Annotated in this window: 50 protein-coding genes, 3 tRNA genes and 1 riboswitch (1 of these 54 running past the window's edge); of the genes, 32 read left to right on the top strand and 21 right to left on the bottom strand. The window is 62.6% G+C overall.

Features of this window, described 5'->3' with window-relative positions:
• Positions 1 to 193: 193 nt before the first annotated feature.
• Both QYS36_RS00005 and QYS36_RS00010 read right to left on the bottom strand, forming a co-directional pair.
• Positions 194 to 1606 (bottom strand): amino acid permease, encoded by a 1413-nt coding sequence (locus QYS36_RS00005; RefSeq protein ID WP_308837549.1) that lies wholly within the window; start codon positions 1604 to 1606, stop codon positions 194 to 196.
• A 942-nt stretch (positions 1607 to 2548) separates the two neighbouring features.
• Entirely contained in the window at positions 2549 to 4495 is a 1947-nt protein-coding gene (locus QYS36_RS00010; protein WP_308837647.1) for a DNA topoisomerase III, read from the bottom strand.
• Positions 4496 to 4633: 138 nt separating this feature from the next.
• Between QYS36_RS00010 and QYS36_RS00015 the strand changes: the two genes are divergently transcribed.
• The 4 genes from QYS36_RS00015 to QYS36_RS00030 all read left to right on the top strand — a co-directional run bounded on the left by QYS36_RS00015 (position 4634) and on the right by QYS36_RS00030 (position 9984).
• Positions 4634 to 4876 carry an exodeoxyribonuclease VII small subunit gene (locus QYS36_RS00015; RefSeq protein ID WP_027903060.1) on the top strand — a complete coding sequence of 81 codons (243 nt, stop codon included), beginning with the start codon at positions 4634 to 4636 and terminating at the stop codon, positions 4874 to 4876.
• On the top strand, positions 4873 to 5760 hold the full coding sequence (gene ispA / locus QYS36_RS00020; RefSeq protein WP_308837550.1) for a (2E,6E)-farnesyl diphosphate synthase: 888 nt from the start codon (positions 4873 to 4875) through the stop codon (positions 5758 to 5760). Before QYS36_RS00015 ends, ispA begins: the two co-directional genes overlap by 4 nt.
• A 117-nt stretch (positions 5761 to 5877) precedes the next feature.
• Positions 5878 to 7779 (top strand): 1-deoxy-D-xylulose-5-phosphate synthase, encoded by a 1902-nt coding sequence (gene dxs / locus QYS36_RS00025; RefSeq protein WP_308837551.1) that lies wholly within the window; start codon positions 5878 to 5880, stop codon positions 7777 to 7779.
• Positions 7780 to 7821: 42 nt separating this feature from the next.
• A riboswitch (cobalamin riboswitch) is annotated at positions 7822 to 8040 on the top strand.
• A gap of 90 nt (positions 8041 to 8130) precedes the next feature.
• Positions 8131 to 9984, top strand: a complete 1854-nt coding sequence (locus QYS36_RS00030) for a TonB-dependent receptor domain-containing protein (RefSeq protein WP_308837552.1) — start codon at positions 8131 to 8133, stop codon at positions 9982 to 9984.
• Positions 9985 to 10602: 618 nt separating this feature from the next.
• Here QYS36_RS00030 and QYS36_RS00035 read toward each other — a convergent pair.
• From QYS36_RS00035 to QYS36_RS00055, 5 genes are all read right to left on the bottom strand, one after another.
• Positions 10603 to 11613, bottom strand: a complete 1011-nt coding sequence (locus QYS36_RS00035; protein ID WP_308837553.1) for a hypothetical protein — start codon at positions 11611 to 11613, stop codon at positions 10603 to 10605.
• Positions 11614 to 11708: 95 nt separating this feature from the next.
• Positions 11709 to 12506 (bottom strand): helical backbone metal receptor, encoded by a 798-nt coding sequence (locus QYS36_RS00040; RefSeq protein ID WP_308837554.1) that lies wholly within the window; start codon positions 12504 to 12506, stop codon positions 11709 to 11711.
• Positions 12506 to 12919 carry an MFS transporter gene (locus QYS36_RS00045; protein WP_308837555.1) on the bottom strand — a complete coding sequence of 138 codons (414 nt, stop codon included), beginning with the start codon at positions 12917 to 12919 and terminating at the stop codon, positions 12506 to 12508. Before QYS36_RS00045 ends, QYS36_RS00040 begins: the two co-directional genes overlap by 1 nt.
• Complete coding sequence (gene ribA / locus QYS36_RS00050) at positions 12916 to 13533, bottom strand: GTP cyclohydrolase II (protein WP_074881483.1); 618 nt, start codon at positions 13531 to 13533, stop codon at positions 12916 to 12918. The genes QYS36_RS00045 and ribA overlap by 4 nt, the downstream gene beginning before the upstream one ends.
• Positions 13534 to 13790: 257 nt before the next feature.
• Entirely contained in the window at positions 13791 to 14222 is a 432-nt protein-coding gene (locus tag QYS36_RS00055; RefSeq protein ID WP_308837556.1) for a DUF192 domain-containing protein, read from the bottom strand.
• Positions 14223 to 14387: 165 nt separating this feature from the next.
• Here QYS36_RS00055 and QYS36_RS00060 point away from each other — a divergent pair, with 165 nt between their 5' ends.
• Positions 14388 to 15971 carry a peptide chain release factor 3 gene (locus QYS36_RS00060; RefSeq protein ID WP_230124457.1) on the top strand — a complete coding sequence of 528 codons (1584 nt, stop codon included), beginning with the start codon at positions 14388 to 14390 and terminating at the stop codon, positions 15969 to 15971.
• A 91-nt stretch (positions 15972 to 16062) separates the two neighbouring features.
• On the opposite strand, the gene QYS36_RS00065 is transcribed toward QYS36_RS00060, so the two are convergent.
• From QYS36_RS00065 to QYS36_RS00075, 3 genes are all read right to left on the bottom strand, one after another.
• Positions 16063 to 18468, bottom strand: coding sequence for a membrane-bound PQQ-dependent dehydrogenase, glucose/quinate/shikimate family (locus QYS36_RS00065; RefSeq protein WP_308837557.1), 2406 nt, complete (start codon positions 18466 to 18468; stop codon positions 16063 to 16065).
• 418 nt (positions 18469 to 18886) lie between these two features.
• Positions 18887 to 20596 (bottom strand): Wzy polymerase domain-containing protein, encoded by a 1710-nt coding sequence (locus QYS36_RS00070; RefSeq protein ID WP_308837558.1) that lies wholly within the window; start codon positions 20594 to 20596, stop codon positions 18887 to 18889.
• A gap of 80 nt (positions 20597 to 20676) precedes the next feature.
• Complete coding sequence (locus QYS36_RS00075; protein ID WP_308837559.1) at positions 20677 to 21144, bottom strand: prepilin-type N-terminal cleavage/methylation domain-containing protein; 468 nt, start codon at positions 21142 to 21144, stop codon at positions 20677 to 20679.
• 265 nt (positions 21145 to 21409) lie between these two features.
• Here QYS36_RS00075 and pilB point away from each other — a divergent pair, with 265 nt between their 5' ends.
• From pilB to QYS36_RS00110, 7 genes are all read left to right on the top strand, one after another.
• Positions 21410 to 23116: a type IV-A pilus assembly ATPase PilB gene (pilB, locus tag QYS36_RS00080; protein ID WP_308837560.1), complete on the top strand. Its 1707-nt coding sequence runs from the start codon at positions 21410 to 21412 to the stop codon at positions 23114 to 23116.
• A gap of 2 nt (positions 23117 to 23118) precedes the next feature.
• A complete protein-coding gene (locus QYS36_RS00085; RefSeq protein WP_308837561.1) occupies positions 23119 to 24342 on the top strand; it encodes a type II secretion system F family protein in 1224 nt (407 codons plus the stop codon).
• Positions 24342 to 25214: an A24 family peptidase gene (locus QYS36_RS00090; RefSeq protein ID WP_308837562.1), complete on the top strand. Its 873-nt coding sequence runs from the start codon at positions 24342 to 24344 to the stop codon at positions 25212 to 25214. The genes QYS36_RS00085 and QYS36_RS00090 overlap by 1 nt, the downstream gene beginning before the upstream one ends.
• 94 nt (positions 25215 to 25308) lie before the next feature.
• A complete protein-coding gene (gene coaE, locus QYS36_RS00095; RefSeq protein WP_308837563.1) occupies positions 25309 to 25917 on the top strand; it encodes a dephospho-CoA kinase in 609 nt (202 codons plus the stop codon).
• Positions 25914 to 26114: a DNA gyrase inhibitor YacG gene (gene yacG, locus QYS36_RS00100; RefSeq protein ID WP_308837564.1), complete on the top strand. Its 201-nt coding sequence runs from the start codon at positions 25914 to 25916 to the stop codon at positions 26112 to 26114. Before coaE ends, yacG begins: the two co-directional genes overlap by 4 nt.
• 275 nt (positions 26115 to 26389) lie before the next feature.
• Complete coding sequence (locus QYS36_RS00105; protein WP_308837565.1) at positions 26390 to 26896, top strand: MOSC domain-containing protein; 507 nt, start codon at positions 26390 to 26392, stop codon at positions 26894 to 26896.
• Positions 26897 to 27141: 245 nt separating this feature from the next.
• Positions 27142 to 28440, top strand: coding sequence for an NAD(P)/FAD-dependent oxidoreductase (locus QYS36_RS00110; protein WP_308837566.1), 1299 nt, complete (start codon positions 27142 to 27144; stop codon positions 28438 to 28440).
• 267 nt (positions 28441 to 28707) lie between these two features.
• Here the strand turns inward: QYS36_RS00110 and QYS36_RS00115 are convergent.
• From QYS36_RS00115 to QYS36_RS00125, 3 genes are all read right to left on the bottom strand, one after another.
• Positions 28708 to 28783: transfer RNA gene (locus QYS36_RS00115), tRNA-Lys, on the bottom strand.
• A 5-nt stretch (positions 28784 to 28788) separates the two neighbouring features.
• Positions 28789 to 28865 (bottom strand) — tRNA-Pro (locus QYS36_RS00120).
• A gap of 9 nt (positions 28866 to 28874) precedes the next feature.
• Positions 28875 to 28950, bottom strand: a tRNA-Asn gene (locus QYS36_RS00125).
• Between the two features lie 190 nt (positions 28951 to 29140).
• Between QYS36_RS00125 and QYS36_RS00130 the strand changes: the two genes are divergently transcribed.
• The 6 genes from QYS36_RS00130 (at position 29141) to QYS36_RS00155 (ending at position 36911) form a co-directional block, all read left to right on the top strand.
• On the top strand, positions 29141 to 31405 hold the full coding sequence (locus tag QYS36_RS00130; protein WP_308837567.1) for a DUF1631 domain-containing protein: 2265 nt from the start codon (positions 29141 to 29143) through the stop codon (positions 31403 to 31405).
• Positions 31406 to 31414: 9 nt separating this feature from the next.
• On the top strand, positions 31415 to 31747 hold the full coding sequence (locus QYS36_RS00135) for a PilZ domain-containing protein (RefSeq protein WP_308837568.1): 333 nt from the start codon (positions 31415 to 31417) through the stop codon (positions 31745 to 31747).
• 148 nt (positions 31748 to 31895) lie between these two features.
• A complete protein-coding gene (fdhD, locus tag QYS36_RS00140) occupies positions 31896 to 32747 on the top strand; it encodes a formate dehydrogenase accessory sulfurtransferase FdhD (RefSeq protein WP_374990401.1) in 852 nt (283 codons plus the stop codon).
• On the top strand, positions 32744 to 35065 hold the full coding sequence (locus QYS36_RS00145) for an FdhF/YdeP family oxidoreductase (protein WP_308837569.1): 2322 nt from the start codon (positions 32744 to 32746) through the stop codon (positions 35063 to 35065). The genes fdhD and QYS36_RS00145 overlap by 4 nt, the downstream gene beginning before the upstream one ends.
• Positions 35066 to 35552: 487 nt before the next feature.
• The gene (locus QYS36_RS00150) at positions 35553 to 36272 is read left to right on the top strand and encodes a TorF family putative porin (RefSeq protein ID WP_230124733.1); all 720 of its coding nucleotides are present in this window, start codon (positions 35553 to 35555) and stop codon (positions 36270 to 36272) included.
• Positions 36273 to 36476: 204 nt separating this feature from the next.
• Positions 36477 to 36911 carry a glycine zipper domain-containing protein gene (locus tag QYS36_RS00155; RefSeq protein ID WP_308837570.1) on the top strand — a complete coding sequence of 145 codons (435 nt, stop codon included), beginning with the start codon at positions 36477 to 36479 and terminating at the stop codon, positions 36909 to 36911.
• Between the two features lie 44 nt (positions 36912 to 36955).
• Here QYS36_RS00155 and QYS36_RS00160 read toward each other — a convergent pair whose 3' ends face one another.
• Together QYS36_RS00160 and QYS36_RS00165 are read right to left on the bottom strand one after the other, a co-directional pair.
• Positions 36956 to 37387 (bottom strand): thioesterase family protein, encoded by a 432-nt coding sequence (locus QYS36_RS00160; RefSeq protein WP_308837571.1) that lies wholly within the window; start codon positions 37385 to 37387, stop codon positions 36956 to 36958.
• Positions 37388 to 37459: 72 nt separating this feature from the next.
• Positions 37460 to 38623, bottom strand: coding sequence for an iron-containing alcohol dehydrogenase (locus QYS36_RS00165; RefSeq protein ID WP_308837572.1), 1164 nt, complete (start codon positions 38621 to 38623; stop codon positions 37460 to 37462).
• A 408-nt stretch (positions 38624 to 39031) separates the two neighbouring features.
• Between QYS36_RS00165 and QYS36_RS00170 the strand changes: the two genes are divergently transcribed.
• Positions 39032 to 39547 (top strand): hypothetical protein, encoded by a 516-nt coding sequence (locus QYS36_RS00170; protein WP_308837573.1) that lies wholly within the window; start codon positions 39032 to 39034, stop codon positions 39545 to 39547.
• A 111-nt stretch (positions 39548 to 39658) separates the two neighbouring features.
• Here the strand turns inward: QYS36_RS00170 and QYS36_RS00175 are convergent, their stop codons facing one another.
• Both QYS36_RS00175 and QYS36_RS00180 read right to left on the bottom strand, forming a co-directional pair.
• On the bottom strand, positions 39659 to 40081 hold the full coding sequence (locus tag QYS36_RS00175; RefSeq protein ID WP_192422822.1) for an HPF/RaiA family ribosome-associated protein: 423 nt from the start codon (positions 40079 to 40081) through the stop codon (positions 39659 to 39661).
• Positions 40082 to 40196: 115 nt separating this feature from the next.
• Positions 40197 to 40799, bottom strand: coding sequence for a nitroreductase family protein (locus QYS36_RS00180; protein WP_308837574.1), 603 nt, complete (start codon positions 40797 to 40799; stop codon positions 40197 to 40199).
• Positions 40800 to 41038: 239 nt separating this feature from the next.
• Here QYS36_RS00180 and QYS36_RS00185 point away from each other — a divergent pair, with 239 nt between their 5' ends.
• From QYS36_RS00185 to QYS36_RS00200, 4 genes are read left to right on the top strand one after another with little or no spacing between them, the layout of a single operon-like run.
• Positions 41039 to 42169: an ABC transporter permease gene (locus QYS36_RS00185; protein ID WP_308837575.1), complete on the top strand. Its 1131-nt coding sequence runs from the start codon at positions 41039 to 41041 to the stop codon at positions 42167 to 42169.
• Positions 42166 to 42945, top strand: coding sequence for an ATP-binding cassette domain-containing protein (locus QYS36_RS00190; RefSeq protein WP_308837576.1), 780 nt, complete (start codon positions 42166 to 42168; stop codon positions 42943 to 42945). The genes QYS36_RS00185 and QYS36_RS00190 overlap by 4 nt, the downstream gene beginning before the upstream one ends.
• Positions 42946 to 43863 carry an MlaD family protein gene (locus tag QYS36_RS00195; protein ID WP_308837577.1) on the top strand — a complete coding sequence of 306 codons (918 nt, stop codon included), beginning with the start codon at positions 42946 to 42948 and terminating at the stop codon, positions 43861 to 43863.
• Positions 43860 to 44489, top strand: a complete 630-nt coding sequence (locus QYS36_RS00200; RefSeq protein ID WP_308837578.1) for an ABC-type transport auxiliary lipoprotein family protein — start codon at positions 43860 to 43862, stop codon at positions 44487 to 44489. The genes QYS36_RS00195 and QYS36_RS00200 overlap by 4 nt, the downstream gene beginning before the upstream one ends.
• Before the next feature lie 304 nt (positions 44490 to 44793).
• Here the strand turns inward: QYS36_RS00200 and clpB are convergent, their stop codons facing one another.
• From clpB to rluD, 3 genes are all read right to left on the bottom strand, one after another.
• Positions 44794 to 47358, bottom strand: coding sequence for an ATP-dependent chaperone ClpB (gene clpB, locus QYS36_RS00205; RefSeq protein ID WP_308837579.1), 2565 nt, complete (start codon positions 47356 to 47358; stop codon positions 44794 to 44796).
• 220 nt (positions 47359 to 47578) lie between these two features.
• Positions 47579 to 48319: a peptidoglycan editing factor PgeF gene (gene pgeF / locus QYS36_RS00210; RefSeq protein ID WP_308837580.1), complete on the bottom strand. Its 741-nt coding sequence runs from the start codon at positions 48317 to 48319 to the stop codon at positions 47579 to 47581.
• The gene (gene rluD / locus QYS36_RS00215) at positions 48316 to 49290 is read right to left on the bottom strand and encodes a 23S rRNA pseudouridine(1911/1915/1917) synthase RluD (RefSeq protein WP_111461031.1); all 975 of its coding nucleotides are present in this window, start codon (positions 49288 to 49290) and stop codon (positions 48316 to 48318) included. Before rluD ends, pgeF begins: the two co-directional genes overlap by 4 nt.
• Positions 49291 to 49437: 147 nt before the next feature.
• On the opposite strand from rluD, the gene QYS36_RS00220 reads away from it, so the two are divergent.
• From QYS36_RS00220 to QYS36_RS00235, 4 genes are all read left to right on the top strand, one after another.
• Positions 49438 to 50430, top strand: coding sequence for an outer membrane protein assembly factor BamD (locus tag QYS36_RS00220; protein ID WP_308837581.1), 993 nt, complete (start codon positions 49438 to 49440; stop codon positions 50428 to 50430).
• Between the two features lie 146 nt (positions 50431 to 50576).
• Positions 50577 to 50822: a PP0621 family protein gene (locus tag QYS36_RS00225; protein ID WP_230124724.1), complete on the top strand. Its 246-nt coding sequence runs from the start codon at positions 50577 to 50579 to the stop codon at positions 50820 to 50822.
• Complete coding sequence (locus tag QYS36_RS00230; protein ID WP_308837582.1) at positions 50812 to 52404, top strand: HAMP domain-containing sensor histidine kinase; 1593 nt, start codon at positions 50812 to 50814, stop codon at positions 52402 to 52404. The genes QYS36_RS00225 and QYS36_RS00230 overlap by 11 nt, the downstream gene beginning before the upstream one ends.
• A gap of 8 nt (positions 52405 to 52412) precedes the next feature.
• Positions 52413 to 53750 carry a sigma-54 dependent transcriptional regulator gene (locus tag QYS36_RS00235; RefSeq protein WP_308837583.1) on the top strand — a complete coding sequence of 446 codons (1338 nt, stop codon included), beginning with the start codon at positions 52413 to 52415 and terminating at the stop codon, positions 53748 to 53750.
• 75 nt (positions 53751 to 53825) lie between these two features.
• On the opposite strand, the gene thiO is transcribed toward QYS36_RS00235, so the two are convergent.
• Positions 53826 to 54923, bottom strand: coding sequence for a glycine oxidase ThiO (gene thiO, locus QYS36_RS00240; protein WP_308837584.1), 1098 nt, complete (start codon positions 54921 to 54923; stop codon positions 53826 to 53828).
• A 107-nt stretch (positions 54924 to 55030) separates the two neighbouring features.
• Here thiO and QYS36_RS00245 point away from each other — a divergent pair, with 107 nt between their 5' ends.
• The 5 genes from QYS36_RS00245 to QYS36_RS00265 form a co-directional block, all read left to right on the top strand.
• Complete coding sequence (locus QYS36_RS00245) at positions 55031 to 55549, top strand: GspH/FimT family pseudopilin (protein ID WP_308837585.1); 519 nt, start codon at positions 55031 to 55033, stop codon at positions 55547 to 55549.
• 100 nt (positions 55550 to 55649) lie between these two features.
• A complete protein-coding gene (locus QYS36_RS00250) occupies positions 55650 to 56123 on the top strand; it encodes a GspH/FimT family pseudopilin (RefSeq protein ID WP_308837586.1) in 474 nt (157 codons plus the stop codon).
• On the top strand, positions 56123 to 56590 hold the full coding sequence (pilV, locus tag QYS36_RS00255; RefSeq protein ID WP_308837587.1) for a type IV pilus modification protein PilV: 468 nt from the start codon (positions 56123 to 56125) through the stop codon (positions 56588 to 56590). Before QYS36_RS00250 ends, pilV begins: the two co-directional genes overlap by 1 nt.
• Complete coding sequence (locus QYS36_RS00260) at positions 56587 to 57465, top strand: PilW family protein (protein WP_308837588.1); 879 nt, start codon at positions 56587 to 56589, stop codon at positions 57463 to 57465. Before pilV ends, QYS36_RS00260 begins: the two co-directional genes overlap by 4 nt.
• Positions 57462 to 57671, top strand: the 5' end (the start) of a protein-coding gene (locus tag QYS36_RS00265; protein ID WP_308837589.1) for a PilX N-terminal domain-containing pilus assembly protein. It continues 258 nt past the right edge of the window; 210 of the gene's 468 nt are visible here — the first part of the coding sequence; it begins with the start codon at positions 57462 to 57464; its stop codon lies off the right edge, out of view. The genes QYS36_RS00260 and QYS36_RS00265 overlap by 4 nt, the downstream gene beginning before the upstream one ends.

A 57671-nucleotide genomic window follows, 5' to 3' on the forward strand; every position in this document is an offset into this window, starting at 1 on the left:
AAAGTGAGGCGCCCGTAAGGGGCGAAACCCGTTAGGCCTGGCAGCGACCAAATGGAGAGTGCCAAGGCATCGGCAGCGGACACTTATTTGCCAGTCCAGTGTCAAGCGTATCCTCCCCGGGAAAATGCGATGAACCATTAAAAAGGGGCGCACCGGTGAAGGTGCGCCCCTTTTTCTGATCATGGCCGTCCGATCAGCGAGCGAGCTTCTTCGCCGCGCGCTTGTGCACCAGCACACCGAGTGCCACCACCACGGCAGCCGCTGCGCCGGTGGAGATGACCAGCACCTGGTATTCCTCGACGAACGCCATGGTCACCAGGGAGCCGACGATGAACAGGATCACCAGGTAGGTCAGCCAGGGGAACAGCCACATTTTCAGGCGGATGTCCTTGCCCTCGGCTTCCAGCTTGCGGCGCATCTTCAGCTGCGAGAAGGCGATCACCAGGTACACCAGCAGGGCGATCATGCCGGTAGTGTTCATCAGGGTGTCGAGCACGTCTTTCGGGCGCAGGGTTTCGTTGAAGTTGATCAACGCCACGAACACCGCCACCGAGCACGAGGCGATGATCGCGAACACCGGCACGCCAGTGCCCGAACGGGTGATTTTCAGGAAGCGCGGCGCATCACCACGGGTGGACAGCGAAAACAGCATGCGCGAGGCGGTGTAGTGGGCCGAGATCATGCAGCTGCTCACCGAGGTCAGCACCACGAAGTTCATCACCAGCTCGGCATAGGGAATGCCCAGCAGCTCCAGGGTGCGGCGGTAGGAGCCGTAGCCGGACTGGGCCATCAGCGGGTCGTTCCAGGGCACCAGGCAGACGATCAGGAAGATCGAGCCGATGTAGAACAGGCACACGCGCCAGACCACCGAGTTGGTCGCCTTGACGATCTGGTTGGCCGGATCCTTGGCTTCCGAGGCAGCGATGGTGACGATCTCGGCGCCGAGGAAGGCGAACATCACGCCGAGAATGGCCACCACCACGGACTCGATGCCGTTGGGCATGAAGCCCTGGGCGGTCAGGTTGCTGAAGCCGCGTACCTCGCCGGTCGGCCACAGGCTGAGCACGGCCAGGCTGCACACCGCCAGGAAACAGATGATCGCCACCACCTTGATCAGCGCGAACCAGAACTCGAACTCGCCGTAATGTTTGACGTTGAAGAAGTTGATGCTGATCAGCACCAGGGTGGCCGCCAGAACGAAGACGTTGACGCTGATCTCCGGGAACCAGCCATTGAGAATGGTGCCCGCCACGTAGGCTTCCCAGGCCATCAGAATGACCCAGAACCACCAGTACAACCAACCGATGGTGAAGCCGGCCCAGCGGCCGATGGCGCGCTCGGCGTAGGTGGAAAAAGAGCCGGTGTCCGGCGAGGACGTGGCCATCTCACCGAGCATGCGCATGATCAGCACCACCAGGATGCCGCCTGCCAGATAGGCCAGTACCGCTGCCGGCCCGGCGCTGTGGATCACGCTGCCGGAGCCGACGAACAAGGCCCCGCCGATCACCCCGGCGATGGACATCATGGTGAGGTGCCGGGGCTTCAATGACGCACTGAGCTTGCTCTCAGGCTCCTGCTTTGCCTGTTCGGCTGATACCGCATCCATAGAAGGACTACCTCTTATTGATTTTGCTGGAAACAGCCAAGCGGACCGCCCTGCCCGGCAACGATGCGACGGCAGGTTGGCCACAGGCTTCGCTGTGGTGATCGCTTTCCATGTGAGCGTTTGCGGATCCGGCGAGCCGGTCTCGGGCAACTGTTCCTTGCCGAAATCCATCCGGTTGAATCAGAGAACGGCCCGCCTCACGCCGTGGCGTCGCGAGCCCTTACCGCAGAGGTGCCCGGCAAAAAACCGCGGCACACCGATTTGAATGTTCGTTTTACTCCACAACCCGCTTGAATCCAGGCCCATTGCATGGCGGTTTTCACCAGCGAAACTGGTGCCACCAGAACACGGCAAGCCTTAAAGACAGTGATAAACGGCGATAAATCCGCACCCGAAAGGCAAATGAAACCCGTTCGTTAAATTCAACGGGGCCGGATGGTAACGGAAAATTTACATTTTGGAATACTCTGCTCGTGCGACGAACAGATGGGTGGCATCTGGAATAGGCGCCTGCATGCCACCACGGCCGAGCTGTACGGGTGGATAACGTTTCATCCGCTTCACCCATCCACAGCTCCCATTACCGCAATGGTGGACAAAAAGAGCGTTGTCCACCCTACGAGCTGATAGTCAGAGCAGTAGGATGAGTGAAACCCATCGAATTTGATGGGTTCCACCTACGCGGCCCGCCCCATCCTACGAGGCCCGCCTTATTCGAGGTGTTGAGCCAACAAGGCAGGAATGGCCTGCCGGCTGATTACCTTTGTGGGAGCGGGCCATGCCCGCGATTCGCGCGCATGGCGCGCTCCCACAATCGGGTGGGCGGAGCTTCACACGTCCACCGTTTGGCGACGGCACCGATGGATGAGAAGGCCGTCAGCTACGCGTCCAGATTCCTCTGCCCGGCTACGAGGAAGCGCCGCCGGCGAAACGTGAGTGGCCTTACTTCGACTTCGCCCTTGCGGCGCCAGCGCCTGCGCGTTTGGCCGGCGCGCCTTTGCGCGGGGCGCCCTTGCGCTTGCCCTTCCACGCCGGCTTGCCAGCTGGCGGCGGACCACTGATGGTCAGTTGCAGCCCCCGGCAGCGTTCGATCTGCTTGCCCATCCAGGCCGACTGCTTGGCGACGAACTCGTCCAGGGGCATCTCGCCACTCTGCACCATGTCCAGCGCCTGCTCCCAGATTGCCGTGGTGCCGGGGTCGGCAATCGCCCGCGGCACCGCATCGATCAGGCCGAACGCCGCCGAGGTGGCCGCCAACGCCTTGCCCTGCTTGCTCAGGTAACCGCGGTCGATCAGCCCCTGGATGATGCCGGCACGAGTGGCTTCGGTGCCGATGCCGGTGGTGTCCTTGAGCTTCTGCTTGAGCAGCGGATCCTCGACCAGCCGCGCGACGTTCTTCATCGCCTGGATCAGGTCGCCCTCGGTAAACGGCTTGGGCGGTTGGGTGAATTGATCCTTGAGGGTCACCTCGCGGATCGCGCACCGCTGGCCTTCGCGCAATACCGGCAGCGCCTGGGGCACCGGCGCCTCGCGCCCCTTGGCAGGCGCCAGGGCTTCGGGCAGTGCGCGCTTCCAGCCGGGCTCGACGATCTGCTTGCCGACGGCGCGCAGGCTGTGGCCGGCGCAAGCGAAATCCGCCTGGGTGCGATCGTATTCATGGTTGGGCAGGAACTGCGCCAGGTAGCGGGCGCGGATCAGCTCGTATACGGCACGCGGGCGCCCACTCAGGCGCGTCAGGCCAGCGGCTGCCAGGGTCGGGATGATGCCGTGGTGCGCGCTGACCTTGGCATCGTTCCAGGCCCGCGAACGGCGCCCGGCCTGGGTATGCGCCAGCACCTCGCGCAAACCTGGATCGGCCAGCCCCAGCGCAGCCAGAATGGCCGGTGCTTCGGCATGCTGACTCAGCGGCAGGTAGCCGCAATCGCTGCGCGGGTAGGTGATCAGCTTGTCGGTCTCGTAAAGCTTCTGGGCGATATCCAGGGTTTCCTGGGCGCCCAGGCCAAGCTTCTTCGAGCACACCTGCTGCAGGGTGCCGAGATCGAACAACAGCGGCGGCGCCTCCCTCATGCGTTCGGTCTTCAATTTTTCCAGCACGGCATGCTCGGCGCCCTGCATGGCCTCGGCGGCGCGCTGCGCCACCGCTTGCTTCAGGCAACGGCCCTGCTCATCACAGTCGTCCTGAGGCGCACGCCACTGGGCGGTGAACGGCGTGCCGTTGCCATCGAGCGTCACGTCGATGGCCCAGAACGGCACTGGCACGAAATCGGCGATGCTGCGGTCACGGTCCACCACCAGGCGCAGGGTCGGCGTCTGCACGCGGCCGACCGGCAGCACGCCCTGGTAGCCGGACTTGCGCCCGAGCAAGGTGAACAGGCGGCTCATGTTCATGCCGATCAACCAGTCGGCCCGCGAACGGCCGAGTGCCGACTGATAGAGGTTGTAGGTGCTGGCGCCGGGCTTGAGCGCGGCCAGGGCCTTGCGGATCGAGGCGTCGTCCAGCGCCGACAGCCACAGGCGCTGGATCGGCCCGCGGTAACGGCAATGCTCGAGCAGTTCGCGGGCGATCATCTCGCCCTCACGGTCGGCATCGGTGGCGATCACCAGTTCGCCGGCTTCGCCAAGCAGCCGCTTGACCGCCTTGAACTGGGCGGCGGTCTTGGGCTTGATGCGCATCTTCCATTGCTGCGGCACGATGGGCAGATCGTCCAGCACCCAGCGCTTGTAGCGCGCGTCGTAGGCATCCGGCGGCGCCGTCTCGAGCAGATGGCCGATGCACCAGGTCACCGTCACGCCGTTGCCCAGCCAGCAACCGTCGCCGCGCCGCGTGGCCCCGAGCACGCTGGCAATGTCTTTGGCTTGCGAGGGCTTTTCGCAGAGAAACAGGCGCATCAGGTCTGGCCACCAGGAAATGAATACCGACAAGAATACTGTATATCCATACAAATCGCCTGCCCGAGGTGATTTGCTCGCGGCAAAGCCCTCTGCTAGTGTCGCGGCGACCGCGAACCCGCCTGAGACCTGCTGACCATGGCCCGCAAGAAAGCCGCGCTCGATTTCGAGCAATCCCTGACCGAGCTGCAAACCCTCGTCGAGCGCCTGGAGAATGGCGAGCTGTCGCTGGAGGAGTCGCTGAGCGCCTTCGAGCAAGGCATCGGCCTGACCCGCGAATGCCAGGCCGCGCTGACCCAGGCCGAGCAGAAAGTACAGATCCTCCTGGAGCGCGATGGCGCCCTGGAAGCCGCGCCGTTCGAAACGGACGAACCGCTATGATCGCCGCCTACCAGGCGCGCTGCCAGAAACAGGTCGACGCCGCCCTCGAGCCGCTGTTCACGGCCCCGCGCGCCGAGCTCGAACGCCTGTATGCAGCCATGCGCTACAGCGTGTTCAACGGTGGCAAGCGCGTGCGCCCGCTGCTCGCCTATGCGGCCTGCGAGGCCCTCGGCGGCAGCGCGCAGCAAGCCGATGGCGCGGCCTGCGCAGTGGAACTGATCCACGCCTATTCGCTGGTGCACGACGACCTGCCGGCGATGGACGATGACGACCTGCGCCGCGGCCAGCCGACCACTCACATCGCCTTCGACGACGCCACCGCCATCCTCGCCGGCGATGGCTTGCAGAGCCTGGCCTTCGCGGTGCTGGCCAGCACGGAGCACAACCCGCAGAGCGCCGAGATTCGCCTGAGCATGTTCCAGGCCCTGGCCCATGCCGCTGGCCCGGCCGGCATGGTCGGCGGCCAGGCCATCGACCTCGGTTCGGTGGGCCAGCAGCTGCAGCAACCGGCGCTGGAAACCATGCACCGGCACAAGACCGGCGCGCTGATCGAAGCCAGCGTGCGCCTCGGCGCCCTGGCCAGCGGCCGCGCCGACGAGCAAACCCTGGCGGCACTGAGCACCTACGCCCGCGCCGTCGGCCTGGCCTTCCAGGTGCAGGACGACATTCTCGACGTGGAAAGCGATACCGCGACCCTGGGCAAGACCCAGGGCAAGGATCAGGCGAACGACAAACCCACCTACCCTGCCCTGCTCGGCCTGGCCAGCGCCAAGGCCTACGCCCTGGAACTGCGCGACCAGGCGCTGCACGCGCTGCAGCCATTCGGCGAGGCCGCCGAGCCGCTGCGCGAGTTGGCGCGTTATATCGTCGAACGGCGTAACTGAACCGCTGTCTATCTGACATCGCTGCTGCGGCAACCACGCCCAAGTCCTCCCTTGGGCTAGGCTCATCGCATCAGGTAGACTGCCCCACTATTTTGAATTCTTATAACGACTCGCCTGATGCCGACGACTTTCCACGAGATTCCCCGCGAACGCCCGCTGACGCCGCTGCTCGACCGTGCCAACACGCCGGATGAGCTGCGCCGCCTTGGCGAGGCCGAGCTGGAGACCCTGGCGGATGAACTGCGCCAGTACCTGCTGTACACGGTCGGGCAGACCGGCGGGCATTTCGGTGCCGGCCTCGGGGTGATCGAACTGACCGTTGCCCTGCACTACGTCTTCGACACGCCGGACGACCGCCTGGTGTGGGACGTCGGCCACCAGGCCTACCCACACAAGATTCTTACCGGCCGCCGCGAGCGCATGGGCAGCCTGCGCCAGAAGGATGGCATCGCCGCCTTCCCGCGCCGTTCGGAAAGCGAGTACGACACCTTTGGTGTGGGCCACTCCAGCACCTCGATCAGCGCCGCACTGGGCATGGCCATCGCCGCCCAGCGCCAGGGCAGCAAGCGCAAATCGGTGGCGGTGATCGGCGACGGCGCGCTGACCGCCGGCATGGCCTTCGAGGCGCTCAACCACGCGGCTGACGTGAAAGCCAACATGCTCGTGGTGCTCAACGACAACGACATGTCGATCTCCAAGAACGTCGGCGGGCTGTCCAACTACCTGGCCAAGATTCTCTCCAGCCGCACCTACGCCAACGTGCGCGAGGGCAGCAAGAAGGTGCTGTCCAAGCTGCCCGGCGCCTGGGAAATCGCCCGCAAGACCGAAGAGCACGCCAAGGGCATGCTGGTCTCCGGCACCATGTTCGAAGAGCTGGGCTGGAACTACATCGGCCCCATCGACGGCCACGACCTGCCGACCCTGCTGGCCACCCTGCGCAACATGCGCGACCTGGAGGGTTTGCAGTTCCTCCACGTGGTCACCAAGAAGGGCAAGGGCTTCGCGCCGGCCGAGGTCGACCCGATCGTCTACCACGCCATCACCAAGCTGGAGCCGATCAACGCGCCCGCCAAGGTGAAGAAGCCGTCGGGGCCGAAATACTCCAGCGTATTCGGCCAATGGCTGTGCGAGATGGCCGCCCACGACGAGCGGCTGATGGCGATCACCCCGGCGATGAAGGAAGGCTCCGACCTGGTGGCGTTCAGCGAGCAGTACGCGGACCGCTACTTCGACGTGGCCATCGCCGAACAGCACGCGGTGACGCTGGCCGCCGGCATGGCCTGCGAAGGCGCCAAGCCGGTGGTGGCGATCTACTCGACCTTCCTGCAGCGCGCCTACGACCAGTTGATCCACGACGTCGCGGTGCAAAACCTCGACGTGCTGTTCGCCATCGACCGCGCCGGCCTGGTCGGCGAAGACGGCCCGACCCACGCGGGCAGCTTCGACCTTTCCTACCTGCGCTGCATCCCCGGCATGCTGATCATGACGCCGAGCGATGAAAACGAGCTGCACCACATGCTCACCACCGGTTACCAGTTCACGGGCCCGGCGGCAGTGCGCTACCCGCGCGGCAGTGGCCCGAACTCACCCATCGACCGCGAACTGACGCCACTGCCGATCGGCAAGGGCATAGTACGCCGGCAAGGCAAGGGCGTTGCCCTGCTGGTATTTGGCGTGCAACTGGCCGAAGCCCTGCGCGTTGGCGAAACGCTGGACGCCACGGTGGTCGACATGCGCTTCGTCAAACCCCTCGATGAAGCGCTGGTCAGCGAACTGGCCGCGAGCCACGACCTGCTGGTGACCATCGAGGAGAACAGCGTGATGGGCGGCGCCGGCAGCGCCGTCAGCGAGTTCCTCGCAGGCGCAGGCACCCTCAAACCGATGCTGCACCTGGGCCTGCCCGACAGCTACGTGGAGCATGCCCGCCCCGACCAGATGCTCGCCGAGTGCGGTTTGGACGAAGCGGGCATCGAAGCGGCCGTGCGCCAACGTCTTGAAAAAGGCTCAAGCAAAGCCTGACCGACCTGCTTGTGTTTCATGCAGTCACTCTCTAAGGTACGCCTCGTTCACCTCCTGCCAGGTGCACGCGGCGCTGCCATGCCGCGCGTTAAACGGGAAGTCGGTGCGCTCGCTCCGCGCGCCAGGCCGACGCTGCCCCCGCAACGGTAATCGACCGCAATCAGCCAATTGCACAACCGCTCAACCGCCACTGGGTCTACCGGGAAGGCGAGCGGTTGCAGGTCGAAAGCCCGGATACCGGCCTTGCAGGACGAGACGCGTGTTGCGGAGGGCACCACCGTCAGGCGTCAGCATGCGCTGCGCTTGTGCTCGCCCTCCTCGAAAGTCTGCCGACCTGCGAGGACACCCACCATGAAACACCTTCACCTGATGCTCGCCAGCGCCCTGTCGCCAGGCCTGGCGCTCGCGACCACCACGAGCTACGACGAGGCGCTCAAGCTGTCGGAGACCGTGGTGACCAGCAACCGAGACGTGCAGCCGCGCGAACAGAGCAGCACGCCCACCACGGTATTCACCCGCGCCGACATCGAGCGCCTGCAGCCCGGCAGCGTGCTCGACCTGCTAAGCCGAGTGCCAGGGGTGCAGGTCACCCGCGCCGGTGGCCGCGGCAGCACCAGTGGCCTGTACATTCGCGGCACCAAAACCGCCCAGAGCCTGGTGCTGGTCGACGGTCAGCGCATCGGCTCGGCATCTGCTGGCGGTGCGCCGCTGGAATACCTGAATGTCGAGCAGATCGAACGTGTCGAGGTGCTGCGCGGCTCACGCTCGGCCATCCATGGTGCCGATGCGATTGGCGGCGTGGTGCAGATTTTCACCCGCCGGGCTACGGGCGAAGGGCTCAACCCGCGCCTGCGCGTCGGCTATGGTTCGAACCACAGCTGGGAACGCAGCCTGGGCCTGTCCGGGGGCGATGCCGACACGCGTTTCAACCTCGGCCTGAGCGCCGACGACAGCCGCGGCATCAATCGCAGCCATACCCGCGCGGCACCGGACAGCGACCGCGACGCCTACCGCAACAACGCCTTCAGCGCCAACCTCAGCCACCGCTTCAGCGAAGCGCTGGAAGCCGGCTTCAGCGTGCTCGACCAGCGCGGCGAGAGCGAATACGACGGTGGCTGGGAAGGCGCCTACCCATACACCGACTATCAACTGACCAGTTACTCCGGGTTCCTCGACGCCCAGTTGCTGCCTGCCTGGAAAAGCCGCCTGGAAGTCGGCCACAGCGAGAACCGCTCCGTCGAGCGCTTCGATGAGGTGCCCGCCAGCAGCCCCTTCAACACCTACCGCAACAGCCTGGCCTGGCTCAACACCCTCGACCTAGGCGACGGCCACAGCCTGCTGCTCGGCGCCGATGGCTACCAGGAACAGCTCAACAGCACTACCGCCTACGCCGAGGACAGCCGCTGGAACCATGCCCTGCTCGCGCAGCACCGTTACCGCGGCGAGCGCTTCAGTACCGAACTGGGCATGCGCCACGAGAAGAACCAGCAGTTCGGCAGCGCCAACACGTTCAGCGCTGCCCTGGGTTACCAGCTCGATGCGCGCAACGAGCTGATCCTCTCCTACGCCGAGGGCTTCCGTGCGCCAACCTTCAATGACCTCTACTGGCCAGGTGGCGGCAACCCGGACCTGCAGCCGGAGACCTCCAAATCCTACGAGTTGCAGTGGCGCAGCCAAGTAGCCGAGCGCACGGCGCTGCAGGCGTCGGTGTACCGCACCGATCTGCGAGATGCGATCAGCGGCTGGCCCACCGAGAACATCGACAAGGCGCGTATCAACGGCTTAGAAGGCAGCCTGCAGCATGAACTGCTGGGCTGGCAGGTAGCGCTTGGCCTGAGCCTGATCGACCCTCGCGACCGCAGCACCGGCAAGCAATTGAATCGCCGCGCCAAGCGCACCCTGAGCCTGGATGTCGACCGCCAGCTCGGCGACTGGTCGCTAGGCGCCACATGGCAAGCGGTCAGCCGCAGCTACGATGACGTCGACAATCAGCGCGAGATCGCCGGCCATGGGTTACTTGGCCTGCGCGGCAACTGGCAGGCGACACCTGAGCTGGCGCTGGGCCTGAAGGTGGATAACCCGCTGGACAAGGGTTATAGCCGCGCCCAGTACAGCGATGGAAGCTGGCCCGTGACGCATTACAGCGAATACCGCGAGGAAGGGCGCACTGCCCTGCTGTCACTGACCTGGACGCCGGCATTCTGATAGCCCGTTCTCGATCTTGGTCACTTGGCAAACCCGAATCAGCATGCCTATAGACTGGCGGCAAAGTGGCGGGAGCAGCCTGTCGGCGCTTTGGCTTTTTGGTGCTCCTCACCAGAGAATTATCAGGCGACACCAATCGCCCCTTCAGAAGGCCGAGCGGAATTATTGTGGAGAGGGTTGAGCGACATGGATGTCGCGAGAGCCGCGATGGGCCAGGGATGGCCCTTCGCGGCGGGCCCTCGGAACAATGATGGAGCGAGGGAACCCCGGCGAAGCCGGGGCCGTATGTCGGGGCTAGACCTTTTGGTTTCTTTTGGGGCGATGCCAAAAGAAACCCGCTCGTCAGAGCGGAACCGAACGTATGAGCAACGCAGTAATGCTGGCAAGCTCAGCTCTGGCATCTCGCATAGACCGTAAAGAGCTCGCGGCTAAAGCCCCTCCCACAAAAGCAGCCGCTTCCGATTTCTGCTCTTGCCTTTCTGCTGCCTCTGCTCATGGCGCCTCATCGAAAGATCGTGAACAGACCCTGAGTCAGGCAATCGCCCGCAAGCGGCACCTATCCGGTCGATGGATCAGCGTAATCGGTTTAGAAGCTGCGGAGCGATCCAACCGCCATGATCACACCCAGCCCTGGGCCTTGAGCTCGCTCTTGACGTAGGCATAGTAGACCGGTGCCGCCACCAGCCCGGCGATGCCGAAGGCGGCTTCGAACACCAGCATCACCAACAGCAGCTCCCAGGCCCGCGCCTTGATCTGCCCGCCGACGATGCGGGCGTTGAGGAAGTACTCGACCTTGTGGATGACGATCAGGTAGGCCAGCGCGCCCAGCGCCACCCAGATCGACAGCGACAGGCCGACCACGAAGATCGCGGTGTTGGAGATCAGGTTGCCGACCACCGGCAGCAGGCCGGCCACGAAGGTGATCGCGATCAGCGTCTTGGTCAGCGGCAGGTGCACGTCGAACAGCGGCAGCACGCCCATCAGGAAGATGCCGGTAAAGCTGGTGTTGAGCAGCGAAATCTTGATCTGCGCAAAGACGATATTGCGAAACGCCTCGACGAAGCGCTGTACGCGCGTCAGCAAGGCGCCGGCCAGCGGCTTGAGCTGATCCGGGTCGGGTACGCTCTGCAGCGCGATCACCGCGCCAAGGATCATGCCGATCAGCACCGTGACGAACATGTGCACGGCGCCCTTGCCGAGCAGCTGCAGTTCGCTGATATGCCCGCGCAGCCAGTCGTGCAGCGCGACGCGGATGTCGTCGACATTGGCCGGCAGGTAGGCCACCAGCGCTTCGGGCAACTGCTCGCGGGCCCGGTCGACCACGCCGAGCAGCTTGCCCATCATCCGTCCCGGGTTGTTGAGCTCGTGCATCAGCAGCGAGAAGCCGCCAGCGAAGAGCAGCCCGAGCACGGCGATCACCAGCACGCTGAGCACGCCAACCGCCAGCACACGCCCCATATGGCCCGCCAGCAGGCGCTGCATAGGCCGCGCCAGGCGGTTGACCAGCTCGAACACCAGCAACCCGGCCAACAGGCTGGGCAGTAGCTTCAAGGGAAATACCAGGAGGAGCGCGGCGCCGACGATCAAGGCGCTGGCGAGGGAAAACCAGGGAGAGGCAGGGACTTTCATAACGTCTGCAACAAACGGGGAGGCGCTCAATCTGCCAGTTGCCGGCACGCTTTACCAGTGTCATCGCACGACTTGAGCGCCGGCATTGACGGCGATCACCTGGCCGGCGCGAGCAACGCGCAGAGCCTGGCCGTGGCGGCGAGCATCTGAAAGCTGGGGCGCTCGAGGCCTTTATCAGGCAACACCACCAACTGCTCGTTCTTTACCGCCCTGAGTTGCGGCCAGCGCTGCCAGGACTGCAACTGGCGCGCATCTGCGGCAATGATCAGCGCCGGGTCGCGTTGCAGCACGGCCTCCACGCTCACCTGAGGCGCAGGCAGGTCGAGGTCGGCAAACAGGTTGCGTGCTCCGCACACCTGCAGCGCATCACTGATGATCTGCCGGCCGCCGACGGTATAGAGCGGTGCGTCCCACACCTGATAGAACACCGGCAAAGGCTCGGTACGCCGATAACGCGTCCGCAGCGCTTCGAGCCCTGCCACGAAGCGATCATGCAGGCGCCGCCCTGCTTGTGGATGGCCCAGGCGTTCGCCGATCAGCAGGAACTGCCGGGCCAGCTCGGCCAGCGAATGCGGCTCGAGGACCAGCATGGGAATATCGAAGGCCTGCAGTTGCTCGCGTTGGGCAGCACTGACGCTGCCAGGCCACACCAGCAGCAGATCCGGCTGCAGGGCCAGCAGGGTTTCCATCTCCAACTGCCCATAGCGCCCCACGGAGGGCACATGGGCCAGCGCCTGGGGGCGCTCGCCGCCGTCGAGCACGCCAACCAGCAGGTCGGCGGCGCCCAGTTCGAGGACGATTTCACTCAGCGAGGGCGCCAGGCTGACCACCCGCTCGGCGGCCAGCAGCGAACTGGCCTGCAGCAACAACAGCGCGAGCAACACGCCGCGCATCAGAGCTGCCGGGGAATGCGGTAAAGGTAGAAGACCACCACGCTGGCCAGCGCCAGGAGTATCTGCGGCACCGCTTCCAGCCCGGCGAACACCGCCAGGGCGGCAATCCAGGCTGGCAGCCCGGCGCCCAGCAATGCCGGGCGCCGGCGCTCGGCCAGGGTCAGCCAGGCGGCAGGCTCGTCGGTGGTATTCAGGGCTTTCGCGGTGGCGAACAAGGCGCGCTTGTAGGCGCTGAACAGCGGCAGGCTGACGAACAGCGAAGCCAGGCCGGCAATGAACAGCGGCATGGCCAGCACGCCCGGTTGGCGCCCGGCAGCGAACAGCAGGTTGATCAGCAACAACGGCGCCAGGGTCAGTGCCAGTTGCCGCCACCAGAGCAGGGCCAACCGGCGCTTGACCGCGGCGCGGGTCAAGGCCGCTCGACCTCGCCCTGATGCAGCTTGCCGAGCATGTGCCCGAGCTTGCCGGCCTTGGTCGCCAGGTACTTGCTGTTATGCGGGTTGTGGCCCAGTTGCAACGGCACGCGATTGGCCACCGGGATGCCCATGTCGCCCAGCGCCTTGACCTTGCGCGGGTTGTTGGTCATCAGCTTGAGCGAGGAGATGCCCAGGTGCTTGAGCATCGGCAGGCAGATCGCGTAGTCGCGCATGTCGGCGCCGAAACCCAGGCGCTCGTTGGCCTCGACGGTGTCGGCGCCACCATCCTGCAGTTCGTAGGCGCGAATCTTGTTGAGCAGGCCGATGCCGCGGCCTTCCTGGCGCAGGTACAGCAACACGCCGCGGCCTTCCTCGGCGATGGCGCGCAGGGCGCCTTCGAGCTGGAAGCCGCAATCGCAGCGCAGGCTGAACAGCGCATCACCGGTCAGGCACTCGGAATGCAGGCGCCCCAGCACCGGCTCGCCGTCGGCCACATTGCCGAAGGTCAGCGCGACATGCTCCTTGCCCGTGGCCTCTTCGAGAAAGCCATGCATGGTGAACACACCGAACGGAGTCGGCAGTTGGGAGGCGGCGACGAACACGACGGGCACCGGATGCTCCTGATAGCGGAAAGGGATGCGGATTTGCGAGGGGTGATAGTGTAACAGCAGCGTCAAGAGCCGCGTCAGCCGAATTACCGATCAAAAGGATCGAGCAACAGGCTTAGCAGGCCGTTGAAAAAACGTAGGCGAGGCAGCCAGTGCAAGGCAAAAACAGCCGAAAAAGCGGAGTGTACGAGTTGTACATGAGCATTTTGAGGCTGTTTTTAACGCAGCAATGGCAACGCAGGTAGTTTTTCAACGGTCTGTTAGCGGTCGGCCCGCTCGCAGTCGATGCTCACACGGCTGCCCACCACCACGCCAAGCGCCGCGAATTCGCCCTGCGCCACCTCGATGATATAGCGCACCGGCTCGTCGGAACCGTGGCGCTGCAGGCTGAATGAGCGCATGTCGACCACCTTGCGCACCGTGCCAGCGCTATCGATAAAGGCCGCCGACAGCGCAACGCGGGTGCCCTTCATCCACAGTTCGCGCAGCCCCTCCCGGGGCCAGGCGAAGAGCATGCCGCCGCCTACGTCATCTCGACCGGAAAGCCCCCGCATGCGCGCCTCGGGGGTGGCAGCCAGCGGCAGGTCGCGAGCCTGCCCCGCCGGGAAGCCAACCCGGCACTCGGGCAGCTGTGCCAGCGCGGCGTTCGAGGCGAGCCCGAGGGCGACGAACAAAACAGCGTAAAGCTTCATGACAATCCCAGGCGTGAACGGAGTGCCGATCCTACGCCATTAGCAGTACCGGCAACGCGACAGGCGTGCACAGCGGATACCCCAGCGCGCCCGCATTTACCGCTATAATCGCGCATTTTTCCGGGCCGCCCTGGCCCGCTCACGCTTTCAAGCAGGCACGCATCCATGACCACTCAGGCCGCCGAAGTCGCCAAGCGCCGTACCTTCGCGATCATTTCCCACCCCGACGCCGGTAAGACCACCATCACCGAAAAGCTGCTGCTGATGGGCAAGGCGATCGAAGTGGCCGGTACGGTGAAGTCGCGTAAATCCGACCGCCATGCGACCTCCGACTGGATGGAAATGGAGAAGCAACGTGGTATCTCCATCACCACCTCGGTGATGCAGTTCCCCTACCGCGAGCACATGATCAACCTGCTCGACACCCCCGGCCACGAAGACTTCTCGGAAGACACCTACCGCACCCTGACCGCGGTGGACAGCGCGCTGATGGTGCTCGACGGCGGTAAGGGCGTCGAGCCACGCACCATCGCGCTGATGGACGTGTGCCGGCTGCGCGACACACCGATTGTCAGCTTCGTCAACAAGCTCGACCGCGATATCCGCGACCCCATCGAGCTGCTCGACGAGATCGAAGCGGTGCTGAAGATCAAGGCCGCGCCGATCACCTGGCCGATCGGTTGCTACCGCGACTTCAAGGGCGTGTATCACCTGGCGGGCGACTACATCATCGTCTACACCGCCGGCCACGGCCACGAGCGCACCGAAACCAAGATCATCGAGAAGCTCGACTCCGACGAAGCCCGCGCCCACCTGGGCGACGAGTACGAGCGCTTCGTCGAGCAGCTGGAGCTGGTGCAGGTCGCCTGCCACCCGTTCGACCAGGACGAATTCAACAACGGCCAGCTGACCCCGGTATTCTTCGGCACCGCGCTCGGCAACTTCGGCGTCGACCATGTGCTCGACGCGGTGGTCGACTGGGCACCGCGCCCACTGCCGCGAGTCGCCAACGAGCGCCCGGTGCAGCCGACCGAAGAGAAATTCACCGGCTTCGTGTTCAAGATCCAGGCGAACATGGACCCCAAGCACCGCGACCGCGTGGCCTTCATGCGCATCTGCTCGGGCAAGTACGAAAAAGGCATGAAGATGCGCCACGTGCGCACCGGCAAGGACGTGCGCATCGGCGACGCCCTGACCTTCTTCTCCAGCGAGCGGGAAATGCTCGAGGAAGCCTGGGCGGGCGACATCATCGGCCTGCACAACCACGGCACCATCCAGATCGGCGACACCTTCACCGAAGGCGAAGCCCTGGGCTTCACCGGTATCCCGCACTTCGCCCCGGAGCTGTTCCGCCGCGTGCGCCTGAAGGATCCGCTGAAATCCAAGCAACTGCGCCAGGGCCTGCAACAGCTGGCCGAGGAAGGCGCCACCCAAGTGTTCTTCCCCGAGCGCAGCAACGACATCATCCTCGGCGCCGTTGGTGTGCTGCAGTTCGACGTGGTCGCCAGCCGCCTGAAAGAGGAATACAAGGTCGAGTGCGGCTACGAGCCGATCACCGTCTGGTCGGCGCGCTGGATCGAGTGCGACGACAAGAAGAAGCTCGAGGAATTCTCCAACAAGGCCGTGGAAAACCTCGCCCTCGATGGCGGTGGCCACCTCACCTACCTGGCGCCGACCCGCGTCAACCTGAGCCTGATGGAAGAGCGCTGGCCGGACGTGAAATTCCGCGCCACCCGTGAACATCACTGATCGCGCTTCTGCACCACCCATAAAAAACGGCCCTCTACGGGCCGTTTTTTTGGGCTTTTCGTAGCCCGGGTCGAGCGCAGCGATACCCTGCTTATTTATCCTCGGGCAGCGCCCAGGCAGTCACCGAATCGCCGATCTTGGTGCCGAACGAGCCATGCCCGCCGGCCATCTGCACCACGTACTGCTTGCCGGTCTTCTCGGAGACATAGGTCATCGGCGTCGCCTGGCCGCCCGCCGGCAGGCGGCCTTTCCACAGCTCCTTGCCGGTCTTCAGGTCATAGGCGCGCAGGTAGTAGTCCAGCGTACCGCTCATGAATGCTACGCCACCGGCAGTGACGATCGGCCCGCCGAGCGCCGGCGTGCCGACCGGGAACGGCAGGCCCAGCGGTGCGCTGTCGCGGCTGGTGCCGTTCTTGTGCATCCATACCTTCTTCATGGTGCGCAGGTCGACGGCGGTCACATAGCCCCAGGGCGGCGACTGGCAGGGCAGGCCCAGCACCGACAGGAACGGCTGCAGGCGCACCATGTAGGGCGCCCCCAGGTTGGGCTGCAGGCCGGTTTCCCCGCCGCCCAGGCGCTCATCGGGGTCGACCTCGCTACGCTTGACCACCTGCGAGATGAAGGCCAGGTAGTTCGGTGCGCCGAACAGCAGCTGGCGCTGCGGATCCACCGCCACCGACGGCCAGTTGAACACCCCGACGTTACCCGGATAAATCAACGACCCCTGTTGCGACGGCGGGGTGAAATCCCCCTCGTAACGCAGCTTGCGGAACTGGATGCGGCAGATCATCTGGTCGATCGGCGTACCGCCCCACATGTCGCGCTCGCGCAGCGGCTCCTGCGGCGCATAGGTCAGGGCAGAGGCAGGCTGAGTGGGCGCGGTAGTGTCGCCGTAGTCGGTGCCTTGCGGCACCGGCATCTCGTTGACCGGCACGACGGGCTCGCCAGTGCGCCGGTCGAGCACATACAGATCGCCGCGCTTGGTCGCCTGGATGATCGCCGGCACCTTGCCCTGCGCACCATCGATATCCACCAGGGTCGGCTGCGATGGCAAATCACGGTCCCAGAGGTCGTGGTGTACGGTCTGAAACTCCCAGCGCACCTTGCCGGTCGCCAGATCGAGCGCAACCAGGGTGGCCGTGAACCGTTCGGCCAACTGGTTACGCGGGATTGACCACTGATCCGGGGTCTGGTTACCCATCGGCAGATAGACAAGCCCCAGGGCTTCGTCAGCGGTGGGAATCGTCCAGACGTTGGGCGTGCTGCGCACATAGGTCTCGCCCGGTGCCAGCGGCTCGGTGGCGTTTGGATTGCCCGGATCGAAATTCCACACCAGCTCGCCGGTTTTCACGTCGTAGGCGCGGATCACGCCGCCGGGCGAGTCCACCGAACCGTTATCGGTGATCGAACCGCCCTGGATCACCAGCTTGCTGGTCACCACCGGCGGCGAGGTCGGCAGGTAGACGCCAAGCGCGCCCTCACCCAGCCCGGCCTTGAGATCAACCGTGCCGGCATCGCCGAAGTCCTCGCACGGCTGCCCGTCCTCGACATCCAGCGCCATCAGGGTGCCGTCGTTGGTCGGCAGGAACAGGCGCTTTTCACAGCGCGCGGCAGGCTGGTTAGGCTGCTCGGCTGCATTGGCGGTCGCCGCAGCAGCGGCACCATCGTGATAGGCCAAGCCACGGCAGGTCATATGCTGGTAGTACTCGGCATCACGGTTGATGCTCGGGTCGAAGCGCCAGCGCTCCTCGCCGGTGTCCGCATCCAGCGCAATCGCCACGCTATGGGGCGTGCAGATAAACAGGGTATTGCCAACCTTCAGCGGGGTGACCTGATTGGTCAGCTCATGAGGGTCGCCCTCGCCCGGCAAATCCCCGGTATGAAACTCCCAGGCCTTTTCCAGCTTGCCAGCATTTTCCGGGGTGATCTGATTAGCCGTCGAATAACGATCACTGTGCCTGGAGCCACCATAGGCAGGCCACTCACTCGCAGAACGCTGCGCGATGCCGCCAGCCGCCTCGCCCTGCATCTGCGCATCACTGAACTCGCCATCGATGGAATGGTAATCCTGGGTCAGCGAATAGCCGGCCATCAAGGCACCGGCAAGGATTCCAACGCCCAGAACCCCGGTCGCGCCATCACGCCAGACGCCATTGCGCCCGACATGCCGATTGACGAACGGAAGGAACAGCCAAAGGCCAAGGATGCACCACAGATCAATACGAGGCGCCAGCTGCCACCAGTCGAAGCGGACTTCGTAGAGGGTCCAGGCGAGGGTGCCCAGAAGCAACAGGCCGTAGAGAGCAATCGCCACCCGCCTTTGAGCAAACAACAGGCTTGCGACTATCAGTAGACAGATGCCGGCCACGAGGTAGTAACACGAACCTCCCAACGTCGCGAGATATCCGCCCCCACCGGCAATCACCAGGCCAAGAAGCAATATCACCAGCGCTGTAAGGGTAATGCGTAAGGGCCGACGGCCGTCTTCCATAGTCATGCGGGAGCTCTCCACCCAGTTCATCCACAGCCAGCCAAAGCGAAGCCTTTTGAAACATCTATTCAGCAATGGTCAGTGGAAAGGGGAGAGGGTTTTTGGTTCAGGTTTTTTCCGGCGTGGATTGGCGATGCTTAGCTGCTGCAGTGGCTACGACAGACTCGAGGCACTCAATTGATTGCCCCTAAGCATTTATCCGAGTGAACAGCCATTCCGTATGCAGCAAAATTCGTGTGGCATATTAGCCGAAGGCGTAATCCGCCGAACGAGGCCCGCCGCACCGCGGAAACCAGAAAGCAAAACGCCCCGCAAGAGGCAGGGCGCTTGGTGTAGTGGAGAATGTCGAAGTTCACGGTGAACGACGGATTACGCTTCGCTAATCTAGCACTACGAGTGATCTGCCATACCGCGACGCAGTCACTTATTTATAACTGTTGCAGTACTCAGGAATTGTTAGCTCATATGCCTTAAAGCCAGGGAAACCGGCCTGCCTTTCTGAGGCGATTTTTTGAAGATAGGTAATTTCGCGATCAGGCCAAATCCTTCGAATACTCTCGACCAGATAGCCATCAGGCAAATTGGGGTAAACCACATATCTCGCTTTTAAAACAGAAGAGGCAAAATCAAAATTCTGCCGCGCAAGAGCAAATAGAGCGACACGCTCCAGATAAATATAATTAGGCTCCTTTACTACCATAAAAATGGCCTTGCACATTTTGTATTCCCACTCAGGCCCATCCTCAACAACAAGATACTCCATCAAAACCCTGTCAGCAGGCCAATCAAGTGCCGGATTGAGTGAGTACTCGATCAACTCCTGCATCCGCTGCAAATTCACTCGAGAATCTTTTGTGGGATAGACATACCCCGCAAGGGAAGAATATCCAAAAATAACCACCACTCCCAAAACCACGCCGCACGCCGCAACCACTCTTACAGCTCTTCCACTTAGCCTCTTAACAACCGGCATATATATCGCCAAAAACGACAAAAACAAAGCAAGAAAATTCATGTACCAGAGGGGATATTCAAGCAGGCTATGCACACAAAAAATCAATAAGACAGCAGCCACAACAAGACCGTCAACATTATTTCTCAGACAGCTACCAAGCGCCCCCTTAAGTACCCATATAGCGAGCAGCAATAAAGGCAAAGCCCACACACCCAACTCGACCAAAAAATGAAATACAATGTTGTGAGCGTGAGACCAGGTTATCTGCGAAGGCAAACCGGACTCGAGCTGGTAAATGAAACTATAGCGCGCATAGTTACCGAAACCAACTCCCCAGGGGTGATTCAAAAATATACTCCAGGCCTTTCCCCATTCCTGCAAGCGAGAGGCATCACCCGCAGCAGAGATACGTGACGAAGAGCCCAAATCAAAGAACCATAAAACAATCAAGCACAGAGAAAAGAAAATCGAAAAAAAGGCATAACTATAAATAGCCGTAGACTCTTTAGTAGACCAACCACGCACCCTACCAATTATTAGAGCTAAAAACAGGAGCGTCAGTACCGCAAGGACAGCCATACGAGAAGCCGCATAGGCCACTAAAAGCGACACTAAGGCTAATATTATTACTGCGAGCACACTATTGATATTTTTTTTCCCGATCAGCCCACACAAGGCAATCGAAAAAACCAAAAGATATGTAGAAAAGTTATTCCGCTGCCCAAAATTCCCATACACCTGGTATCCACCGCGAAAGACCAACACCGAAATATGATCAACCCAGCCAAACAACTGAAAATACCCCAACACAACGTTAAAAAAACCTCCAGCGACCACCCCCCAAAGACATCCAGCGAGAAAAGAATCACGAAAATTAGCTTCAAACGCAGACACCGTAGAAGAATACAAAAATAAACAAGTAATAGCTGCAGCCGGAAGGAACCAGCTTTGATAGTAATAACCCCTACCACCAACCGCGAGAGCAATCAGAAGAAAAAAAGAAAATGCCCAGACAACATGCGTCACTGCCACACGCCGACCAAAACATACAACAACGCATAGCGACAGAATCAACGCCGTTGCATCCGAATAGAAGTCTCCGTCGGGATAATCCCTAACCGGGAGAACAAACGAAGCCCCGCAAATCAGAAAAGCGAGTATGAACGCTATTTTACTCAAGCACACCACCACTTACAGCAGCCAAAAAAAAACGCCTCTCAATGATGAGAGGCGCTCTAAGCAACTAGACCATATAAAGCTTAGCTACCTTTGCACCAGCCCTTCGTTACGCATTGGCCGGACACAGCCCAAGTCACGTTGCGAGTAGTAGTGTTATAAGTTGGAGTGAGAATGTATTCATCCCCCGCAACGAAGCCATTGGTGGCCTTCGGCACTACGGTGACGACACCACCAGTGCCAACAGTGATAGTGCTATATTGAGCTGTTGCAGGAGCATTCGTTGACGCGAGATCAGCCGGAACCGAAGAAGCCGCACGCGAGGCAGACGGAGGAACAGTAATACCGTTAGCGGCCGCATTCAGGCAGTTGCCGTTAGCAACACACTCAGTAACACCGAGCTTGTAAGGTGCAGTGGCCAAAACAATTTCGGCACCGCGAGCACGCTTGGTATAGTCCTGGTACGCGGGCAGAGCAATTGCTGCCAAAATACCGATAATCGCTACAACGATCATCAGTTCAATCAAGGTAAAACCTTTTTGAGCCTTCATATGCATCTCCGAACCAGAATAATGAGTGTAGGCAGACAAGCCTACGTATGGCATAGCAGAAATCATGCCAACAGCTCACACGGTCACTAGAACCTTATTTTCTGCGCAGCAATTCACATCACCATCATTTAACTTAGCTAGGCCCACTGAACCGGCCTGGCCGGCATGAGCACCTTGTGACATTTTTGGTCACTTCAGAGCATCAGGTTTGGCAGCCCTTGGCATCTGCGCTATAACGCACCCATCTACTGATGCAGAGGTGCCCATGAGCGAAAACATCCCCCTTTCTGGCTTGGCTAAGCAAGTGGTACTGGCCGAACTGCTGGACGAAAAGGCCGCTCAACAGGCGCAATTGCAAGCCAAGCGCAACAAGCTTTCATTGGTGCATTACTTGGCCCAGAACAAGCTGGTGAAAAGCCGGGCACTGGCCGAGCTGACGGCGGATCAGTTCGGTATCGCTTATTTCGACCTTAGCGCCCTGGATAAGGAAAACCAGCCTAAGGATCTGGTCAGCGAAAAGCTGGTGCGTCAGCATCGCGCACTGCCTTTGTGGCGTCGTGGCAACAAGCTCTTCATAGGCATATCCGACCCCTCCAACCATCAGGTCGTCACCGATATTCAGTTCAGCACGGGACTCTCTACAGAAGCGTTGCTTGTTGAGGACGACAAGCTGGGCGACGCCATCGATAAGTTCTTCGATTCGGGTCATACCGGGCTGGAGGATATGGGCGATGTCGACCTGGATGGCTTGGAAACTGAATCTGTCGATGACGACAAAAAGATAAATGATGGTAGCGGTCAGGACGCTGACGACGCGCCGGTGGTGCGCTTCGTCAACAAGATGCTGCTCGATGCCATTAAAGGCGGCTCATCGGACCTTCATTTCGAGCCTTACGAAAGAACCTACCGCGTACGCTTTCGTACCGACGGCATTCTGCACGAAACAGCACGCCCGCCTATCCAGCTGGCACCACGAATCTCTGCACGCCTGAAGGTCATGGCCGGCCTGGACATCTCCGAGCGGCGCAAGCCGCAGGATGGCCGGATCAAGATGAAAATTTCCAAGAGCAAGTCCATCGATTTTCGCGTCAATACCTTGCCCACACTATGGGGCGAGAAGATCGTGATGCGGATTCTCGACTCTTCAAGTGCGCAAATGGGTATTGATGCCCTGGGCTATGAGGAGATCCAGAAGGAGCTGTATCTCAATGCGCTAAAACAGCCCCAGGGCATGATCCTGGTCACTGGCCCCACCGGCTCGGGCAAGACCGTATCCCTCTATACCGGTCTGAATATCCTCAACACGCCCGATGTGAACATTTCCACCGCCGAAGATCCGGTCGAGATCAACCTGGAGGGCATCAACCAAGTTAATGTGAACCCCAAGCAGGGGATGGACTTCACTCAGGCGCTGCGCGCCTTCCTGCGCCAGGATCCGGATATCATCATGGTCGGCGAGATCCGCGATCTGGATACTGCCTCCATCGCTATCAAGGCCGCGCAAACGGGCCATATGGTGATGTCGACCCTGCACACCAACAGTGCAGCAGAGACCCTCACCCGCCTGCGCAATATGGGCGTGCCCTCCTTCAACATCGCCACCTCGGTAAACCTGATCATCGCCCAGCGCCTGGCGCGCAAGCTGTGCGCCTCCTGCAAGAAGGAAGTGGATGTGCCACGCGAGGTGTTGCTGGAGGAAGGTTTTCCGGAGAGCAAGATCGGCAGTTTCAAGATCTATGGCCCGGTTGGCTGTGAAAATTGCAAGAACGGTTACAAAGGCCGTGTCGGTATTTATGAAGTGGTTAAAAACACGCCGAGCCTGCAGCGGATTATCATGGAGGAAGGCAACTCCATCGATATTGCCGCGCAAATGCGCAAAGATGGCTTTAACGACCTGCGCACCTCGGCCCTTGTAAAGGCCATGCAAGGCGTGACCAGCCTTGAGGAAGTCAACCGCGTGACCAAGGATTAACCATGGCAGCAGCAGCAAAAGCGCCCAAGACCAGTACCTTCGTCTGGGAAGGCAAGGATCGCAAGGGCGCAGTGGTCAAGGGCGAGCTAAACGGTCAGAACCCGGCCCTGGTCAAGGCGCAATTACGCAAACAGGGCATCAATCCGACCAAGGTGCGCAAGAAGGGCATCTCGCTATTCGGGGCCGGCAAGAAAATCAAACCCATGGATATCGCCCTGTTTGCGCGACAGATGGCGACCATGATGAAGGCCGGCGTGCCGCTGCTGCAGTCGTTTGACATCATTGCCGACGGGCTGGAAAACCCCAACATGCGCAAGCTGGTAGATGAGATCAAGCAGCACGTGGCTGCAGGTAACAGCTTCGCCGCGGCGCTACGTACCAAGCCTCAGTACTTCGATGACTTGTTCTGCAACCTGGTGGATGCAGGCGAACAGTCTGGTGCGCTGGAAACACTACTTGATCGGGTCGCCACTTATAAGGAAAAGACCGAGGCCCTCAAGGCCAAGATCAAGAAAGCCATGAATTACCCGCTTGCGGTTATTGCAGTAGCGGTAATCGTCTCGTGCATTTTGTTGATCAAGGTCGTGCCGCAGTTCAAGGAAGTGTTCTCCAGCTTCGGCGCGGAGCTTCCAGCCTTTACGCTTTTCGTGATCGGAATCTCGGAGGGACTCCAGGAGTGGTGGTTTATCTTTCTGATAGCCTTGATTGGCGCCGGCTACGCATTTATGCAGGCCAAGCAACGCTCTGAGAAGTTTAGGAATGGGCTCGATAGAACCGTCCTCAAAACGCCGATAGTAGGAAACATTGTTTACAAGTCGTCTGTGGCTAGGTATGCCCGAACCCTCTCAACTACCTTTGCTGCCGGGGTTCCATTGGTCGAAGCATTGGATTCCGTAGCTGGAGCTACCGGCAACGTGGTATTTCGCAATGCTGTCAACCAAGTCAAACAAGATGTCACCAGCGGCATGCAGCTGAACTTCTCCATGCGCTCAACAAACGTATTCCCTGCGATGGCTGTCCAGATGACAGCTATTGGCGAGGAGTCAGGCGCACTGGATACCATGCTAGACAAGGTCGCCAGCTACTACGAGGCAGAAGTCGACAATGCTGTGGACGGGCTCACCGCCCTGATGGAGCCCTTGATCATGTCCGTACTTGGTGTACTGGTTGGTGGATTGATCATCGCCATGTACCTGCCAATTTTCCAACTGGGCAACGTCGTTTAATGTCCGCTTTCGACTTCCTGGCCGGCAATACGCCGGCCTTCGTTTTCTGTGTGCTAATTGTCGGGTTGCTGGTCGGCAGCTTTCTGAACGTGGTGATCCACCGCCTGCCGAAGATGATGCTGCGCGACTGGTGCAACCAGGCGCGTGAAGTGCTAGAGCTGCCCGCCGAGCCGGCGGGCGAGCCCTACAACCTGGTAGTGCCCAACTCCAGCTGCCCCCATTGCCAGCATGAAATCCGCCCCTGGGAAAATATCCCGGTCGTCAGCTATCTGTTTCTGCGTGGCAAATGCTCTGGCTGTAAGGCGAAGATCAGCCTGCGCTACCCGCTGGTCGAGCTCAGCTGCGGCCTGCTCTCGGCCTATATCGCCTGGCATTTCGGCTTTGGCTGGCAAGCGGCAGGTATGCTGCTGCTGGCCTGGGGCCTCCTGGCGATGAGCCTGATCGATGCCGATCACCAGTTGTTGCCGGACGCTCTGGTGCTGCCGCTGCTATGGCTGGGGTTGATCGCCAACAACTTCGGGCTGTTTACCAGCCTGGAAGATGCCTTGTGGGGCGCTGTAGCGGGCTACCTGAGCCTCTGGTCGGTGTTCTGGCTGTTCAAGCTGGTGACCGGCAAGGAAGGCATGGGTTATGGCGATTTCAAGCTGCTGGCGATGCTTGGCGCCTGGGGTGGCTGGCAGATTTTGCCACTGACCATTCTGCTCTCTTCGGTAGTCGGCGCCGTGCTCGGAGTGATCATGCTACGCCTGCGCGATGCCAGCACCAGCACGCCGATCCCCTTTGGCCCCTACCTGGCCATTGCCGGCTTTATCGCGCTGCTGTGGGGCAAGCAGATTACCGCGGGTTACTTGCAGTTTGCAGGTTTCAATTAAGGCGTCCCAATGGCCTCGGCTACCGCCGACTGATTCGCCACGCTCGCCCGACTCCCTTACAATCCGCCCCTGATTTTCTGAGGGGCAGCTCACCATGAAACCCTGGACGCTCGGCCTAACTGGCGGTATCGGCAGCGGCAAAAGTGCCGTCGCCGCACAATTCGCCGCACTGGGCGTCGATGTGATCGACTCGGACCAGGCCGCTCGCTGGGTCGTGGAACCTGGTCGGCCGGCACTGGCGGCGATAGCCGAGCACTTCGGTGAGCAGGTGCTGCAACCTGATGGACAGCTGAACCGGGCCGCACTGCGTGAACTGATCTTCGAATCACCCGCCGAGCGGGGCTGGCTGGAGCGACTGCTGCACCCATTGATCGCTATTGAGGTGGCGCAGTTCCTGGCCAATGCCCGGTCGCCCTACGCCATCACGGTCTCGCCATTGCTGATCGAGTCCGGCCAATACAAGCTGGCGCAGCGCATCCTGGTGGTGGATGTACCCGAGCAACTGCAGATCGAACGCACCATGCAGCGTGATCGGTTGTCTGCCGAACAGGTGCAGGCCATCATGGCCGCCCAGGCTACCCGCGAGACACGCCTGAGCCATGCCGATGACGTGCTGGTCAACGACCGCGACCTGGCCTGGGTCAAACAGGAGGTCGAGCGCCTGCATGCCTTTTACCTGACCTTGAACGGAGGCCAACCATGACCACACCTACTCTCGTCGCCTGCCCTACCTGCGCAGCCCCCGTGGAATGGGGCCCGCAGAGCCCAAGCCGGCCTTTCTGCTCCGAGCGTTGCAAGCTGATCGACCTGGGCGCCTGGGCAGCGGAGGAACACGCGATTCCGGGCAACCCGCTCGAGGATGATCTGTTCTCCGATGACCTGCCGCCCAGTCGGCATTGATCGAGCTGCCGTTCAGATTACGCCTTACCCAGGCTCGTCAATTTTGGCAGCTAAGTGACGAACGCGGACGTAGGGTGGATGGCGCTTTTTTCATCCACCATTACGGTTTCGGAGCGGTGGACGGGAGAAGCGTCGTCCACCCTACAAGAGCGTCAGCACCCGATGTCCGCTTTTGCCTTGTAGCTGCAGCTTCATGCACATCAAGATCGTGAACAGGTTCCTAGGCGTAATCCGCCAAGCACAATCGGCAGCAATATAGCCCCCACGGAATCACCATGAGCCCTTTGCAAACTCTCATCGCCGCGGTGCCGCAACAGGGCCAAGTACGCTGGATCGGCGTGCGGCCTGAACGCCTTGCCGAGATGCTGACGCTCGATGCCGTCGAGGCCCGCCGCGAAGCAGGCCTGACCGGCGATCATGCGCGCCCCGGCCCGCGCAATGCACGCCAGGTCACGCTGATCCAGTGGGAGCACCTGGCGGTGATCAGCGCCCTGCTTGGCCGCAACCCTGAGCAAGCGATAAAGCCCGAAGATCTCAGGCGCAATATCGCCGTCAGCGGCATCAACCTGTTCAGCCTAAAGGGCCGGCGTTTTCGTATCGGCCAGGCGGTTCTGGAAACCACCGGCTGGTGCCAGCCGTGCGCCAAGCTGGAACAGCGCCTGGGCCTCGGCACCTTTCAGGCGGTGCGCGGCCATGGCGGGATTACCGCACGGGTGATTCACACTGGAATCATTCGCCTGGGCGACCCGCTCGAGGTCGAGCCGCTGGAACAGCTCGAATAGCCACGCCAGCTCCCTCCCGGCATCCGCCACGCTGTTAGAATGCGCCAACGCACCGCTGACGAATTGAACCCAGGCGACCGGCTTTCTGTCGATGAGTTGGCGTCTGGCACGCAGCCTCGACGCAGCACAACCCGTTTTCTGACGCGCAGGCACTGCCTGTGCGGATTGGCATATGAGTCGCCCGGCGCTGGAGCTTTTGCTCGCCCGGACTCGCCACCGATTTCCTAGCCTTGTGAGAATGATCCATGACCCATCGAATCGTCATTGTCGGCGGCGGCGCCGGCGGCCTGGAGTTGGCTACCCGTCTGGGCAGAAAGCTCGGCAAGCGCGGCAAGGCACACATCACCCTGGCCGATGCCAACCTCACCCATATCTGGAAGCCGCTGCTCCACGAAGTGGCCGCCGGATCGCTGAACTCCACGGAGAACGAGCTGAACTACGTCGCCCAGGCGAAGTGGAACCACTTCGAATTTCAGCTCGGCCGCATGAGCGGACTGGACCGCGAGCGCAAGACCATCCAGCTGGCCGCCACCCTGGACGAAGACAGCCGCGAACTGGTGCCCGCCCGCGAGCTGCCCTACGACACCCTGGTGCTCGCGGTGGGCAGCACCACCAACGATTTCGGTACCGAAGGCGCCGCCAACCACTGCATATTCCTCGACACCCGCGAGCAGGCCGAACGCTTCCACCGCAAGCTGCTCAGCCACTACCTGCGTGCGCACGCGGGCAAGGGTGACAACGACCAGGTCAGCGTGGCCATCGTCGGCGCCGGTGCTACCGGCGTCGAGCTGGCCGCCGAGCTGCACCATGCCGCACGGGAACTGGCGGCCTACGGGCTGGACCGCATCCGCCCGGAAAACATGCGCATCAGCCTGGTCGAAGCCGGGCCACGGGTGTTACCTGCCCTGCCGGAGCGCATCAGCGCGCCGGTACACAAGACCCTGCAAAAGCTTGGCGTGAACGTGATGACCGGCGCCGCGGTGAAAGAGGTCACCGCCGATGGCCTGGTGCTGGCCAACGGCGAAACCATCGCCGCCAGCCTCAAGGTGTGGGCAGCCGGCATTCGTGCGCCAGCCTTCCTCAAGGATCTCGACGGGCTGGAAAGCAACCGCATCAACCAGCTGGTGGTCACCAGTACCCTGCAGACCACGCGCGACGAAAATATCTTCGCCTTTGGTGACTGCGCCGCCTGCCCGATGGGTGATGGCAGTGAACGCAACGTGCCGCCCCGCGCCCAGGCCGCTCACCAACAGGCTTCGCTGCTGGTCAAATCGCTCGCCCTGCGCCTGCAGAACCAGCCGCTGCCGAGCTACACCTACAAGGATTACGGCTCGCTGATCTCGCTGTCGAGCTTCAGCGCCGTAGGCAATCTGATGGGCAACCTGATGGGTAGCGTGAAGCTGGAGGGCTGGCTGGCACGGATGTTCTACATTTCGCTGTATCGCATGCACCAGATGGCACTGTACGGCGCCTTCCGCACGTTGCTGCTGATGCTTAGCGACCGTATCGGCCGCAGCACCGACCCGCGTTTGAAGCTGCACTAATTCCACGGGGCGCCGAACAGGTAGTTGATGGGTTTCACCCATCCTACGACCTGTGGGTGCGGGCCACTCCCGCGATTTCGCGCGCATGGCGCGCTTCCACAAAAGCGCGCCGATCCCTCGACCACGCCGGGTGTTTCAGCCCGCGAGGGTGAAAACCCAGCGCCTTGTCGCGCGAGGCCCTATAAGGGGCGGGCCTCGAACTGACCAAAGCCCAGAAAGCAAAAAACCCGCCGTTAGGCGGGTTCTTTACTCAAGCAGTGCTTGAAATGGTGGGTCGTGTAGGATTCGAACCTACGACCAATTGGTTAAAAGCCAACTGCTCTACCAACTGAGCTAACGACCCAAATATGGTCGGGGTGAGGGGATTCGAACTCCTGACATCCTGCTCCCAAAGCAGGCGCGCTACCGGACTGCGCTACACCCCGAGGAAAGATTGGCTCCGCGACCTGGACTCGAACCAGGGACCCAATGATTAACAGTCATTTGCTCTACCGACTGAGCTATCGCGGAACTATGCTCTTTCTTTTCTCTGTTTGCGTTGCCGCTGCAGAGGCGCGCCATTTTACGGTTTCGCAAACCGCTGTCAACCCCCTAAATTGCTTTTATGACAATGCTTTGCGAACGGGTAGCTATTTGCTTTACCTTCGAGGCATACCTGCACAGCCTGGCGCATCACGCCGGGCCTTAATCAGGAACACCGATGACCACTCAGGGCACGCCGCCGTCATCCGCCAGCAGCTCCAGCACGCTGGCCAGCAGAGGCATCCAGCCGCGCTTCAGCGAGCTGGGACAGCGCTGCCGCAAGCTGGTGCTCAATTACCTGGCCGATCACCTGACACGCACCTTCGCCCAGGTCGACGACACCCTCTTTCAATGCGCCGAGCAGGCGGAGAACAATCAGGTGCAGGCCATGTTCTTCGACAGCATGCGCGAAGTACGTCGACTGCGGCCGCAGCTCGAACGCCGTTATCACCTGAGCATCTCCAAAGGCATCGCCGATTTTCTCGACGGCAAGCTGGTCGCCGGCCAGGCGCCGGAAATCCCCGCCGAAGACCTGGCGCTGGTCGATAACGAGGCGTACGAGGAAGCGCTGCAGGTCACCAACATGGCGCAGCGGGTACAGACCCGCTGTACCCAGGCCCTGTTTGCGCTGGACAAGCGCCTGGCCCTGCTCAACAACGGCCAGCCCGTGCCCGCCGAGGCCAATCCGCTTTCCCCGCAAAACATTGCCCAGGCCTTGCTCACGGCCTTGCAACCGAGCGAGCTGCCACTGCGCATCAAGCTGGTGCTGTACGGCCTGTTCGACAAGCAGCTGATGCAGGGGCTGGATGGGCTCTATGACGCCCTCAACGCACAGCTGATCGAAGCAGGCGTATTGCCCAATCTCAAATTTTCAGCGGTGCGCGCCCAGGAGCCCTCGCCACCTGCCGGCAGCAGCGACGCAGACAGCAGCCACACCTCAGCGCCAATCGATCTGGCGGCAAGCCCGCCGGCCGATGCCGAACACCTGGCCGAGGGGCTCGACAGGTTGCTGAGCGAGTACCGCAAACAGCAGCACGCCATCGGCCTGCTGAACGGCTCACCGAGCATGGCCAGTTTCGCGCCGCAGGGCGCCAAGCGCACCTATGAGGCAAACGAACTGCTCGCCGCCCTCAATCGGCTGCAACAAGCCTCCGCCGCCGAGCTGACGCAGCACCCGGATCGCCCGCTGCAGGTCAGCGATCTGAAGACCGATCTGCACCGCCAATTGGCCAGCCATAGCGACGCCCCCCAGCAACACCGTGTGGGCAGCCATGAAACCGACGTCATCGACCTGGTGGGGATGCTGTTCGACTTCATCCTCGATGACGACAGCCTGCCGCAACCTTACAAGGTCGCCCTCTCCCACCTGCATACGCCCTGCCTGAAAGTGGCGTTGCTGGACCGGGCCCTATTCAGCCAGCGCCATCACCCAGCGCGCCGGCTGATCAACGCCATGGCCCAGGCCGGCGTACTCTACGGCGCCCAGGACGACACCTACGGTTTGTTGAACAAGGTGCAGTGGGTGGTGCGCCAGGTGGTGCAGCGCTTCAATGGCGACCTGCTGCTGTTCGAGGCGCTGCTCAGTGAGTTCGATGAATTCACCCGCGGGATAAAGCAGCGGGTGGAGCTTCAGGAGCGCCGCGCCGTAGAAACCACCAAGGGCCGGGACAAGCTGCTCGGCGCTCGCCACAGTGCTGCGCAAGCGATCGCCCAAGCGTTGGCCAAGCGCTCGCCGCCGCCGCTCATCCGGCAGTTTCTCGAGCGCACCTGGATCGATGTTCTGGTATTCATCCAGCTACGCCACGGCGCCGCCAGCCATGAATGGCAGCGCGCCTGTGAAACGGCCGAGCACCTGGCCTGGAGCGGCACCCTGCTCGATGCGGCGCAGCGTGATCGCCTGCAGGGCCTGCGCGTCGACATGCTCGATGAGTTGCGCAATGGTCTGATGCTGCTGGGCGGTTATCACCAGGACGATATACGCCGCCTGCTGCAGGACCTGGTTGCCTGCCAGCACGCCGTGCAGGCCGGCCAGCCGCAACTCGCCTCCAGGCTGAGCCTGCCGCCGAGCTCCAGCCCACTAGGGGCCATGCTGGGCGATGAGGCAGCGCTTCTCGCGACATCCCGCATGGGGCAGCGCCAACCGACCGATCAGAACCTGGTTCGCGAACTGGAGAAGCTCGAATTCGGCACCTGGTTCGACTTCATCCTCGGCGGCAAGCGACAAACCCTGAAGCTGTCCTGGTACAGCCCCACCACCCACAACTACATGTTCGTCGACCGTAACGGCCAGCGCGCCGCGGTCAAGTCGGTGGAGCAACTGGCCGAGGAGATGCAGCAAGGCACCGCGCGTCGCAGCAGACCCGACCGCTCGGCGCCGATGGTCGACCGTGCATTGCAGGCCGTCTATCGTGTGCTCCAGCAATTGACCGGACGAACCACCTGAGGATCGCCCATGGATGACCGTCGCCAGCATCCGCGTTATCAGGCCGCCTGGCTGCTCGAGGTCTACGAGCGGCACAGCGGAACCTATCTGGGCCGCATCGCCGACCTGTCCAGCGAAGGCTTCATGCTCTGCAGCACAACGGCGCAGACCGCCGACAGGCTGGTTGAATGCCGTTTGACGGGCGAAACGATGGAGGATCTGCACTTCACTGCCGACTGCCTGTGGAGCCGTGAGGGGGCGACTGGCCAGCAGTCCTGGGCGGGTTATCACATCATCGACATAGACGCGCTCAATGCGCAGAAGCTGCATGGGCTTATCGAGCAGTTGCAGGCCATGGGCTGATCAGGCAGCCCGCATTCAAGCCTCGTCACAGCGCGTTTCCCGCCCCACCGATAAACGGCATCGATCAAGACATCGGCAACAGCGATTAGACGCTTGCCCGGCAAACGCCTAGGCTTCTCTGTGTCAATCCGTCGCAGGGGAGCTTGCCGTGCCCCGGTCAGCCGAGATTTCCGCCGTTTCCAGCCATAGCGAACCTGCCGCCCAGCAGGCGCAAGGCTATGCCTATGCCGAGCTGGGCAACCCTGCAGTCGAGGGCTCAGCCGTATTGGCTCAGGAGAGCGCACTGGCAATCGCCTACAACGGCATCAGCCATGCCGTGATGATGGTGTCGCCCACCGCCGTGGAAGACTTCATCGCCGGCTTCAGCCTGAGTAGCGCCATCGTCGACTCCATCGACGATATTTATGACATCCGCGTGCACCACCTTGGCCCGGCCATCAGCGCCGAGGTCGAGATCAGCAGCCGCGCCTTCTGGGCGATGAAACAACAGCGCAGGCTGCTGGCCGGTACCAGTGGTTGCGGCCTGTGCGGTGTGGAGGCGCTCGACCAGGCGCTGCCGCAGCTGGCGACCCTGGCCCCGACCGAGCTGCCTGATGCCACGCACCTGATCGACCTGCGCGAGCGCATCGCCGCTGCACAGGATCTGGCCCGTCGCAGTGGTGCTTTACACGCTGCCTTGTACGTAGATGGTGATGGCGATATACGCGCCTGCCGCGAAGACATCGGCCGGCACAACGCGCTGGACAAGCTGATCGGCGCGCTGCTGCGCGAGAAACACGACGTGCGCCAGGGCTTTGCGGTGGTCACCAGCCGCTGCAGCCTGGAACTGATCCACAAGGCGGTCAGAGCCGGTCTCGGCAACCTGGTCAGCCTGTCGGCCCCGACCGCCCTGACCGTGCAATGGGCGCGCCGGCACAACCTCAACCTGATCCATTTGCCCCACCACAGCGCGCCGCGGGTCTACAGCCCTGCACCGCCTGCTAGAGAAGAACAGCCATGAGCCTGCAACCCGTGAACCCGCGTTACAAACCCTACAAAGGCGCTGCCGCCGGTTGGGGTGCGCTGATCAGCGTCACCCAGTTCTGGCTGGACAGCAAACAGCCGTTCAAGAACCTGCGTGCACTGCTCAAGACCAACCAGAACGGCGGTTTCGACTGCCCGGGTTGCGCCTGGGGCGACTCGCCGGAAGACGGCCGTATCAAGTTCTGCGAGAACGGCGCCAAGGCGGTCAACTGGGAAGCCACCAAACGCCGGGTCGACGCCAAGTTCTTCGCCAAATACACCGTCAGCCAGCTGCGCGAGCAGAGCGACTACTGGCTGGAGTACCAGGGCCGCCTGACCGAGCCGATGCGCTACGACGCGGCCACCGATCGCTACGTGCCGACTTCCTGGGACGACGCTTTCAGCCTGATCGCCAAGCACCTGAAGAACCTCGCAAGCCCCAACCAGGCCGAGTTCTACACCTCGGGGCGCGCCAGCAACGAAGCGGCATTTCTCTACCAGCTGTTCGTGCGCGCCTTCGGCACCAACAACTTCCCCGACTGCTCGAACATGTGTCACGAGGCCAGCGGTGTCGCGCTGACCCAGAGCGTCGGTATCGGCAAGGGCAGCGTGACCTTCGCCGACTTCGAGCACGCCGACGCCATTTTCGTGCTCGGCCAGAACCCGGGCACCAACCACCCGCGCATGCTCGAGCCGCTGCGTGAGGCGGTCAAACGGGGCGCCCAGGTGGTTGCCTTCAACCCGCTCAAGGAGCGTGGCCTGGAGCGCTTCCAGCACCCGCAGCACGCCCTGGAGATGCTCACCAATGGCTCCGAGCCCCTCAACACCGCGTTCTTCCGCCCGGCACTGGGCGGCGACATGGCGGCCCTGCGCGGTATCGCCAAGTTCCTGCTGCAGTGGGAGCGCGAAGCGGTGGCCAAGGGCGAGCAACCGGTCTTCGACCATGCCTTCATCGCCGAGCACACCGACGGCGTCGACGCCTACCTGGCCGTGCTCGATGCCAGTTCCTGGGAGTCGCTGGTCGAGCAGTCCGGCCTGAGCCTCGAGGAAATCGAGCAGGCTGCGCTGATGTACCGCCGCGCCGAGAAAGTCATCATGTGCTGGGCGATGGGCATCACCCAGCACGTCCACTCGGTGGCCACCATCCAGGAAATCGTCAACCTGCAGCTGTTGCGCGGCAATCTCGGCCGCCCCGGCGCCGGCCTGTGCCCGGTACGTGGCCACAGCAACGTGCAGGGCGACCGTACCATGGGCATCAACGATCGCCCGCCGGTGCTGCTGCTCGACAACCTCGAGAAGCGCTTCCATTTCAAGGTGCCGCGCGACAATGGCCACAACACCGTGGAAGCGATCAACGCCATGGTCGACGGCCAGGCCAAGGTATTCATCGCCCTGGGCGGCAACTTCGCCCAGGCCACGCCGGACAGCCCGCGCACCCACCAGGCCCTGCAGAACTGCGACCTGACCGTGCAGATCAGCACCAAGCTCAACCGTAGCCACCTGACCACCGGCAAGGATGCGCTGATCCTGCCGTGCCTCGGCCGCACCGATATAGACGTCCAGGCCACCGGCCCGCAAGCGATCACCGTGGAAGACTCGTTCAGCATGATCCACGCCTCCAATGGCCAGTTGGAGCCGCTATCCAAGCAGATGCGTTCGGAGCCCGCCATCGTCGCCGGCATTGCCAAGGCCACCCTGGGCAATCACCCGGTCGACTGGGATGCGATGATTGCCGACTACAGCCGCATCCGCGAGCTGATCGCCGACACCATCCCCGGCTTCCAGGACTTCAACACCCGCGTGCAGCACCCGGGCGGCTTCTACCTGGGCAACTCGGCAGGTGCCCGGCAGTGGAAGACCAACACCGGCAAGGCCAACTTCAAATCCAACGCGCTGCTCGCCGACCTGCTGCCACCGCAGGTGCGCAATAGCGGCCAGACGCCGGATCTGATCCTGCAGACCATGCGCTCCCACGACCAGTACAACACCACCATCTATGGCCTGGACGACCGCTATCGCGGTGTTCGCGGCCAGCGTGACGTGCTGTTCGTCAATGAGGCGGACATCACCCGCCTGGGCTACAAGCCTGGGCAGAAGGTGGATATCACCTCGCTGTGGGACGACGGTGTCGAGCGCAAGGTGGTGGGCTTCACGCTGCTGGCCTTCGACATTCCGGCCGGTCAGGCTGCTGCCTACTACCCGGAAGCCAACCCACTGGTGCCGCTGCAGAGCGTTGGCATTGGCAGCCACACGCCGACCTCGAAGTTCGTCGCCATCCGCCTGCACGCTGCCCAGGAAACCGCACGCATCCTGTAAAGCCTGTTCACGACCTTTGCGGCTGGGAACGCAACGCCGATGGATCGACGGTCATGACACCGCTCGATCCATCCTAGGAGCACGCGGGACGCCGAGTCCATGCTCGCGATTCGCGAGCCTACCCGCTCCCTCAGGTCAGTCATCAGTGCCCGCTTGCGCCAGCGGGCACTGCACCTTGGCTTGCCGCAAACAACGGTCGTGGCCCGTCGAAGGCGCGCAGCGAAGCATTTCCTAACGCCCCCGCTGACCTGCAGTTCGTCGGAAACTGTGATACTTATCGACAAAAATCCCCTCTGATGTCCCTGTGCCGTTACCCATCTCGGTTAACGTACCCACCAAGCGCTCGAGCGAAGCGCGTAGTTCCAGCCCAAGCCACGATGTGGCCCTTCGGGTTCTGCCAAACGAGCGACAACCGTGCCACTGACTGCCCAGGCCCCTGCGGAGCCGCCTGGCCCTGAAGTCTTGGCCTGCAACGGGAGGGAATACCATGCGGTTTTCATCTGCCGTCCTGCTTGGGGCGGCGCTGCTGAGCGTGCACGCCCAGGCGGCGATCATGGAGCGCGAGCTGGGCGACTACGAACTCAACCTGGGCACCACGCCGAGCCGCAGCATGGCGCAAGGGCTGGTCAAGCCCGAGAGCGGCGGAGCCTTCCACGGCGGGCTCGACCTCAGCCACCCAAGCGGCTGGTACCTGGGCCAATGGTCACCCAACCTGGGCATCAGCCCGGGCAGTCGCATGGAGCTCAACAGCTACGTGGGCTACCGCCAGCAGTTCGTCGACTCGCTGGGCTACGAAGTGGGCACCATCCGCTACAGCCATCCGGGCTACACCTACCTCGACAGCCAGGACGTCTACGCCGGCCTGACCTACGACGCGCGGCGTTTCGGTTTCTCCTTCAGCAATGACCCGAACCGCTTCAACAGCACGGTGCTGGCCGACCTGGGCCGCGTCAACCTACTGGGTATGGCGGTCGTCGTACGCTACGGCAACCACCTGCTCGACAATCCCAAGCAGCTTTCCGGCGGCGGCCAGATCAGCTCGTTCAATGATTGGTCGCTGAGCCTTTCGCGCCCGTGGAAGGGCATCGATTTCGACTTCTCCTACTCGGACTCGAGCCTCAGCGGTGATGCCTGCTCGGCCTACTCGGGCCACAACACCGAGTGCGAAGGGTGGTTTTCCATCAAGGCCTCGAGATCGCTGTTCTAGACGCTTTGCCGCTTTTTGACCTCCAGCACTAACAGTACGCCCCACACATCCTGATACATTCATTCGTGTATCTTTAAATCCCCTCTTGGGAATTTCCTCCGCGCCCAGCCTCTAAGGAGATGTCATCGGCACTGCACGATGACCGCTGGAACCATGGCAGCGCCATGGCTACGCCCGCAAGGGTCATATTTCGAGGGTTGCGCGATGCGTACATTCCTTACCGCACTGGCCTTCAGTGCACTGGTTTCTCCCCTGGCTTATGCCGATACCACCAAGACTGCCATCGGCAGCGGGGTGGGCGGTGCGCTGGGCAATATCGTCGGTCAGCACCTGGGCGGCAGCACGGGCGCTACCATCGGCGCCGGCCTGGGCGGCGCCGCAGGCGGCGCCATCAGCTCACGTAACAAGACCGAAGCGGCACTGGGCGGTGGCCTGGGCGCAGCAGGTGGCTCGGTGCTGGGCAACCAGTTTGGCGGCAGCACCGGTTCGACCATCGGCGCCGGCCTCGGTGGCGCTGCCGGCGGTGCGCTGGCCAACGAGGTGGCAGACAGCAACCGCCACGAGTCCCGCTATCGTGACAACGGCCATCGCCATGGCAAGAAACACCACAAACGTCATCACAAGCATCGTCACCGCTGATCATCCGCTTCAACCCCAAGGGCGCCTCAGGCGCCCTTGGTCGTTCAAGCCAGCAGCAATTCCATTGCCTGGCGCAGCGCCTGCGGAATGCTTACCGGCTGGTTGCTGTGCCGATCCACGAAAACATGCACGAAGCGCCCTGCCGCACAGGCCTGCATCTGCCCCTCCCGGAACACTGCCAGCTCGTACTGCACCGAGCTGTTACCCAGCTTGCCGACACGCAGCCCGACCTCGATGCGCTCGGGAAAGGCGATCGACTCGAAATAATCGCAGCTGGAGCTGACCACGAACCCCACGACTTCACCGCGATGGATATCCAGGCCGCCGGCTTCGATCAGGTAACTGTTCACCGCCGTGTCGAAATAGCTGTAGTAGGTGACGTTGTTGACGTGGCCATACAGGTCGTTGTCGTGCCAGCGCGTGGTGATCGGCTGGAAATGCCGGTAGTGCTCGCGCACATGCTGCGGCTGTTGCATGGGCTGCCATCTCGCAGAAGGACAAGAGCCAGCATGGTGCCGGCCTCCTCGCCTGCTGACAACCTGCCTGGCTCAGTACGCCACCTGGTAGATGGCCAGCGCATGGGCCTGGGTCATCTGCCGTGGATTATTGGCCAGCAGCCGATCATGCAGCATGGCGTCGCTAGCCAGGCGTGGTAACAGCGCCTGCTCGACGCCCACATCACGCAAGCGTGCCGGCAGACCGCTGCGCTCGCTGAGGTCGGCCAGTTCGATGATGAACTGTTCGGTGCGATCCGTCGCATCGCCGCCACGCAGGCGTTCGCCCAGCAACAGCGGCGCCAGCTCCTCGTAGAGCGGCGCCGCCACCGAGGCGTTGAAACCGAGCACATGGGGCAGCAACACCGCCGCACTTACCCCGTGAGGGACCTGGCAATGCCCACCAAGCGGATAGGCCAGCGCATGCACGGCCGCCAGTGGCGCGTTGGCGTAGGCCTGACCAGCGAGACAGGCGCCCAGCAGCATGGCCTGGCGCGCCTCGAGATTGCCGCCGTTATGCACGGCTTCGTCCAGATTCGCACCCAGCAGGCGCAAGGCCTCGCGGGCGAGCATGTCGGAGAGCGGATTCTTGCGCCGTGCCCCGGTGTAGGCCTCTACCGCATGCCCCATGGCCAACATGCCGCAGGCGGCAGTCACCGGCGCCGGCAACTGCAGGGTGAGTTCGGCATCGAGCAGCGCCAGATCCGGCAACAGCCGCGCCGACACCACCGCGACCCGCGTCGCGTACTCCGTCGTCACCACGGCAATGGGCGTCACCTCGGACCCGCTACCGGCCGTGGTCGGCACCTGAATCAGCGGCAGGCGCTGCCCCAGCGCCTTGTCGATACCGTAGAGGTCACTCAACGTTTGCCGGCAATCAGGGTGCGCCAGCTGCGCGACCAGCTTGGCCACATCCAGTGAGCTGCCACCGCCAAGGCCAATGACCAGATTCGCCTGCACGTCCCTGGCGAACTGTGCAGCGTTGCTGATCACATGCTCCGGCGCGCCGGCGACCACGCCGTCGAACAGGTGCAGCGCTACGCCGCTGTTGGCAAAGGCGCTGCGCACCTCCGTGAAGAAATCCTGCCGGACAATGCCGGCATCGGTAACCAGTACCACGGAGCGCGCGCCCCAGGCCTGGCATAACGGCACCAGCCGCTGAACGCTGCCTGGCTCGCAGATAAGATGGGCGGCTGTAGCGAAACTGAATGGCTGCATGGCGCTTTCCTCTTTCGATGCGGCGCGCAATCGCGCGAGAGGCCATGCCCTGTCACCCTCGGATTCGCAGCGTCCCGGCAAGGCCTCTGTTCATAGTAGGCCGTGAGCCCATATCTGCCCGAAAAAGCGCGAGGTAACGGCCGTTCGTCGATTGCCTGGCCGTAGCCAATGCCCCCATGCCGCGCTGACCGCTTGCCAGGCTGCCGGGCGTTTGCTGTGGACGATCTTGCGCGGGCCAGTGATCACGCGGCTTTCAGGCATAACCGCGAAGATCGCTGCCGAAGACGACAATTGGCCCTGAAAAAAGTGCTAGTCCATCCCGTTCTTGCGGTTATGACATATCTGCCTAAAGCCAGTGCACAGCACGTTTTAGACTCAAGTCATCGAAGTGGAAAACGGAGGTGACACATGCCCCTTTCTATCGACGGCATGAACGTAGGTCAGTACAGCTACCGGCCAATTGGCACTGCCGGTAATTCGTTGCAAACCAATGCGCTGAATCGAGTACAGCCCACCGCCCAGCGCCTGGAAGATGCCCAGCAACAACTGCTGGAGCGTCGCCAGCTCGATCAGGAGCGCCAGGAGCAGCTGCGCGAGGCACGCGAGCAAGCGCGTGAAGAGCGCATCGCGCTGCAGGAACAGCAGCAAGAACGTGCCCTGCAGCTGCGCCTCGAGCGCCAGCAGGCGGCCCAGGCGCTTGATGAGCAACTACGCGAGCAGCGTCTCGAAGACCTGCAGGAACAACGGCTGGAAACACTCAATCCGCTATCGCCGGAAAGTCTCGCCAGGCAGCGCGTACAGACAGACAACAGCTTGCCGGCGAGCAACGCCGCCCAGCTCAACCCCCGGCTGGCAGCCGAGGCGATCTCGACGTATCGCCAGACCGAATCGCCTGACTTCATAAGCCGCAGTCTTGTCGCCTGACAAACCAATCGGGCCCTGAGTAACCACGTTACTCAGGGCCCGATTGGTTTATGGGTGGTTTTGCTGCTGAGCTGGCGCTCACCTGCAAAGCAGATCAGCGCTATTTGGCGATCAGTCCTTTTCCAGCGCCTCCTGGCGCTCGAGGAATTCTTCCTGCAGCAGCGCATCGGGGTTTTCCGACTCGTCGCCATTAAGAGATTGCTCCAAGTGCCCGGTACCCACTGGCTTGCTTTCCAACTTGCCGACCAGGTGCTCCAAGGCGTGGCGCATTTTTTCCGCAGCGCCTTCGATGGCCTGCTCCAGCGATTCGGCCTTGTGCGTCACCGACAGCGGCTGGTGGCCCTTGGGGCGGGCCTCGATCTGGCAGCGCTTGTCGTCGGCGCCGCTCTTGCTGCCGTTCTCGTCACTGACATGCACTTCTACCCGCGAAAGAAATTCCTCGTAGCGTTCCAGCCGATCCGCCACCGATGCACCGACCCATTCCTGGAGCCGCGCACTGCCTTCGATATGGTTGCTGTTCACGTGAACTTGCATGGTATTCCTCGCTTCTGACGGGTCTGAAAGCTTGGAGGCAGCAGATCCGTACTAGGTTCCTGCTGAATGCCCCTGCAGCCACCATACGCAGCCGGGGCACACAACGGAAGGCCGATCAGAAGCGGTCGCGGATTACCACTTCATCGAACGGCAGCTTGCCGATCCGCGGCTTGGCCTCGATGGCCTTCTTGCCCACCGCGACCATCAGGCCGATCACATGGTTGTCCGGCAGGTTGATCAGCTTGGCGACGGCGTCGAAGTCGAAACCGTCCATGGGGCAGGAATCCAGGCCCTTGCCGCGCGCAGCGAGCATCAGGGTCTGCGCCACCAGCCCGCAGCTGCGCATGGTTTCGTCGCGCTGCACCTGGGGCTTGTCGCGGTAGTAGTTGTCGATGGCACCGGCCATGAACTGCCGCACCTCGACTGGCGCACCGTCCCACACGCGGCTCACGTTCTTTTCCCAGCTATCGAGCTGGGCGCAGACCACCACCAGCATCGCGGCATCGGTCATCTGCGCCTGCCCCCAGCCGACCTCGCGGATCTGCTGACGCAAGGCCGGGTCGCTGACCTCCACCAGGCGTACGTGCTGCAGGTTGAAGGCGGTTGGCGCGAGCAGCGCCAGTTGCAGCAGCTCGTTCTTTTCCTCGCGGCTGAGGGTGAAACCGGCGTCGTAACCCTTGATGGCGCGACGGCTGCGAATGGCTTCATCGATATGCATGGCAAACTCCAAAGGAATGGAAAACCGCCATGCTAGGCAAGCCGAAGCGCCAGCGCCACTGGGGTATTCCGATGGAATTCATCGCCTGTAACGATTCATTCGAACCGCCACGGCGAGCCGCCGGTCGATAATCAGGCCCGCAACGGCCTGGCTGCAGCGCGCAAAGCGGGCCCGCCAACTACCGATGCACGCCATTAACGACTGTCCCAGCCGGAGCCTCGAGCGTTAAGCTGTCGACCATGACCCATTCACCCTACATCACCCTGCCAGCTGCCAATGCCGACACGCTGAAGGTGGGCGGCGACTGGACGCTCGCCCACTACGCCGCGCTGCTGCCGCAGGTCGACGAGGCGCGGCCGGTGCTGGGCGAAAACCGTCGCGCAGACTTCAGCGACCTCGACGCCCTGGACACCGCCGGCGCCAGCCTGCTGGTCGAGTTGCTCGGTGCCGAACAGCTGATCAGGCTGCTGCCCGATGGCACCCTCAGTGATGAGCGCCGCGCCCTGCTGCACACCGTCGCCACGGCCATGGAGCAGAATCAGCAGGTGATCGAGCATCCGCGCCGCTCCACCTACCGCGAGTTCTTCGGGCATATCGGCGAAGTGGTCGAAGGCGTCTGGCACAAGGCGGTGGGCCTGCTGGGCTTCGTCGGCCTGACCCTCAGCAGCATGCTGCTGATCCTCCTCAACCCGCGCCGCTGGCGCCTCACAGCGCTGGCCTCGCACCTCGAGCAGATCGGCCTCAACGCCGTGCCCATCGTTGCCCTGCTGACCTTTCTGGTCGGCGCTGTGGTGGCCTTTCTCGGCGCCACCATCCTCAGGGATTTCGGCGCGACCATCTATACGGTCGACCTGGTGGCGTTCTCCTTTCTGCGTGAATTCGGCGTGCTGCTGACCGCCATCCTGATGGCCGGCCGCACTGCCAGCGCCTTCACCGCACAGATCGGCTCGATGAAGGCCAACGAGGAGATCGACGCCATCCGCACCCTGGGCCTCAACCCCATGGAGCTGCTGGTGCTGCCGCGGGTGTTCGCCATGCTCATCGCCCTGCCGCTGCTGACCTTCGTGGCCATGGTCTGCGGCATGCTCGGCGGCGCCATGGTGTGCCTGCTGACGCTGGATATCTCGCCGCCGATGTTCCTCTACCTGTTGCAGGAAAACATCCCGCTCAATCACTTCCTGGTTGGCATGGGCAAGGCACCGATCTTCGCCTTCCTGATCGCGGTGATCGGCTGCCTGGAAGGCTTCAAGGTCACCGGCAGCGCCCAGTCGGTGGGCGAGCGCACCACCTCGAGCGTGGTGCAGTCGATCTTCGTGGTCATCGTGGTCGACGCCGTGGCTGCGCTGTTCTTGATGGAGATGGGCTGGTGAGTGGCGAAGCGATCATCCAGGTCCGCGACCTGACCAATCAGTTCGGCCCGCAGGTGGTGCACCAGCACCTGGATCTGGATCTGTACCGCGGCGAAGTGCTCGGCGTGGTCGGTGGTTCGGGTACCGGCAAGTCGGTGCTGCTGCGCACCATCGTCGGCCTGCGCCAGCCCAACGCCGGTACGGTGCGGGTATTCGGCGAAGACCTGCTGACCCTGCCCACGCAGCGGCGCTCCGAGCTGGAGCGGCGCTTCGGCGTGCTCTACCAGCGGGGCGCGCTGTTCTCCTCGCTTACCGTACTGGAGAACATCGCCCTGCCGCTGATCGAGCACGCCGGCCTCAATCGCGCCCAGGCCGAACGCCTGGCCGAATCCAAGGTGGCGCTGGTCGGCCTGCCGGGCCACGCCGGCGACAAGTACCCGACCGAGCTGTCCGGCGGCATGGTCAAGCGCGCCGCCCTGGCCCGCGCCCTGGCGCTGGAGCCGGACATCCTGTTTCTCGACGAGCCCACCGCTGGCCTCGACCCGATTGGCGCGGCGGCCTTCGACCAGTTGATCCGCACCCTGCGCGACGCCCTCGGGCTCAGCGTGTTTCTGGTCACCCACGACCTGGATACGCTCTATACCCTGTGCGACCGCGTGGCGGTGCTGGCGCAGAAGCGGGTGCTGGTGGCCGACACCCTGGACGTGGTCGCCGCCACGGACGATCCCTGGATACACGACTATTTTCATGGCCCGCGCGGACGCGCGGCCGAACAGGCTGCAGCGAGGATTAGCTGAATGGAACCACGCGCCCATCACGTCTTGATCGGCATGTTCACGGTGGCGATCGTCAGCGCCATGCTGGTGTTCGCCCTGTGGCTGGGCAAGTCCAGCGCCGACAAGCAGTTCAACTACTACGAGGTGATCTTCACCGAGGCGGTCAGCGGCCTGTCCCAGGGCAGTGCGGTGCAGTACAGCGGCATTCGCGTCGGCGACGTCACCAGCCTGACCCTGGACCCGCAGGATCCGCGCAAGGTGCACGCCAATATCCGCATCACGGGTAACACGCCGATCAAGGAAGACACCCGCGCGCGCCTGACCATCACCAATATCACCGGCGGCGCGGTGATCCAGCTGCACGGCGGCTCGCCTGAAAGCCCGCCGTTGAGGGCCCGCGATGGCCGCACGCCGGTGATCATCGCCGACCGCTCGCCGCTGTCGCGGCTGATGGCCAATGGCGAAGACCTGATGGTCAGCGTGACCCGCCTGCTCGATCGCGCCAACGCCATGTTCTCCCGTGAGAACACCGAGAACATCGCCAAGACCCTGCGCAACCTGGAGCAGATCACCGCCAGCGTCTCCGAGCAACGCGAGGCACTGCGCGAAGCCCTGGCGCAGATGAGTGCCGCCGGGCGTGAAGCCAGCGCCCTGATGAACAACGCCAACCGGCTGTTCAGCGGCCCGGCACAGAACACCCTGGAAAGCGCCGAACGCCTGGCCGCCTCGCTGGAGCGCAGCAGCAGCAATATCGAACAACTGCTGCAGGACAACCGCGCGGCCCTCGACGGCGGCATGCAGGGCATCGGCGAACTCGGCCCGGCGATCAACGAGCTGCGTGACACCCTGGGTTCGCTGCGCTCCTTCTCACGACGCCTGGAGGAAGACCCGGCCGGCTACCTGCTGCGCAGCGACAGCATCAAGGAGTTTCAACCATGAAGGCATTCGCCACCGCCGGCGCCCTGCTGTTGACCGGCCTGCTCAGCGCCTGCTCGATCATTCCCACGGGCGAGGCGCTCGATGTGTACCTGCTGCCGAGCAACCTGCCGGTGCGCGCCACCGAGGCGCCGCGGGAAAGCTGGTCGTTACGGGTCAATCGCCCGCTGAGCAGCCAGTTGCTGGACAGCCCGCGCATCGCCGTGCTGCCGCAAGGCGACCGGATCAGCGCCTACCAGGGCGCACGCTGGAGTGATCGCGCGCCGGCGCTGTTTCGCGACCGCCTGATCGGCGCCTTCATTGATGACGGCCGCGTCGGCGCCGTCAGCAGCGACGACAGCCGCCTGCAGGCCGACCTGGAGTTGAGCAGCGACCTGCGCGCCTTCCAGAGCGAGTACCGCAATGGCCGGCCGGAAGTGCATATCCTGCTCGATGCCCGCCTGGTGCAGGCCGGCAACCAGCGCATCCTCGCCAGCCGCCGCTTCGAAGTGCGGCAGATCGCTGGCGACACCGCCGTGGCGTCGGTGGTGAAAGCCTTCGGCGCGGCCAATGATCAGCTGTCGCGCCAGTTGATGGATTGGGTGGTGGCGGAAGGCCGGCGTAATGCACCGAATAGCAGCAAACCCTGATTGGCGCTGGAGCTCATTAAAGAGAAGGCCGGTGTCAGCTTGTAGATGGGTCGGGCCGCGTAGGTGGAACCCATCAAATTTCGGTGGGTTTCACCTCTAGGCCCGCCCCATCCTACAAACTGAGCGTCATTAGCAGCGCAGTTGGCGATGATCGTGGGAGCGGGCCATGCCCGCGAAACAGTCACGGGCACGGCCCAGGCGTCCCCGCCCGTTCCCACAGGTCGATGACAGTTATCGCTGTCGCAATAAAAACGGCCGCTGTGATCGCTCACACCGGCCGTTCGTTTTGCTGCAGTTGCTGGCGTCAGGCAAAAACGATCTCGTCGTTCTCGACCTTGCCGGTCACCGTGCTGCCGGGGTTGAACTTGCCGGCCAGGATCATCTGCGCCAGCGGGTTCTCGATCCAGCGCTGGATCGCCCGCTTCAGCGGCCGCGCGCCGTACACCGGGTCGTAGCCAACGGCGATCAGCTTGTCCATCGCCTCGTCGGACAGTTCCAGGCTCAGCTCGCGCTCGGCCAGGCGCTGCAGCAGGCGCGACAGCTGGATACGCGCGATGCCGGCGATCTGCTCGCGAGCCAGCGGCTCGAACACCACCACCTCGTCGATACGGTTGACGAACTCCGGCCGGAAGTGGTTGCCCACTGCGTCCATCACCGCCGCGCGCTGCGCCTCTCGATCACCGACCAGCTCCTGGATCTGCGCCGAGCCCAGGTTGGAGGTCATCACGATCACCGTGTTCTTGAAGTCCACGGTGCGACCGTGGCTGTCGGTCAGGCGGCCATCCTCGAGCACTTGCAGCAGCACGTTGAAGACGTCCGGGTGGGCTTTTTCGACCTCGTCCATCAGCACCACCGAGTAGGGTTTGCGACGTACCGCCTCGGTCAGGTAACCGCCCTCTTCGTAGCCGACGTAGCCGGGTGGCGCACCGATCAGGCGGGCCACGGAATGCTTCTCCATGAACTCGGACATGTCGATGCGCACCAGGGCGTCCTCGGTGTCGAAGAGGAACTCGGCCAGTGCCTTGCACAGCTCGGTCTTGCCGACGCCGGTCGGGCCGAGGAACAGGAACGAACCACTGGGTCGGTTCGGATCCGCCAAGCCGGCACGCGAACGGCGCACGGCGTTGGCCACGGCGACCACGGCCTCGTCCTGGCCAATCACCCGCTGGTGCAGCAGGCCTTCCATCTTCAGCAGCTTGTCGCGCTCGCCTTCGAGCATCTTCGACACCGGAATACCGGTCCACTTGGAAACCACCTCGGCGATTTCCTCCTCGGTGACCTTGCTGCGCAGCAGCTGGTTTTCGGTCTTGCCGTGCTGGTCGACCATCTGCAGGCTGCGCTCCAGATCGGGGATCACCCCGTACTGCAGCTCGGCCATGCGATTGAGATCACCCTTGCGGCGTGCCGCCTCGAGCTCGGTGCGCGACTGCTCGATCTTCTGCTGGATCTGCGCCGAGCCCTGCACCTCGGCTTTTTCCGACTTCCAGATTTCCTCGAGGTCGGAATACTCCTTCTCGAGCTTGGCGATGTCTTCCTGCAGTTTGACGAAGCGCTTCTTGGCCGCCTCGTCTTCCTCTTTCTTCAGCGCCTGGGCTTCGACCTTGAGCTGAATCAGGCGGCGATCCAGGCGGTCGAGCACCTCCGGCTTGGAGTCGATTTCCATGCGGATGCGGCTGGCCGCTTCGTCGATCAGGTCGATGGCCTTGTCCGGCAGCTGGCGGTCGGTGATATAGCGGTGGCTGAGCTTGGCCGCGGCGATGATCGCGCCGTCGGTGATGGCCACCTTGTGGTGCACCTCGTAGCGCTCCTTGAGGCCACGCAGGATGGCGATGGTGTCTTCCTCGCTCGGCTCATCGACCAGCACCTTCTGGAAGCGACGCTCCAGGGCGGCATCCTTCTCGATGAACTGGCGGTATTCGTTCAGGGTGGTGGCGCCCACGCAGTGCAGCTCGCCACGGGCCAGGGACGGCTTGAGCATGTTGCCCGCATCCATGGCGCCCTCGGCCTTGCCGGCGCCGACCATGGTGTGCAGCTCGTCGATGAACAGGATCACCCGGCCTTCCTGCTTGGACAGTTCGTTGAGCACCGCCTTGAGGCGCTCCTCGAACTCGCCGCGGAACTTGGCGCCGGCGATCAGCGAACCCATGTCGAGGGACAGCAGACGCTTGTCCTTGAGGCCGTCCGGCACTTCGCCGTTGACGATGCGCTGGGCCAGGCCTTCGGCGATGGCGGTCTTGCCCACGCCGGGCTCGCCGATCAGCACCGGGTTATTCTTGGTGCGGCGCTGCAGCACCTGGATGGTCCGGCGGATCTCGTCATCACGGCCGATCACCGGATCGAGCTTGCCCTCTTCGGCGCGCTTGGTCAGGTCGACGGTGTACTTGTCGAGCGCCTGGCGCGACTCCTCGATATTCGGGTCGTTGACCGCATCGCCGCCACGCAGGTTATTCACCGCGTTCTCCAGCGCCTTGCGGCTCACACCCTGGGCGAGCAGCAGCTTGCCGAGCTTGGTGTTCTCGTCCATGGCGGCGAGCAGCACCAGTTCGCTGGAGATGAACTGATCGCCCTTCTGCTGCGACAGGCGGTCGGCCTGGTTGAGCAGGCGCGCCAGGTCCTGGGACAGGCTGACGTCGCCGGTGGGGTTCTGGATCTTGGCCAGTTGGTCGAGCTCTTTGCTCAATGCCTGGCGCAGGCTGTTCACATCGAAGCCCACCTGCATCAGCAGCGGGCGAATGGAACCGCCCTGTTGATCGAGCAGCGCCTGCATCAGGTGCAGCGGCTCGATGGCGGAATGGTCGTGGCCGACGGCCAGGGACTGGGCGTCGGAAAGGGCAAGTTGCAACTTGCTGGTCAAACGGTCGATTCGCATGGCGTCATCCTTCCTCTGGGAGGCAGGCCGGCGCGATGAATGCGCCTAAATGAACAACCTGCCGAGATGCAGCATAGATGAGGCCGATTGTGCGGGTTTCAAGCGGGGGCGGTTTGATCGAGGTCAGCTGCGGTGTCGAACGGGGTTGCCCTGGGTATCGCTGCGCTCAACGCCAGACTAAGGATGGTTCATCAGCCCGGTTGAGCGCGGAGCAACCCACTCAGCGATCCGCCAGCCAGATCAGCGAGGCGAAGCGCCCGGTCTGGGCAGCGCGGCGATAGGAATAGAAGCGCGCATCACTGAAGGTGCAGAAGCCGCCGCCGTATACCGCATTGATGCCACGCGCCGCCAGGCGAATGCGCGCCAGCTGGTAGATATCGGCCATGAAGCGCCCAGTGTTTTCACTCGGCATGAACGCGCCGGCGGCCTGGGCATGCTGGCTGACGAACGCCTCGCGCACCTCGGCACCGACCTCGAAGGCCTGGGGGCCGATGGCCGGGCCCAGCCACACGAGGGTGTCATCCGCCTCGATAGCCAGTGCATCCAGCGTGGCTTCCAGCACGCCATTGGCCAGACCGCGCCAACCGGCATGGGCGGCCGCCACCCGGCTGCCGGCGCGGTCGCAGAACAGCACGGGCAGGCAATCGGCGGTCATCACCGTGGCGGCGATGCCCGGCGTGGCCGTCCAACTGGCGTCGGCCTCGACGACGTTTTCCGGGTCGGCCTCGGCGACGGCGATACCGTGCACCTGCTGCAGCCAGGCCGGGCGACAGCCGAGCTGGCTGACCAGGCGCTGACGGTTCTTGGCCACCGCTGCCGGGTCATCCTCGACATGGGCGGCCAGGTTGAAGCTGTCATAGGGCGCCAGGCTCACACCGCCAGCGCGGGTGGTCACACAGGTGCGCACCCAATCGGGCGCCGGCCAGTGCGGCGTCAGCCAGTCGTGAGCCTTGTCACTCATCCGATGAACGCCTCACGATCCTGACGCAGCAGGGTCAGCAGCCAGACGAAATCGTCCGGCAGCGGCGACTGCCACTTCATGCGCTCGCCGGTGATCGGGTGATCCAGCTCCAGGAAACGTGCATGCAGGGCCTGGCGCGGGAACTCCTTGAGGCTCTGCACCATGGTCTGGCTGGCAGCCGGCGGAATGCGGAAGCGGCCGGCATACACCGGGTCGCCCACCAGCGGGAAACCGATATGGCTCATGTGCACGCGAATCTGGTGGGTGCGCCCGGTTTCCAGCTTGACCCGGGCATGGGTGTGCGAGCGGAAGCGCTCGAGCACCCGGTAGTGGCTGACCGCCGGCTTGCCGCCATCGGTCACCGCCATGCGCTGGCGCTGGGACGAACTGCGGCCGATGGGTGCGTTGATCTTGCCGCCCGAGGTGATCACGCCAATCACGATGCACTCGTAGATGCGGCTGACGGTACGTTTCTGCAACTGATCGACCAGGCGGGTCTGCGCCTCGATGGTCTTGGCGACCACCATCAGGCCGGTGGTGTCCTTGTCCAGGCGGTGCACGATGCCGGCGCGCGGCACGTTGACGATGTCCGGCACGTGGTGCAGCAGGGCATTGAGCAGGGTACCGTCGGCGTGCCCGGCAGCCGGGTGCACGACCAGCCCGGCGGGCTTGTCGATCACCAGGATCTGCTCGTCCTCGTAGACGATATTGAGTTCGATGTCCTGGGCGATCCACTCGCCCTGGGCTTCCTGCTCGGCGGACAGCACCAACATGGCGCCGCCATGCACGACGTCACGGGGGCGCAGCACCTGGCCGTCGACGGTCAGGTTGCCCTCCTTGATCCAGCCGGAAAGACGCGAGCGCGAGTGCTCGGCGAACAACTGGGCGGCGACTTGGTCGAGGCGTTGACCGCCCAGATCGCTGGGCACCTCGGCGGTTAACTCAATGGCCTGCTTATTAATAGATGACATGCTCGGCAACGGCGGGGGCATAGCCTTTGGTTTCGGCTACACGCTTGTGGTTAAATACGGCGTCTTTGCCCCAGGGGTACCGGGGGCGCTCATCATAACAGGACGGCCCTGCTCAAGACAGCCGCCGTCCCAGGGACGCAAGCCGCCATGCAAGTGAAACACCTGCTGCTGATCGCCATCCTCGCCCTCACCGCCGCCTGTTCGTCCAAGGAAGTCCTGGACGAAAACCTCAGCGAGGCAGAACTCTACCAGCAGGCTCAGCAAGACCTGGACAATGGCAGCTACACCAGCGCCGTGACCAAGCTCAAGGCCCTGGAATCGCGTTACCCGTTCGGCCGTTACGCCGAGCAATCGCAGCTCGAGCTGATCTACGCCAACTACAAGAATGCCGAGCCGGAAGCCGCCCGCGCCGCTGCCGAGCGCTTCATCCGCCTGCACCCGCAGCATCCGAACGTCGATTACGCCTACTACCTCAAGGGCCTGGCCTCGTTCGATCAGGACCGTGGCATCGTCGCCCGCTTCCTGCCACTGGACATGACCAAGCGTGACCCGGGCGCCGCCCGCGACTCCTACAACGAGTTCGCCCAGCTCACCAATCGCTACCCGAACAGCCGCTATGCCCCGGACGCCAAGCAGCGCATGATCTACCTGCGCAACCTGCTGGCCGCCTACGAAATTCACGTCGCCCACTACTACCTGACCCGCCACGCCTATGTGGCCGCCGCCAACCGTGGCCGCTACGTGGTGGAAAACTTCCAGGAGACCCCAGCAGTCGGCGATGGCCTGGCGGTAATGGTCGAGGCTTACCAGCGCCTGACCCTGGACGACCTGGCCGCTACCAGCCTGGAAACCCTGAAGCTCAACTACCCCGATCACCCGAGCCTCAAGGACGGCGAGTTCGTCCCGCGCGAAGAAGCCGCTGATGAGCGTTCCTGGCTGGCCAAGGCCACCCTGGGCCTGATCGAAAGCGACGCGCCGCCACCACCAAGCCAGACCCAGGCCAGCCAGGACGTGCAGCGCCAATATCAGGAAGCGGTCGACCAGATGCCGGCAGAGCTGAAATCCGCCGAGCAGGCCGAGGCGCAACAGGCGCCCAAGCGCTCGTGGTTCAGCTACATGACCTTTGGCCTGTTCGACTAAGCGCGGTTTTCAGCCGCGTTGCCAACGATGCCAGTCAACCGACTGGCATCGTGCTTTCTGGCCCAGTAAAAAACGCTGACCGGGCAACTGTCCGCCTAGGGCGTCCTTAGCTAAACTGCCCCATCACTCGACACGAAGAGAGCGCCATGGGCCTGTTCCGCCTGCTGATCTGGATTGCCATCATCTTTGCCGTCATCTGGCTGTGGCGGCGCTATGTCGGCGCCTCCCGGCAGCGCCAGAAGGCCGCGCCTCCTGCAGACAGCCCGGCGCCCATGGTGCGCTGCGCCCACTGCGGCGTGCACACACCGCAACAGCACGCCGTGCAACTGGCGCAACGCTGGTACTGCAGCCAGGCACACCTGGAACAAGGCCCCAAGCCCGGTGCCCAATAGCGCCCTCGCCGTACGGGGCCCGCAAGGGCATCGTATCTTCCGGCTGTACCACCTCTATCGCCTGGTCATCGGCGTGGTGCTGGTGCTGCTGGTGTCGGCCAACCTCGACTCCGAGCTGCTCGAACTGGCCCACGTGCCGCTGTTTCGCGGCGCCAGTTGGGTCTACCTGACGCTCAACATACTGATCGCGCTGACCGTCCACACCCCCAATCGCATGCTGCCGATATTCGCAGTGGCGCTGGGTGATGTGATGCTGCTCTCGGCGCTGTTCTATGCCGGGGGTGGCACACCAAGCGGCATCGGCAACCTGCTGATCGTCTCCGTGGCGATCGCCAACATCCTGCTGCGCGGGCGCTTCGGGGTATTGATCGCTGCCGCCGCCGCAATCGGCATGATCTACCTGACCTTCTACCTGAGCCTAAAACACCCCCAGGCCAGCGCCCAATACGTGCAGGTCGGCGCGCTGGGTGCGTTGTGTTTCGCAGCGGCGTTATTCGTACAAGGGGTGACCCGCCGCCTGCAGGCCAGTGAAACCCTCGCGGAACAGCGCGCCGCCGACGTAGCGGACCTGGAAACCCTCAATAACCTGATCCTGCAACGCATGCGCACCGGCATTCTGGTGGTGGACGAGCAACGCCGCGTCTTGCTCGCCAACCAGGCAGCCCTCGCCTTGCTGGACCAGCAGAACCTGGCAGGCAAGATTCTCGATCCGCACTGCACCGAGCTGGTCAAACGCCTGCAGCACTGGCAGGAAAACAGCAGCCTGCGCCCCGCCAGCCTGCAGACGCTCAGCGACGGCCCGACCCTGCAGCCCAGCTTCATCGCGCTGCAGCGTGGTGGTCAGCGGCATATCCTGATCCTGCTCGACGACATTTCGCAGATCGCCCAGCAGGCCCAGCAACTCAAGCTGGTCGCCCTTGGCCGCCTGACCGCCGGTATCGCCCACGAGATTCGCAACCCCCTGGGCGCCATCAGCCATGCGGCGCAATTGCTGCAGGAGTCCGAAGACCTGCAGGGGCCGGATCAGCGCCTGGCGCAGATCATCCAGGATCACTCGCGGCGCATGAACCTGATCATCGAGAACGTGCTGCAGCTGTCACGACGCCGCCAGGCCGAACCGCAACTGCTGGATCTCAAGTACTGGCTGCACCGTTTCGCCGCCGAATTCCGCAGCACCGCGCCAGCGTCCAAGGTGCTGCACCTGGCCATCGAAGGCAGCAGCATCCAGACGCGCATGGACCCCAACCAGCTCAACCAGGTCATCACCAACCTGGTGCAGAACGGCCTGCGCCACAGCGCCAAGCTGCACCCACAGGGCCAGGTGTGGCTGAAGCTGTTTCGCGATCCGCGCAGCGATCTGCCGGTGCTCGAGGTACTCGACGACGGTGAAGGCGTGCCGGCAGACCAACTGCATCACATCTTCGAGCCTTTCTACACCACGGAGAACAAAGGCACCGGCCTGGGCCTGTATATTTCCCGCGAGCTTTGCGAAAGCAACCAGGCTCATCTTCACTATCAAGCACGCGAAGGCGGCGGCGCCTGCTTCCGTATTACCTTCGCGCACCCGCGAAAACTGAGCTGAACGACCTGATGAATCGCCAGAGAGCCCTGATCGTCGACGACGAGCCCGATATCCGCGAACTGCTGGAGATCACCCTCGGGCGCATGAAACTCGACACCCGCAGCGCCCGCAACGTCAAGGAAGCGCGCGAGTGGCTGGCCAAGGAGCCATTCGACCTGTGCCTGACCGACATGCGCCTGCCCGACGGCAGCGGCCTGGATATCGTGCAGCACATCCAGCTGCGCTACCCGCAAACGCCGGTGGCGATGATCACCGCGTTCGGCAGCGTCGACACGGCGATCAACGCCCTCAAGGCCGGCGCTTTCGACTTCCTCACCAAACCGGTCGACCTCGGCCGCCTGCGCGAACTGGTCAGCACCGCCCTGCGCCTGCACGCCAGCGAGGAAGGCGAAGCACCGGGCAGTAGCCGCCTGCTGGGCGAATCCCCACCGATGCGCGCCCTGCGCGGGCAGATCCAGAAACTCGCGCGCAGCCAGGCACCCGTTTACATCAGCGGGGAGTCAGGCAGCGGCAAGGAGCTGGTTGCCCGCCTGATCCACGAACAGGGCCCGCGCCGCGAGCGCGCCTTCGTGCCGGTCAACTGTGGCGCGATTCCCTCGGAGCTGATGGAAAGCGAGTTCTTCGGCCACAAGAAGGGCAGCTTCACCGGTGCCGTCGAAGACAAGCAGGGCCTGTTCCAGGCCGCCAATGGCGGCAGCCTGTTCCTCGACGAGGTAGCCGACCTGCCGCTGACCATGCAGGTCAAGCTGCTGCGCGCCATTCAGGAAAAGGCCATTCGCACCGTCGGCGGCCAGCAGGAAGTGGTGGTCGACACCCGTATCCTCTGTGCCACCCACAAGGACCTCGCCGCCGAAGTGGCCGCCGGGCGCTTCCGCCAGGATCTCTACTACCGCCTCAACGTCATCGAACTGCGCGTACCGCCACTGCGCGAGCGCCGCGAGGACATCCCCCTGCTGGCCGACGTGATGCTCAAGCGCCTCAACGAAGGCATCGGCCTGCCACCGGTCAAACTCGACGGCCCGGCGCTGGAAAAGCTCAAGAGCTACCGCTTCCCGGGCAACGTGCGCGAACTGGAGAACATGCTGGAGCGCGCCTACACCCTGTGCGAAGGCGACGTGATCTGCGCCAACGACCTGCGCCTGGCGGACGCCACGCCGGCAGGCGAGAACGGCGACGCCAGCCTGGCGCAGATCGACAACATCGAGGATTACCTGGAAGACGTCGAGCGCAAACTGATCATGCAGGCCCTCGAAGAAACCCGCTGGAACCGCACCGCCGCCGCCCAGCGCCTGGGCCTGAGCTTCCGCTCGATGCGCTATCGCCTCAAGAAACTGGGCATCGACTGACACAGTGACCGTAGCCTGCGCTTGAGCGAAGCGATACCCAGGGTCTGGCGACCTGCCAACCAGGCAGGTCGCCCCTTACTGCAATCGCCCAGACGGCGCATAGGGCGCAGGATCGATGATCGGTTCGCGCCCCAGCATCAGGTCCACCAGCAACTGGCAGGACGCCGGCGCCAACACCAGCCCATTGCGGTAATGCCCACAGTTCAGCCACAGCCCCGGGTGACCGGGCACCTCACCGATAAAGGGGATGCCCTCGGGCGAGCCAGGGCGCAGGCCGGCCCAGTGCCCCACCACCTCGGCATCGCGCAACGCCGGCAGCAGCGTTTCGGCGGAAGCGCGCAAACTGGCCAGCGCCTCATCGGTCGGTGTCTTGTCGAAGCCGGCGTGTTCCAGGGTACTGCCCACCAGAATGTGCCCGTCGCGCCGCGGAATCGCATAACGCCCACCCGCCAGTACCATGCTCGGCAGAAAGTCTTCAGCACACTTGAACAGGATCATCTGCCCCTTCACCGGCTCGACGGGCAGACTCAACTCCAGGTTCTGCAACAGCTCGCCACTCCAGGCACCGGCAGCGACAACCACCTGCTCGGCCAGCACCTCGCCCTCAGCGGTACGAACCCCGGTGACACGCGCGCCGTCATGAATGAACTGCAGAACCGCGCTGTGCTCATGCAGCGCAACGTTCGGCAGCCCCTGTAGCGCGGCTCGCAGCGCCTTGACCAGTCGCGGGTTACGCACATTGGCCACCCCGGACATATAAATGGCGCGCTCGAATCCTTCACCCAGTACAGGAACCTGGGCGTAGGCGGACGCGACCGGCACTTCATGCAGCGGCCGCCCCTCGCGCTGCGCCCAGGCCAGCGCCTCGGCCTGGTCATCCAGATCCAGCCAGTACAGCCCCGTGACATGCACCTCGGGATCGATGCCGGTATGCGCCAGCAACCGCTCGCCAAAGGCCGGGTAGTAATCCTGAGACCAATGGGCCAGCGCCGTCACCGCCTGGCTATAGCGCCACGGGTAAAGCGGCGAAACAATTCCGCCCCCCGCCCAGGACGCCTCACCACCAACCGCCATGCGATCCACCAGCGCGACCCGCTTGCCCGCGCCCGCCAACAGATACGCCGACAGCAACCCGATGACCCCACCACCGATAACGACTACATCCGCACCCACAACCCACCCCGTAGACAAACAACATGCCTTGACAGCCACACCTCAGGGTGTAAATAGAAAAAGCAGCCAGGAAGGCCACCAATCATACGCGCATAGGGAGGTGCATCATGAATAGAGAGCAGCAGAAGGCTGTGGGCTTGGTGGAGCTGCTGGTTACCCTGACCCTGCTGGCAGTACTGATGGCCATCGCCGCACCCAGTTTCAGCAGCCATATGCAGCGCACTCAACAAGCCACTCATGTAAATGAACTGCTGACTGCCCTGCACTTTTCACGTGCCGAGGCCGTTACCCGCCGCACTACGGTTAGCCTATGCGAGGGTATTGACGACTGCGGCACACGGCGCTGGCAAAACCAGCTGATCATCTTCGCCGACCACAATCACAATGGGCGCGTTGACGAGGGCGAGCCGATCCTTCGGACCTTGAGAATCGCCCCGGCCTATAGCTGGAACTGGTCCAATTTTCGTTCAAGAAGCCACATCAGTTTCATGTCCAATGGCACGACCCACAGCCTAAACGGCACCTTCACGCTTTGCCGAGAAGCTATCGCCGTGCGGAGTGTCGTGGTGAACGTGGCAGGTCGAACTCGACTCGCCACCCCCAGCGATAACGCCAAGTGTGAATAGCTAACCGCTCGGTGACTGGAAGCAACCGAATATCCTCCACCGCTATCTGGCCAAACAGCAAAGTGACAGTATTCGCTGGCCCATACCAGCGAGACTTGCCATGCGTTTCACCCGAGGTTTCACCCTTATCGAACTGATGGTCACGATTGCCGTACTGGCGATCGTCATCAGCATTGCCGCTCCCTCGTTCAGCAACATCCTGCGTGACAACCGCACCCTGGCGATGACCAATGAGCTCCAGGGCGCCATCCAGCTGGCCCGCTCCGAAGCCGTGAAAAGACGCAGCAACGTGGTGATCTGCAGAAGAAACGCTGCCGGGGACGATTGCGACAACTCGGCGGACTGGGCCGCAGGCTGGCTGATCCTGTCCGGCACCACGGTAATAAAGGTATGGGACGCCGTTACCGGCCTTGCGGTGGCAGGACCAGGTACAGGCTTGACCTTCAAATCCAACGGCACGGTAACTGCTGCATCGAACTTCGCGGTCAACACGCCAAGCTGTACAGGACCGCAGAAACGCACCCTTGCCGTTTCCGTGATTGGCACGACTACACAGAAGAAGGTCGACTGCTGATGATCAAGACCTCTCACTATCCGCAACGAGGCGCCACGTTGATCGAAGTGCTGGTGGCCATGGTCATTCTGTCTATCGGCTTACTCGGCTTGGCTGGTTTGCAGGCAACCAGTATTAAGAGTAACGAAGGTTCTTACTACCGTTCTCAGGCAACGATACTCTCCAACGACATAATCGATCGCATGCGGGCAAATCGAACCGCAGCGATTGCAGGTAGTTATAACCTGGATGCGCTTAAAAGTTCACACACGTCTACCTCAACACGCGCAGATAAGGACCTTACCGAATGGCTTACACAAGTAGCCAAACTACCTAGCGGAAAGGCCCGAATAGAGCGTGATAACGCTACCCGAATAGTTACCGTGACGATCAACTGGGACGATAGCCGAGGCAGTATCAAAAAGGCTGACGGAAGCTCGTTGACTGCGGACGGCACAGCAACTTTCGTGTACAGAGTAGAAATATGAAAATCAGTACCATTAAGTACCAGATCGGCCTATCTCTTGTAGAGCTGATGATTGCAATGACACTCAGCTTGCTATTGATGCTCGGTGTTATGCAGATATTTCTTTCGAGCAAGCAAACCTATATTGCAACCGAAGGACTTTCACGCGTGCAGGAGAACGGCCGTTTCGCAATGACTTTTCTCGGCTACGACATTCGCAATGCGAGTTATAAAGGCGAATGCCTGAGCGGGATCAACAACATAAGCGGCGAGACGGACGTACGCTACACGTTAGACGGTGGACTATATGGGGTCGACAGCAGCCAAAGCGCACCCTCCTGGTTTACGGGATCCAGGGACACCGGCACGGATGTAATACTACTGAAGCATGCTGCTGGTGATACAGGGCTAACGCTATCTGCCACCACAGCAAATAGCCTGACTACAACTGCAGCAACTGGGCTTAAACAAAACAGTTTCGTGGTTATCGCCGACCCTGTCAGCTGCGACCTATTTAAAAACAACTCCGCGGACACGGCGTCAACACTGACATCGGCACAAAACTTCCCCCGCACTTACCCCACCACGGCTGAAATACTCCAATACCGAAGCATCGCTTATTACATAGAGGGCGCGACGCTCAAACGGATCAATTACGCAGATGCATCGCCAGCCGCCGCAGAGCTGATAAGCGGCGTTACAGATCTGCAGGTAAAATACGCAATCGGGGACGCGGACGGCCAAGTAACGGGGAATTATGTCGACGCACAAAGCATCAGTAATTGGGCAGCAGTCGTATCGGCGCAAGTGACGATAAAAACCTCCAGCCTCGACGTGAGCAACCCAACCACACGAGAATTCACATCCACCATCGGAATACGAAATAGATTGCCATGAAAACTTTGAATTTAAAAAAGGATCAAGGTGGAGCAATTCTGATCGTCGCTCTCATGATGCTTCTACTGCTCACCATAATAGGCCTAAGTAGTATTCGCGGAACAACGATGCAAGAGCGGATGGCGGGAAACAGCCGCGATGAAAGCCTTGCTTTTCAAGCATCAGAAACGGCGATGCGCCAAGCGGAGTCCGTTATTCGAGCGCAA

This window comes from Pseudomonas sp. G34, from assembly GCF_031119625.1.
In the GTDB taxonomy this organism is placed as follows: Bacteria; Pseudomonadota; Gammaproteobacteria; order Pseudomonadales; family Pseudomonadaceae; genus Aquipseudomonas.

Bases quoted from the DNA above. Each gene is read 5' to 3' on its own strand.
- QYS36_RS00055 (WP_308837556.1), bottom strand. From the start codon at position 14,222: ATGAAGCTTTACGCTGTTTTGTTCGTCGCCCTCGGGCTCGCCTCGAAC.
- QYS36_RS00260 (WP_308837588.1), top strand. From the start codon at position 56,587: ATGAAAATCAGTACCATTAAGTACCAGATCGGCCTATCTCTTGTAGAG.
- QYS36_RS00085 (WP_308837561.1), top strand. From the start codon at position 23,119: ATGGCAGCAGCAGCAAAAGCGCCCAAGACCAGTACCTTCGTCTGGGAA.
- pilV (WP_308837587.1), top strand. From the start codon at position 56,123: ATGATCAAGACCTCTCACTATCCGCAACGAGGCGCCACGTTGATCGAA.
- clpB (WP_308837579.1), bottom strand. From the start codon at position 47,358: ATGCGAATCGACCGTTTGACCAGCAAGTTGCAACTTGCCCTTTCCGAC.
- QYS36_RS00235 (WP_308837583.1), top strand. From the start codon at position 52,413: ATGAATCGCCAGAGAGCCCTGATCGTCGACGACGAGCCCGATATCCGC.
- QYS36_RS00010 (WP_308837647.1), bottom strand. From the start codon at position 4,495: ATGCGCCTGTTTCTCTGCGAAAAGCCCTCGCAAGCCAAAGACATTGCC.
- QYS36_RS00040 (WP_308837554.1), bottom strand. From the start codon at position 12,506: ATGCGCGGCGTGTTGCTCGCGCTGTTGTTGCTGCAGGCCAGTTCGCTG.
- QYS36_RS00170 (WP_308837573.1), top strand. From the start codon at position 39,032: ATGCCCCTTTCTATCGACGGCATGAACGTAGGTCAGTACAGCTACCGG.
- QYS36_RS00225 (WP_230124724.1), top strand. From the start codon at position 50,577: ATGGGCCTGTTCCGCCTGCTGATCTGGATTGCCATCATCTTTGCCGTC.
- QYS36_RS00075 (WP_308837559.1), bottom strand. From the start codon at position 21,144: ATGAAGGCTCAAAAAGGTTTTACCTTGATTGAACTGATGATCGTTGTA.
- QYS36_RS00060 (WP_230124457.1), top strand. From the start codon at position 14,388: ATGACCACTCAGGCCGCCGAAGTCGCCAAGCGCCGTACCTTCGCGATC.
- dxs (WP_308837551.1), top strand. From the start codon at position 5,878: ATGCCGACGACTTTCCACGAGATTCCCCGCGAACGCCCGCTGACGCCG.
- QYS36_RS00165 (WP_308837572.1), bottom strand. From the start codon at position 38,623: ATGCAGCCATTCAGTTTCGCTACAGCCGCCCATCTTATCTGCGAGCCA.
- yacG (WP_308837564.1), top strand. From the start codon at position 25,914: ATGACCACACCTACTCTCGTCGCCTGCCCTACCTGCGCAGCCCCCGTG.
- QYS36_RS00220 (WP_308837581.1), top strand. From the start codon at position 49,438: ATGCAAGTGAAACACCTGCTGCTGATCGCCATCCTCGCCCTCACCGCC.
- ispA (WP_308837550.1), top strand. From the start codon at position 4,873: ATGATCGCCGCCTACCAGGCGCGCTGCCAGAAACAGGTCGACGCCGCC.
- QYS36_RS00160 (WP_308837571.1), bottom strand. From the start codon at position 37,387: ATGCAACAGCCGCAGCATGTGCGCGAGCACTACCGGCATTTCCAGCCG.
- QYS36_RS00005 (WP_308837549.1), bottom strand. From the start codon at position 1,606: ATGGATGCGGTATCAGCCGAACAGGCAAAGCAGGAGCCTGAGAGCAAG.
- QYS36_RS00180 (WP_308837574.1), bottom strand. From the start codon at position 40,799: ATGCATATCGATGAAGCCATTCGCAGCCGTCGCGCCATCAAGGGTTAC.
- QYS36_RS00110 (WP_308837566.1), top strand. From the start codon at position 27,142: ATGACCCATCGAATCGTCATTGTCGGCGGCGGCGCCGGCGGCCTGGAG.
- rluD (WP_111461031.1), bottom strand. From the start codon at position 49,290: ATGTCATCTATTAATAAGCAGGCCATTGAGTTAACCGCCGAGGTGCCC.
- QYS36_RS00090 (WP_308837562.1), top strand. From the start codon at position 24,342: ATGTCCGCTTTCGACTTCCTGGCCGGCAATACGCCGGCCTTCGTTTTC.
- QYS36_RS00135 (WP_308837568.1), top strand. From the start codon at position 31,415: ATGGATGACCGTCGCCAGCATCCGCGTTATCAGGCCGCCTGGCTGCTC.
- QYS36_RS00155 (WP_308837570.1), top strand. From the start codon at position 36,477: ATGCGTACATTCCTTACCGCACTGGCCTTCAGTGCACTGGTTTCTCCC.
- coaE (WP_308837563.1), top strand. From the start codon at position 25,309: ATGAAACCCTGGACGCTCGGCCTAACTGGCGGTATCGGCAGCGGCAAA.
- QYS36_RS00195 (WP_308837577.1), top strand. From the start codon at position 42,946: ATGGAACCACGCGCCCATCACGTCTTGATCGGCATGTTCACGGTGGCG.
- QYS36_RS00245 (WP_308837585.1), top strand. From the start codon at position 55,031: ATGAATAGAGAGCAGCAGAAGGCTGTGGGCTTGGTGGAGCTGCTGGTT.
- QYS36_RS00030 (WP_308837552.1), top strand. From the start codon at position 8,131: ATGAAACACCTTCACCTGATGCTCGCCAGCGCCCTGTCGCCAGGCCTG.
- QYS36_RS00130 (WP_308837567.1), top strand. From the start codon at position 29,141: ATGACCACTCAGGGCACGCCGCCGTCATCCGCCAGCAGCTCCAGCACG.
- QYS36_RS00145 (WP_308837569.1), top strand. From the start codon at position 32,744: ATGAGCCTGCAACCCGTGAACCCGCGTTACAAACCCTACAAAGGCGCT.
- QYS36_RS00250 (WP_308837586.1), top strand. From the start codon at position 55,650: ATGCGTTTCACCCGAGGTTTCACCCTTATCGAACTGATGGTCACGATT.
- QYS36_RS00150 (WP_230124733.1), top strand. From the start codon at position 35,553: ATGCGGTTTTCATCTGCCGTCCTGCTTGGGGCGGCGCTGCTGAGCGTG.
- QYS36_RS00065 (WP_308837557.1), bottom strand. From the start codon at position 18,468: ATGACTATGGAAGACGGCCGTCGGCCCTTACGCATTACCCTTACAGCG.
- QYS36_RS00200 (WP_308837578.1), top strand. From the start codon at position 43,860: ATGAAGGCATTCGCCACCGCCGGCGCCCTGCTGTTGACCGGCCTGCTC.
- QYS36_RS00105 (WP_308837565.1), top strand. From the start codon at position 26,390: ATGAGCCCTTTGCAAACTCTCATCGCCGCGGTGCCGCAACAGGGCCAA.
- QYS36_RS00035 (WP_308837553.1), bottom strand. From the start codon at position 11,613: ATGAAAGTCCCTGCCTCTCCCTGGTTTTCCCTCGCCAGCGCCTTGATC.
- QYS36_RS00175 (WP_192422822.1), bottom strand. From the start codon at position 40,081: ATGCAAGTTCACGTGAACAGCAACCATATCGAAGGCAGTGCGCGGCTC.
- QYS36_RS00185 (WP_308837575.1), top strand. From the start codon at position 41,039: ATGACCCATTCACCCTACATCACCCTGCCAGCTGCCAATGCCGACACG.
- pilB (WP_308837560.1), top strand. From the start codon at position 21,410: ATGAGCGAAAACATCCCCCTTTCTGGCTTGGCTAAGCAAGTGGTACTG.
- pgeF (WP_308837580.1), bottom strand. From the start codon at position 48,319: ATGAGTGACAAGGCTCACGACTGGCTGACGCCGCACTGGCCGGCGCCC.
- QYS36_RS00015 (WP_027903060.1), top strand. From the start codon at position 4,634: ATGGCCCGCAAGAAAGCCGCGCTCGATTTCGAGCAATCCCTGACCGAG.